Genomic DNA, 57,671 nt, shown 5'->3' with positions numbered 1-57,671 from the left:
CGGATCACGCGGTCGATCTCGGCGATCTCCGGCGGGCGGCCAGGTGCGGTCGCGGCGGGCGGTGCCGGATGGCGCACACCGATACCGTCCATCAATACTGCGACGGGCGTGCCGATCGCGGCCCAGTCCGGCGTCTCGACGTCGCGCGCCGCGGTGAGCGCCGCGCGCAGGCCGGAGAGGCGGTCGGGATCGTTGAGCGCGGGCAGGCCGGTGCGGCGGAGCAGCGCGCGCAGCGGCGGATTGCCGAGCGCGGTCCGGTAGAATTTTCCGAGATGGGCATCGCCGCCGCGATAGGCCTGCAGCACGGGGTCGCAGACATCGTACAGCGACGGGCCGTCCTTCTTGACAGTCAGCGACCGGCACACCGCGCCTGCGATCTCGTGAAGGCCCAAGAAGCTCAAACAATCCCCTTTCCCGAGGAACCGGTTAACGCCGCCGCCCGACGGAGTTTCCTGTCGCTCTGCCCCAAACTCGCAAGCCTTTGGAAAGCTACATGAATCCCTGAAGAATACAAATGTGACAGAGATCACGTAACGGGATCTTAACGGCGTCAATGGCCTCTGCCGGGCGGCGGCATGCGGCAATTCGGGTTGCCCCGAGCGGCCGTCCGGGTTAAAGGAGCGTTTGTTGCGGCGCCGCAAATTGAGTTCAATTCAACGGCACACACACCTCAACCCCATTAAACCTGAACGTCTTTGACGCGACTAACTGGCGCGATCTTCGCTTGAGCGCCATCGGGATAAGAATTGGGACTTAGGAACGCTATGGACCTTAGGCAGCTTCGCATTTCCCGCCGCACCATCGCCGTCTGCGTGGCGGTGGCCGGCACGGTGTCGCTGGCGATTGGCGCCCATGCCGCGCTCAACAAGCGCACCCTCGATGTCGCTAAGGGTGGCGACAAGATCGCCCCCACCGAGCTGACCGGCAGCATTCCGGCAGGCACGTCCCGCCTCGCGCTGATCATCGGCAACGGCCATTATCCGGACGCCGCGGCGCCGCTGGCCCAGCCGATCAACGATGCCCGCACCCTGTCGTCGGCGCTGCGCCGCGAGGGCTTTGACGTCGACGTGGTCGAGGATGCGACCAAGGACGACATGTTCCGCGCGGTCGAGCGCATGAAGGCCAAGATCCGCCCCGACACCGTCGTGATGCTGTTCTTCGGCGGCTACGGCGTGCAGGTCGGCCGCGAGAGCTACATGATCCCGGTCGATGCCACGATCTGGAAGGAAGTCGACGTCAAGCGCACCGGCGTCAGCGTCGAGTCCGTGCTCGATGCGATGAAGGAGCGCGGCGCCAAGGCCAAGCTCGTCGTGCTCGACGCCTCGCGCCGCAATCCCTATGAGCGCCGCTTCCGCGCGTTCTCGCACGGCCTCGCCCCGATCAGCCCGCCGGAGAACACCATCGTGCTGAGCTCGGCAACGCCGGGCAAGGTCGCCGACGATAGCAAGGCGCCGAACAGCGTGCTGGTCTCCGAGCTGCTCAACAACCTCAACGCCCAGGCCGGCGCCGAAAGCGCCTTCAACAAGACCCGCGTCGCGATCTCGCGCGCCAGCGAAGGCGAGCAGGTGCCGAGCGTGTCGTCCTCGCTGCTGGAAGACATCAAGCTCGGCGGCTGAGCCCGACTCTTTCCCCACGTCGTCCCGGCGAAAGCCGGGACCCATAACCATAGCGCCGCATTGTTGAAGTGCACTGTGGCTACAGCTCTTCAGACAATTCACATTGGTGGTTATGGGTCCCGGGTCGCGCGGAGCCTGTCATCGGGCGGCGCTTTGCGCCGACCCGTTGGCTTGCCCGGGACGACACTGTCAGTGTGGCGTCGCCTACACCCCTATTTCGCATCCGCACTCGCACCCACCGGCCGCACCGGATCGCCCTCGCGCAGCAGTGCGCCGGCGCGGGCGACGACGATGTCGCCTTCCTGGATGCCGTCGCGGATCTCGACCTGGCCCGCCGACATCAATCCGGTCTCCACCCGCCGCGTCTCGACGCGGCCGCCGCGCACCACCTGCACCACGGTGCCGGCGGTGGAATAGAGGATCGCGGTCAGCGGCACCGCGACGCCGCAGCTCTGCCCGGTCTTGATCTGGGCGCGGCCGGACGAATTCACCAGCAGCCGCTTGTTCGCGCCGATGCCGATGAACACCTGGCCGAGCTGGCTGTTCGGCTCGACCGTCGGCGCGATCCGCCGCACCTTGCCATCGAGATCGCCGGCGCCGAGGACCTTGAGCTGCGCCGTCTGCTCGGTCTTCAGCTTGGCGATGTCGCGGGTCGGCACCATGCCGACCAGATCGTACTCGCTCTTGGCGATGATCGAGAACAGCGCGTCCTTGCCCGAGGCCGGGCTGCCTACAATCGCCGACGACGCGGAGATCGTGCCCGCCACCGGCGCCGTGACGTTGACCGAGTTGGCCCCATCGGTCAGCTTCGCAAGCACTTGGCCGGCGGTGACGGTGTCGCCGGGATCGACCATCACCTCCGCCACCTTCAAGCCGAAGCGCTCGGGCCGGATCTGCTGCTCATCGCGCGGCAGCACGATGCCCGAGACCTCGACGATATTGCCGAAGCAGAATTTCGAGGCCTTCAGCACAGTCACCGCCGCGCCCTTCGGCACGGCGTCGGCCTCGCCCGCGGCAAGCGTGGGAGAGGCCGCGAGCACGAGCAGCGCGGAGGCGGCAAGGGCTGGGGCGCGCGTGCGAGGCAAAATCATTGGCAAACTATTCCCAAAATGAGGGCCTCCTGAATACCAGATGCCGCCGGGCCGAACCAGCCGCCTGCGCTGCCTCGGCCGGCCCCGCATCCGCCGCCAGCTCCAGCTTCGCCAACTCCTGGGCGCGCCAGATATGCCGCAGGATCTCCGGGTTGACCCGATCGGCATGCGTCACCGGCAGCATGTGGCCGGCACCCGGCAGATGCCGCAGCTCGGCGCCATCGATCAGCGCGGCGAGTTTGGCGACAATACGCTGCGTCACACAGGGCGACAGCCCGCCCGAGATCAGCAGCGTCGGCACCTTCAAGGCACGCGCGGCTTCCGCCACGGCGTCGAGGTCGAGCGCGGCGCTGAAATCGCAAGGCAGCTTGTCGGCCTGCTCGATCATCCGCAGCCGCCCGCTCGGCGAGAACTGCTCGCGCGGCCCGGAGCCGGCCCAGAACGCGGTGAACGCCTCGACCGCCTCCATCACGGCGCCATCGACAATATCCCTTGAGACGATCTGCGCGATCCGCGCGAAGCGGTCGTACAGCCGCGCATCGGCAGGCGTGTCTCTGAGCAACGTAGGCAGGACGGGCTCGATCAGCGTAAGGCTGCGGATGTACTGCGCATAAGGCGTTGCCGTCGCCAGCCGAAACGCGATCGCCCCGCCATAGGAATGCCCGATCAGATGGAACGGCCCGTCGGCCCTGGTGAGCCAGGGCTCGAGCCGCGCAATCTCGCCATCCAGCGTCCGCGGCCAGTCGCGCCCGACGGCGGCAACGCCATAGCCGGAAATATCCGGCGCCATGAACCGGTCGCCGCCGAGCGCGGCCGCAAGCTTGGTCCATTGCCGTCCCGACCCCAGCGAGCAATGCAGCGCCACCACCGACGCCGTGTGCGTCCCATCCAAACCCGTCATCAAACCCATCCTGCTTGTTCTTGTTATCGCCGGACGCGCGTTCGCACGCGCCCGTCATGACGCGAGCGATGCGGGGGAGGGGTTATTCCTGGGACGGGTGGGAGGTGGTGGTGATCGTGATTGCGGAGGCAGTCAGATTCACCGGATGTTGATTTGAGGCTCGTGGCAATCGGCGCCCGGCCTTCCCTGCGCCCTCTCCTGTGTGAGGCTGGATTGATCGCATGACTCGGGCGCGATCGCGTCGCGAGGATGCGGGCGTGTGCTTCTCCCCTCGGGTCTATCCCTTGGCTGTTTGATAGTTGAATCAGAAACGGGGCCGCATATTCAGTGTCGTCCCGGCTTTCGCCGGGACGACGTGGGAGGGAGCCGTGTCTTGCCTATTCCGCCGCCGCTTCCGCTGATGGCTCGCCCTTCCAGCTCAGGATCTCCGCCGCCAGGATGGGATGATTGAATCCCTTCAGCACGAGGTCATCGATGGCGCGACCTTCGACGAAGGGCTCGACCATGCCGTAGACGCGGCGGCTTACCACGATCTGGCCGGCCTTGGCCTCGCCGCACAGGCGGGAGGCGAGGTTGGTGACGCTGCCGATCGCGGCATATTCCAGCCGCTGCTCGAAGCCGACCTGGCCGAGCGTGGCATAGCCGAGCGCAATGCCGATGCCGAAGCCGAGACTGTGCCCGCGGTTGCGCCACTTCTCGGTCAGCGGGCCGACCGTGTCGCGCATCTCCACCGCCATCTTCACGGCGCGCGCAGTGTGGTCCGCGAGCTGGATCGGCGCGTTGAACAGGATCATCACGCCGTCGCCGGCATATTTGTCGAGGGTGCCTTCATACTTGAAGATCAGCTTGCCGAGCGCGGCGTGATATTCGCGCAGCACGTTCATCGCCTCTTCCGGCTCGGTTGCCTCGGTGAAGGCGGTGAAGCCGCGCAGATCGCAGAACACCACGGTGACCTCGCGGCGGTGGCTGTCGAGCAGGCCCTCGGGATTGTCCGACGAGGCGATCAGCTGCGCCACCTGCGGCGCCAGGAAGCGCTCGAGCCGGCGGACGCGCTCGAGCTCGCCGAGCTGGGTCTCGACCCGCTGCTCCAGCGACTTGTTCCAGTCCTTGAGCGCTTCGGTCTGCTCGCGCAACTTGTCGGCCTGCTCGCGCACGGTGGCGTTGGCCTCTTCCAGCGCGTGGCTCTTCTGGTCCACCTCGGTGAACAGCCGCGCATTGCGCATCGCCAGCACCGCCTGGTGCGCAAAGGTCTTCATCAGGCCGATCAGGCTCGCCGGGAAGTCGCCGGCCGCCTTGCGCAGCACCACCAGCGCGCCGAGCACGCCCTGCTGATCGACCAGCGGCACCACGAGCACCGAGTGGAAGCCGGCGCCGACCACGACATCGCGCAGCGGATGATTTGGCTGGTCGGTGAGATCCGGGAACGCCAGCGGCTCGCCCTTCGCGGCGGCTTCGCCGAGCGGGCTGCTGTTCGCCGCATCGATCGCGCGATGATGGCCTTCGGTCGCAGCGTCGATGCCGATCGATTGCGTCAGGTTAAAGCTGCGTTGCGCGGCGTCATAGCCATAGATCAGCACGGCGTCGGCATGGGTGATCTCGAGCGCGCGGGCGCCGACCGTCGGCAGCACCGCATTGAGGTCGAGCGAGGACGCCACCGCGCGGCCGACCTCCTCCAGCACCTTCAGCTCGTTGATCGATTGCGCGAGGTCGCGGGTGCGCTCCTTCACCTTGGCCTCGAGGTCGGAATAGGTCTCGGCAAGCTGGGTGGCCATGCTGTTGAACTGGCCGGCGAGCTCCTCCAGCTCATCGGATGTCTTCACCTCGATGCGATGGCCGAAATCGCCGGCGCCGAGGCGCCGCGCGCCGGTGCGCAGCGCGGTGATCGGCTCCAGCATGCGGCGCGCCAGGATCGTGCCGGCGATGATCGCGACCACGAGGCCGAGCGCGATCAGAAGCGCGATGCGCACCAGCTGGTCGCGGATCGGCGACAGCGCCTGCGCGGTCGGCTGCTCATAGAACACGTGCCAGCCGAGGTTCGGCGCGGCCGTTGCTGTCGTCAGCACCGCGTTGCCGTCGACATCCTCGCCGGAGACGATCGGCCTGCCGCTAGGCGACAGCACCGCGGCGACCTGCGGCAGCGCGGCGAGGTCCTTGCCGACCTCCGGACCCTTCGACGAGCTCGCCAGCACGCGGCCCTTGCCGTCGACGACATAGGCATGAGCGAGGCGGCCGACCTGGGAGTCGCCGAAATAGTCATTGAGGAAGCGCAGGTCGATCTCGGCCATGGTGACGCCGGCATTGAAGCCGGAATGCTGCTCGCCGATCGACATGAACGGCCGCCCGTCGCGAAAATACGCCGGCGCGTAGGCGGTGCCGCGGGCGATGGTCTCGGTGAATCTGACATCGCGGGAGAAGTCGGCGTTGGAGTTCACGGTGGTGGTCTGGCGCGACAGCCGCAGCAGCTCGCGGCCCTGGCCGCTGATCAGGCTGAGCTGACTCACCGCCGGCACCTGGCCGAGCAACTGCGCGTAGTCGGCGCGGCGCAGCTCGATCGTGTTGGAGGAGGCGCGGGTGACCCAGGAGATTTGCCGCTCGAGGTCGGAGATCGCCTGCTCGATGCGCTTGGCGGTGGCGTCCGCCTTCTCGCTCATCGCGTCCGTCAGCGTGCCCTTGATGCCGCGGTAGCTGATCCAGGTCTCGAGCGCGCCGTTGACCGCCAGCACGAACACGACGAGGCCAACCAGCGCGAGGACATATTTGGCGAACAGGCCGCCGCGCAGGAACCAGTTCTTGCCCTTGTCCGTAGCCGCGTTCATCCAGCCTCGTCCGGCCCCCAATCGGGTGCGCCGCATGATCCGCCGCTATTTAGCACGGATCGGCGGGGCGGGGCCGCCGCTCGGGCCGCATGGTTATCCCTTCATATCGGCGGGGGATATCCGGGAATATCAGCGATTGAACAGCTGACGCAGCACGTCCTTCATCGCCGGACTGTCGTGCTGCTCGGCGGTCTCGCCGGGCGGAGGGGGCGGTGGCGGCGGGGCCTGGTCGGGGGCCGGCGGCGCGGGCTGGCTCAGGTCGCGGCTCGGGCGCGATGCGTTGCTCTGGTTGAGGGTGGAAAGGCCCTGCTGCAGCAAATTGCCGATGGTGTCGCCAAGCCGCCCGCCGAGCGGGTTGCTCTGGCCGGCGCCGCCGCCCTGGCCGCTGCTGCCGGGCTGCGCGCCGCCGCCCTGCACGCCGTTGAGCAGATTGGTCAGCCCGTTGATGCCCTGACTCAGCCCTTGGCCGTTCGCCCCGAACAGGCCCTTGCCCATCTCCTTGAGCTTGGCATAGGCCGCCTGCGGATTGTCGAGCATGCCCTGCATCTCCGGATAGATCCGCGGCGATACCCAGGGTCCCTCAAGCATCACGGGGATGCCGAGGCCGACCGGATTGCCGGCGCGGCCCTGGCCTTCGGTGGTCATCACGAGCTGCGGCTCGACGCGGAACCCGATCTGGCGGGTGTTGAGGTCGATGGTGCCGACCCCGGTCATCTTCACCAGCGGGCCGATCAGGTTGAGATCAGTGGTGACGGCTTGGCCCTTGTCGACCTTGAACGAGGCCGAGAGCTGGCTGAGATCGGTCGACAGCTCTTGGCTCTCCTGCCAGCCCGACAACGTGCTGGTGGTGAGGTTGCGGATCATCTGCGCCACGTTGAGGCCGAGGATCTTGCCGTCCTGGAACACGACGAAGGCGGTGCCGGCGAGATTGCCGACGATGGCGCGCTCGCTGCTGCCTTGCGAGGTCAGCGCGATCTTGGCCTGCATCTTGCCGTCGAGCTTGTCGAACTCGGCGAGGCTCTTCAGCACCGGCAGCGCGCGCGCGCCGGCGAGGTCGAGCCGCAGCGCGTAGGTTGGATTCGGAGCTCGCGCGTCGATGGTGACGTCGCCATCGGCGGTGCCCTCATAGGCGCCGAGACTGGCGAACCGGCCCTTCAGCACGCCGCTGTCGATGGACGCATCGATTGCCGCCTGCGTGAAGCGGCCGTCGCCGATCACGAGCTCCGCCGCCGAGATGCGCGCCTGTGCGTCGACATAGTTGAGCCCGGCAAGATCGACCGACGCGTTGCTCCACGTATTCGTACCCAGCGGCTGCGTGGAGCCGGCCTGCCCCGGCGGCATCGCGATCGCAATGTGCTGGAAGTCGAGATCGAGCTTCACCAGCGGCTTGTTGCTGGCGAAATCGACCGAGGCCCAGCCGGTGAAGCCGCCGTCGCCGAGCGTGCCGGAGACGCCGTTGAACATCACCACCGTGCCGTTCAGCCGCGCTTCCGCATTCGCCTTGATCGCCGCGGGCAACAGGCCGGGCGCATCGATGCTGAATTCGGCCGGCACGCTCTGACGCTCCAGCGGTGCTTGCGGCGCGGTGGCGCGGATCTCGAATTTCAGCGGCTTGTCGTCGGCGCGTGCGTCACCCGTGACGACGATCTTGCGGTCGTCGCCGATGGTCGCGTCCGCATCGAGCGTCTCGATCCGGCTCTCGATCCGGTCGCGCACATTGGCGAAGACGATGGTACCGCCGCTGACGCTGACATGCCGGATCGTGATGCCGCCGCCGTCGGACGCGGAGGATTTCGCCGGCGGATTGTGGTCGCGGGTGCGCTCGCGCTGCAGCGGCAGGTTGATCACCGGCTTGACGATCGAAAGGTCGGTGATGTCGGGTCGGCCCGACCACAGGCTCGACAGCGTCATCTCGGCCTCGACGCTGCTTGCCGCGAACCGGTTGTTGACGTCGCGTCCGCGCGGGTCCTGCAGCACGACGTCGCTCAGCGTCAGATTGATCTTCGGCCAAAGGCCGATCTTGGCGCCGCCCTTGATGGTGAGCTTGTAGCCGGTCTCGCGCTCGACCCGATCGGTGATGGTCGATGTGAGGAACGAGGACGGGATCCCGACCACGGCCACCAATGCGATGATCACGATCACGGCAGCGATGGCGGCCCCGGCGAATTTCAGTGCTCTCATGTCGCTGTTCCAGGCCGGGCAAGCGGGGTTCCGTTGCAGAAAGTCGCGGCCGATCAAACGAGTTTATCCCGCAAGCAGGATCTGGCTCCAATGACCGGAAAAATAATCCGTTACCGCATGAACTTATGTGACCTCTCCCACACTCTTATGAGGGTGATTTTTGCTAACCGGGCGTCAGGGGACTGCTCGGAAGGATTTGGAAGGCAGTACAATGAGCAAACAGGCCGAATTTGCGGTCATTCTGAAGATGAATCCGATGTTCGCCGATCTCGGTGCGGACGAGTTGCAGCGGCTTTCCGGCCTCTGCCACACCCAGCAACTCGCGACCGGTGAGGTGCTGTTCCAGAAAGGCGATCCCGGCGATGCCCTGTTTGGGGTCCGCCGCGGCCAGATTCGGATCGAGACCGGTGCTTCCGACGGCAGCCGGCTCACACTGAACTTCATGGGATCCGGCGACCTGTTCGGCGAAGTCGCCGTGCTCGACGGTCAGGACCGCACCGCGGATGCGACCGCGGGCGAGCCCAGCGAACTATTCGTGTTGCGGCGGCAGGATTTCCTCGGCTTCCTCGAGCGCGAGCCGAAGGTTGCGGTCAGGCTGATCGAATTGCTGTGCCAGCGAATTCGTTGGCAGAGCGAGCGGATGGAAGAATCCGTGCTGCAGCCTTTGCCGGTCCGCCTCGCACGGCGGCTGTGCGCGCTGGCCGAGGATTTCGGTTCCGAGGTGCACATCTCGCAGGAACAGCTCGGCATCTTCGTCGGCGCCGCGCGCGAAAGCGTCAACCGGCAGCTGCAGACCTGGCGCAAGGACGGCATCGTCGACCTGCAACGCGGCCGGATCATGCTGCACAACATGACCAAGCTGACCGCGGTCGCCCGCAACGACTAGAGCGGACTGCATGCAACGCGCGCGGGAAGATTCAATTCTCTCGCGTGCTTTGCTTGCGGATGTTGACGCACTCCTGCCTAAAAGACGTGCTTGCATGATGAGGCCGGTACCGCTTTCATCCGGCCGCCGGTCCTTGGGGTGACACCCAGCCTTGCTGGCCTCACGCCATCCACCTGCAAACCCCTGCGGTCTCTCCCGTTGACCGCAGGGGTTTTGCATTTCGATAGATGCGTGACGCGAGCGCCTACCGCATCACCACTTCGGGATCGGCCCAGCGCAGATACTGGCGCGGCGCGGCGCCGAGCTCGCGCTTGAACATCGCGGCGAAAGCGCTCGGACTTTCATAGCCGACGTCGAGCGCAACGCAGGTGACGGCCTCGCCGGCGCCGAGCCGCGCCAGCGCTTCGAGCAGCCGCACCCGCTGGCGCCAGGCCGCAAAGCTCTGGCCGGTCTCACGCCGGAACAGACGCGTCAGCGTCCGCCGGCTGAGCTGGCAGCGATCGGCCCATTCGTCGAGCGTGAGATCGGAACTCGGATCGACCAGCACGGCTTCGCAGATCGCGGCGAGCCGCGGATCGGGCGGCACCTGCACATGCAGCGACACTTCCGGCATCCTGCCGATCTCGTCGAGCAGGAAATCGACCAGCCTGCCGTCGCGCCCTTCCGGATCGTAACGGGTCGGCATGTGCACCGCTTCTTCCATCAACGCCTCGACCAGCGCGGAGACTTTGATCAGGCGGCATGTCGCCGGAGCATTCCTGATGCGGTCAGGCGTGACATAGATGGTCTGGATCTCGACCTCGCCCCATGCCCGCGACTGGTGCGCGACGCCGGCCGGAATCCACAGGCCGTGGCCGGGCGGCACGACGAAATGGCCGCGCTCGGTCATCATCGAGGTCACGCCCGCGGTCTGCAGGATGAATTGATCGCGTCGGTGCGCGTGCCGCGCGCTGGTGCTTTCGTTCGGATAGGAGGCCGCCATCGCCGCGAGCGGCCGTTCGACCTGTTGCAGCTGTCCGGCATAGTGCGCGGCGGCTGCGGGACCCGATTGCTTGCGGCAAACGCGCAAGCCGGTGGTGTCATTTCGTCGCGCTGCGACTTTCAAGTGTCGTGAGCTCCTGATCGATCGTCGTTTTCGCAGGGTGCTCATGCATCTTCCGGGCCACTTGGCCCGATCGCGATGGTTGTTGTCCCCCTTCAGGTAGCGCGGGATATGGCGTTTGGCAACAATGCCTCACCCCGCGGCATTCGCCGAAATCGAATGTGCGAGCGCGGAGACGGAGAGGTCCGATGAACAGACGCGAATTCACCAAGGCAATGCTGGCCTGCGGTGCAGCCATCCCGTTCGGCATCACGCGGGCGGCGGGCCAGACCCGCGGTGGGACGCTCAACACCATCATCCAGCCCGAGCCGCCGGTCCTGGTGACCGCGCTGAACCAGCAGCAGCCGACCTTGACGCTCGGCGGCAAGATTTACGAAGGCCTGCTGAAATACGGCGCCGATCTCAAGCCGATGCCGGCCATGGCGCAGTCCTGGGAGATCTCGCCCGACGGCCTGACCTATACGTTCAAGCTGTTTCCGGGCATCACCTTCCACGACGGCAAGCCGATGACCTCGGAGGACGTGGTCTTCAGCTGCATGAAGCTGCTGGTGGAGACGCATCCGCGCGCACGGCAAAATTTCGCCCGCGTGGCGTCGGCGGAGGCGCCCGATCCGCTCACCGTCGTGTTCAAATTGAAGCAGCCGTTCGCGCCCTTCATCGGCTGCTTCGATTGCACGTCTGCACCGATCGTACCCAAGCACATCTATGACGGCACCGACTACCGCAAGAACCCGGAGAACGACAAGGCGATCGGCACCGGCCCCTTCAAGCTGAAGGAATGGGTGCGCGGCTCGCATGTTCATCTCGTCCGCCACGACGGCTACTATCAGAAGGACCAGCCCTATCTCGACGAGATCGTCTACCGCGTGATTCCGGATGCGGCCTCGCGCGCGCTGGCGCTCGAGAACGGCACGGTGCAGCTCGTGCAATGGTCCGACGTCGAATTCTATGACGTGCAGCGCTTCAAGGCGCAGAAGAACCTCGAATTCACCACCAGGGGCTACGAGTATTTCGCGCCGCATCAGTGGCTCGAAATGAACAACCGCATCGCGCCGATGAACGACAAGCGGTTCCGGCAGGCGGTGATGCACCTGATCGATCGCGAGGCGTTCAGCAAGCGGGTCTATTTCGGCAATGCCAAGGTGGCGACCGGGCCGATCTCCTCGAAGACGCGGTTCTACGATCCGAACGTGAAGCGCTACGAGTTCTCGGTCGACAAGGCCAAGGCCCTGCTCGACGACATGGGATTGAAGCCTGGCGCCAACGGCAAGCGGGCCGAGATCAAGTACATCGTGCCGCCCTATGGCGAAGTCTATCAGCGCTCCGGTGAGTTCTTCCGCCAGAGCTTCGCGCGGGTCGGCATCGATCTCGTGCTTGTCGGCACCGACATGGCGGGCTGGGCCGAAAAGGTCGGCAACTGGGACTATGAGATGACCCAGAATCTGCTCTACCAGCTCGGCGATCCCGCGCTCGGCGTTGCCCGCACCTACGTCTCGTCGAACATCAAGAAGGGCATCCTGTTCTCCAACACGCAGGGCTATTCGAATCCCGAAGTCGACAAATTGTTCGAGGAGGCCGCGGTGACGCTCGACGAGGCCAAGCGCCAGGAGCTCTACAGCAAGGTCCAGCAGATCCTGGTCGAGGATGTGCCGGTGGCCTGGACGCTCGAGATCGAATATCCCATCATCTACGACAAGGCGTTCAAGAACATCGTGACGACGGGCATCGGCTCGCACGAAACCTTCGGGTCGGTCTACAAATCGTGACCCGGCTCGGCAGCGCCGCGGCGATCGGACTTCAGGCGGTCAGCCGCATCGCCCAGCTCGTCGCCGTGATCCTCGTCATCGCGACGTTCAACTTCGTGCTGGTGCGCGCCGCGCCCGGCGATCCGGCCCAGGTCATGGCCGGGCAATCCGGCGCGTCCGATCCAAAACTGCTCGACGACCTGCGCAAGGAATATGGCCTCGACAAGCCATATTTCGTGCAGCTCGTGAGCCACCTCGGCCGCGTCATCAGGCTCGACCTCGGCTATTCCTATCGCCAGCGTCGTCCGGTCGTTGATCTGATCCTCGAACGGCTGCCGGCGACGCTGCTGCTGACCGTCACGGCGTTTTGCCTCGCGCTCCTGATCGGCACCGCGCTCGGCGCGCTGGCCGGGCTCGCGGCCGGCAGCGTGCTCGACACGGTGTTCACCGTGCTCTCGCTCGTGCTCTACGCGACGCCGGTGTTCTGGCTCGGCCTGATGCTGGTGCTGGTGTTCTCGGTGACGCTCGGCTGGTTGCCGCCGTTCGGTTACGAGACCATCAACGTCCAGCTCTCGCCGGTCGAGCATGCGCTCGACATCATGAAACACATGATCATGCCGGTCACGTCGCTGGCGGCGATCTATCTGGCGATCTATGCGCGGCTGATGCGATCCTCGATCATCGAGGTCGCGCAGCAGGATTTCATCAAGACCGCGCGCGCCAAGGGCTTGTCCGGAACGCGCATCGTGGTCGGCCACATGCTGCGCAATGCGCTGGTGCCGGTCGTCACCGTCGCCGGCATGCAGGCCGGCGCGCTGGTCGGCGGCGCTGTGGTGATCGAGACGGTGTTTGCCTGGCCGGGCCTTGGCCGCTTGACCTTCGAGGCACTGTTGCAGCGCGACTATCCGGTCCTGCTCGGCATCTTCCTGATCCTCTCGATCGTCGTGATCGCGCTCAACCTGCTCACCGACCTGGTCTACCGGTTGATTGATCCCCGCATGACCACGGGAGCGGCGTGATGGACACGGTGCGCGCCTTCCTGCGTCATCCGAGCGGAATGATCGGCCTCGTCCTGCTGCTCGTCGTTGTTGTCGTCGCGATCGTTGCGCCGATCGCGTTTCCGGTCTCGCCCTGGGAGATGGTCGGCGCGCCGTTCACGCCGCCCGGCGAGGACGGATTATGGCTCGGCGGCGATACGCTCGGCCGCGACGTCGCCGCCGGCGTCGCCTATGGCGCACGCGTGTCGCTCCTGATCGGCATCGCCTCAGCGCTCGCGGCGATGGCGATCGGCGTCGTGATCGGCGCGATCTCAGGCTATTTCGGCGGCAAGGTCGATCTGGTGCTGATGCGGATGACGGAATTGTTCCAGACCATTCCAGCCTTCGTGCTGGCCATCCTGCTGGTCGCGACCTTCAATCCGTCGCTGCTCACGATCATCCTGACCATCGGCGCGGTGAGCTGGCCGCCGCTGGCGCGGCTCACGCGCGCCGAATTCCTCCGTCTGCGGCACCGCGAATTCGTCGAGGCCGCGCTGTGCCAGGGCGAACGCACCTGGCGCATCGTGCTCGGCCATATCCTGCCGAACGCGATCTCGCCGATCCTGGTGGTGACGTCGCTGACGGTTGCCACTGCGATCCTGCTGGAAAGCGCGCTGTCCTTCATGGGGCTCGGCGATCCCAATCTGATGTCGTGGGGCTTCATGATCGGCGCGGGCCGCACCGTGATCCGGAACGCGTGGTGGATGAGCGTGTTTCCCGGCCTCGCCATCCTCGTCACCGTGCTGGCGATCAACCTGTTCGGCGAGGGACTGTCTGATGTCCTCAACCCGCGCGTCTCGAGGCGCCGCTCATGAGCGAAGCCATGCAGTCCGGTGCGCCTGTTCTTGCCGTCGATGGTCTCTCGATCGCGCTCCCCGAGGGCGGTGATCGGCCCTTCGCGGTCGAGAACGTCTCCTTTGAGATCAAGCCAAACGAAGTGGTTTGCCTGGTCGGTGAGTCCGGCTCCGGCAAGTCGATGATCGCGCATGCGGTGCTGTCGCTGTTGCCGCGGGGCGTCGACATCGCGTCCGGCGCCGTGGCGGTCGCAGGGCAGGATCCGTCGAAGCTCGACGGCCGCGCTCTCCGCAAGCTGCGCGGCGGCAACGCCGCGATGATCTTTCAGGAGCCGTTGTCTTCGCTCAATCCGCTGAAGCGCGTCGGCAGGCAGATCGAGGAGATGATCCTGGCGCACCAGCGGCCTGCGCCCTCGGCGACCGAACTCCGCGAGCGGGTGCTGACGCTGCTGACCCAGGTCGGACTGCCGAATCCGCAGCTGCTGGAAAAGAGCTACCCGTTTGAGCTTTCCGGTGGCCAGCGCCAGCGCGTGATGATCGCGATGGCGATGGCCAACCGCCCCGAGCTCCTGATCGCAGACGAGCCGACGACCGCGCTCGATGTCACGACCCAGCGCCAGATCCTGCGCCTGATTGACGATCTCCGGCGCGAGCGCGGCATGGGCGTGCTGCTGATCACCCATGATTTCGGCGTTGTCGCCGACGTTGCCGATCGCGTCGTGGTGCTGCGCCATGGCAAGGTGGTCGAGCAGGGCACGGCCAGCGAGGTGCTTCGCAATCCGCAGGCCGCCTACACGCGCGAACTGATCGACGCGGTTCCGAAGGCGCGCCTCGCCGACATCCACGAGGCCATCCTGCGTCCCGAGCCGCTGCTCGAGGTCATCGGCCTGCAAAAGACCTTTCGGGTCAAGCGCGGCTGGCTGCAGCCGCCACGCGAGGTGACCGCCGCTGATGGCATCTCACTGACGCTGCACGAGGGCGAGACGCTTGCGGTGGTCGGTGAATCCGGTTCCGGCAAGTCGACGCTCGGGCGCATGATCATGCGGCTCACCGAACCTGACGCCGGCGCCATCCGCTTTGGCGGCGCGGATCTCCGGCAGCTGCGCGGCGAGGCGTTGCGCCAGGCGCGGCGCCAGCTCCAGATCGTGTTCCAGGATCCGTTTGCCAGTCTCGATCCGCGCCAGAAGGTCGGCGATGCCATCGCGCGCGGACCGATGGCCTATGAGACGTCGCGGGCCGAGGCGATGGCCCAGGCGAACAAGCTCCTGGTGCGGGTCGGCCTGTCGGCGACCGCCGCCGATCGCTACCCGCACGAGTTCTCGGGCGGCCAGCGCCAGCGCATCTGCATCGCGCGGGCGCTGGCGCTGAAGCCGCGGGTTCTGATCGCCGACGAGGCGGTGTCGGCGCTGGACGTCTCGGTGCAGGCCCAGGTGCTGGCGCTGCTCGCCGAGCTGCGCCAGGAGATGCGGCTTGCGATGATCTTCATTACACACGATTTGCGGATCGCCGCCGAGATCGCCGACCGCGTCATCGTCCTGCAAAAGGGGCGTATCGTCGAGGAAGGCACCACCGCCGAAGTGTTCACCGCGCCGCGCCAGGCCTACACTCGCGATCTGCTCGACGCGGTTCCCGGGCGCGATTTCTTCGACCAGCCGGGCTTTGCGGCCGTGGCCGTTACACGCCCCACAGCAAGGATCAATTCATGACCGACAGCCGTTCAGTTCCCCTTCCGGCCGGCGCGCGCGAGCGCATCGAGGCGGCTGTCGACGCCGCCTTCGAGCAGCAGCTCGCGACCACGATCGCCTTCTCGTCGATTCCCAGCACGCGCGGCCAGGAAGGTCCGTGCCAGGACATGTTCGCGAAGCTGCTGCGCGAGCGCGGCTATGAGGTCGACGACTGGGTCATCAATCAGGACGAGCTGAAGACCTTGCCCGGCTACGGACCGGTCGAGACCGATTTTTCCCGCGCGCGGACCGTCGTCGGCACCTATCGGCCGGCGCGCGAGGAGGGGCGTTCGCTGATCCTTCAGGGGCATTGCGACGTGGTGCCGGTCGGGCCGCTCGACATGTGGGAGCGGCCGCCGTTCCAGCCGGTGGTCGAGGACGGCTGGCTCTATGGCCGCGGCACCGGCGACATGAAGTCGGGCACCATTGCCGCGCTCTACGCGCTCGATGCGGTGAAGGCCGCGGGCTTTGCGCCGAAGGGCCGCATCCATCTGCAATCCGTGATCGAGGAGGAGAGCACCGGTCTCGGCGCGCTCTCGACGTTGCAGCGAGGTTACCGTGCCGATGCCTGCCTGCTGCCGGAGCCGACCGAGGAACGGCTGATGCGAGCCCAGGTCGGCGTGATCTGGTTTCGCCTGAAGGTTCGCGGAATCCCGGTCCATGTTGCGCGCGCCGGCACCGGCTCCAACGCTATCCGCGCCGCCTATCATCTGATCGGCCATCTCGACACGCTCGAGGCGGAGTGGAACGAACGTGCCAAGTCGCATCGCCATTTCGGCGCGGTGCATCACCCGCTCAACTTCAATCCCGGCATCATCAAGGGCGGCGATTGGGCCTCCAGCGTGCCGGCGTGGTGCGACGTCGATTGCCGGATCGGAATCCTGCCGGGATGGAAAATCGCCGACTGCCAGGCCGAGATCGTCGAGTGCGTGACCAAGGCTGCCAGGGCCCATCCGTTCCTCGCCAACAATCCGCCAGAGATCGTCTGGTCCGGCTTCCTGTCGCCGGGCTATGAAGCGACCGAGGTGCAGGAGAGCGAGGCGGTCCTCGGCTCGGTCTACGAGCATGTGTTCGGGCGCAAGCTGACGGATTTTCCCTCGACCGCGCTGACGGATGCGCGCTTCTATGGCCTGGATTATGGTGTTCCCGCATTCTGCTTCGGCGCCAGGATGGAGAACGCGCACGGCTTCAATGAACGGGTCCAGCTCGATTCGCTGAAGAAGGTGACCAAGGCCTACGCCCTCTTCGTCGCGAGCTGGTGCGGGATCGACGCGGTATAGAGCATGATCCGGAAAAGTGCGAAGCGGTGTTCCCTCGCGACAAACGCGGAGCGTTTGCGCGGAGATCATGCTCAACGAATTGAGACAAACCAAACGGGAGGTTCGCTATGGGTGACCAGAGTGCGGGCGGCAAGCCGCCGGTCAAATCGCACGAGGATCTTCGTGCGCATTTCGGGCAATTGAGCCCGCTCGCCGAGAAAAAGGTGCTCTATCATCTCGACAAGTTCTGCCGCGACTTCATCGCGCTGTCGCCGTTCCTCGTCATCGCTTCCAGCGACGGCAAGGGTCATGCCGACGCCAGCCCGCGCGGCGATGCGCCGGGCTTCGTCTCCGTGCTCGACGACAAGACGCTGCTGATCCCGGATCGGCGCGGCAACAACCGGGTCGATACGTTCGGCAATATCATCGCGTCGCCCGGGATCGGGCTGATCTTCATGGTGCCCGGCATCAACGAAACGCTGCGCGTCAACGGGCGGGCCGAAATCTCGCAGGAGGCGGATCTGTTGACGCCGCTGACGGTGCAGAACGTCACGCCGATCATCGGGCTCAAGGTGCATGTCGATGAGACCTACTTCCACTGCGGCAAGGCACTAATGCGCTCGAAGCTCTGGAATCCCGCCGCGCAAGTCGAGCGCCACAGCTTTCCGACGCTCGGCCGGATCATCGCCGAGCAGACCGCCGCGATCGAGGTCGAAGTCGCCGAGAAGGCGATGGAAGAGGCCTATCGGACGCGGCTGTATTAGAACTTGAGATCACCCGCATGCGCAGGCGATGACACCGCCTGGTGTAACGCCCTGAATCGATATCCTTCCTTACCGTCGTCCCTGCGAAAGCAGGGACCCATAACCACAGCTGCCAATCGTTGGGCGATGCTGGAACGACGAGTCGCTGCAACAAGGTCCGCCGCGGCGTATGGGTCCCTGCTCCCGTGCGCAATTGCGCACCAGGCAGGGACGACGTGTTGGAGGAGTCGTAGACTCACACCACGATTTCGGAATAATGGAAAAATATCGCTGATTTGCCCGACGTGTCAAGTCGCCGTGTCGGATTCGCCGTGTCGGATTCCGGCCGCCGTCGGCTCCTTTGCATGGGGTTGTTTTCGATATTTTGGAGTACGTCATCTCGTACGGGTCGCACCGCTGGCGAGGCGCGGCCTCAGCTCATTCCGCGGCGGGCGAGATCATGTTCGGCGGGCCGGGCGGGCGCTTGGTGTCGTCGGACTGGTGCTCGTTCGGGGTCAGCTCGTGGTCGGCATGCGAGACCACGAGCCGCTTGCCGAAGCGCCAGATCAGGCCGCCGACATCATCCATCACCATGAACATCGCCGGCACGAACACCAGCGACAGCGCGGTCGAGAAGATCAGGCCGCCGATCACTGCGAGCGCCATCGGCGAGCGGAATTCGCCGCCGGCGCCGAACGCAAGCGCTGACGGCATCATGCCGGCGGCCATCGCGATCGTGGTCATCACGATCGGGCGGGCGCGCTTCATGCCGGCGTCGATCATGGCTTCCTCGCGCGCCTTGCCGTCGCGGATCGCCTCCACCGCGAACTCCACCAGCATGATGGCGTTCTTGGTGACGATGCCCATCAGCATCAGGATGCCGATCCACACCGGCGTGGTGAGCTGCTTGCCGGTCAACAGCAGTGCGCCGATCGCGCCGCCGATCGAGAGCGGCAGCGAGAACAGGATGGTGATCGGCTGCAGGAAGGTGCCGAACAGCAGCACCAGCACGGCATAGACCATCATCAGGCCGGCGGTGATCGCGGTGGCGAAACCGTCGGACAGCTCGGCGAGGCTCTCGGCGTCGCCGGACGGGCTGACCCGCACGCCCTTCGGCAGGGTCTTCATGACCGGCAGGTCGTAGATCAGCTTGGTGGCGTCGCCGAGCGCGGCATTGCCGACAAGGTCGGCGGCGACGGTGGCCTGCCGCTCGCGGTCGTAGCGGTTGATGCTGGTCGGGCCCTGGTCGAGCTGGATGTCGGCGACGACGGAGAGCGGCACGCCGCCGCGCTCGCCCCGCTGGCCGAGCGGCACCCGCAGCTGCTCCAGCATCTGCAGGTCGCTGCGCGCATTGTCCTCGAGCTGGACGCGGATCGGCACCTGGCGGTCGCCGGCGTCGAACTTCGCCAGCGCCGGGCCGACGTCGCCGATGGTGGCGACGCGAATGGTCTGCGACAGGCTTTCGGTCGAGACGCCGAGCCGGGCCGCGAGCTCGGCGCGCGGGCGGATGCGCAGCTCGGGCCGGTCGAGCGCGGTCTCCGAGATCACGTTGGCGATGATCGGAATCCGCTTCATCTGCGTCGCGAGTTCGCTGGCCACGTTGTTGACGATGTTGCTGTCGGTACCGGTGACGACCAGCGAGATCGCGCGCAGGCCGTTCTCGTCGAGGAACCAGAACCTGATATCCGGGACGTTATCGAGCTCCTTGCCGATCGACAGTTCGAGCTCACGCTGGGTGATCTTGCGGTCGGCCTTCGGCGTGTAGTTGATGATCAGCGCGGCGCGGCGCACCTCCTGCAGGCCCGGCGGCACCCGGCCGCCATCGACGAACACGCTTCGTACCTCGGGCCGCTTGCGCAGCCGCGCCACGATCTCCTCGGTGACCTTCTCGGTGTAGGCAAGCTGCGAGCCGGGCGGCAGCTCCATCGCGAGCAGCGAGCGCGCGGTGTCCTGCGCCGGCAGGAAGCCCTGCGGCAGCAGCGTGATGCTCCAGATCGACGCGGCGAAGATCGCAAAGCCGATCAGCACGGTGACGAAGTAATGCTTCACCGACCAGGTGACGAGGCTGTGATAGCCGCGCAGGATCGGGCCGGGCGGCGGATCGTCGTGGTCATGATGCTTGAGGAAATAGGCGGCCAGCATCGGCGTAACGAAGCGCGCGGCGAGCAGCGAGAAGAACACCTGCACCGACACGGTGATGCCGAACTGCTTGAAGAACTGCCCGGCAATGCCTGACATGAAGCTCGCCGGCGCGAAGATCGCGATGATGGTGAGCGAGATCGCGATCACCGCAAGGCCGATCTCGTCGGCCGCTTCGAGGGCGGCACGATAGGGCGTCTTGCCCATCCGCATGTGGCGGACGATGTTCTCGATCTCGACGATGGCATCGTCGACCAGGATGCCGGTCGACAGCGTGATGGCGAGGAAGGAGACGAGGTTGAGCGAGAAGCCGAGCAGATCCATCGCCCAGAATGCCGGGAAGATCGACAGCGGCAGCGAGACCGCCGCGATGATCGTGGCGCGCATGTCGCGCAGGAACAGCAGCACGATGATCACGGCGAGGATCGCGCCCTCGAACAGGGTCGAGATCGCGGCCTCGTAATTGCCCTTGGTGAACTCGACCGAGGTGTCGATCAGCTTCAGGTCGACATCGGGATAGGCCACCTTCAGCGCGTCGATCCGCTTCTGCACCGCGGCCGCGACGACGACGTCGCTGGCGCCCTTGGAGCGCTTGATGCCGAGCGCGACAACCGGCTCGCCGTTGAAGCGGGCGAAGGTGCGCCGGTCGGCGATGGTGTCGGTGACGGTGCCGAGATCGTCGAGCCGGATCTCGCCGCCGCCGAACAGCGGGATCATGGTGCCGGCGAGCTCGTTCAGCGTCTTGGCGCCGGCCAGCGTGCGGATCGCCTGGTCGTTCTTGCCGATCTCGGCGCGGCCGCCGGCGACGTCGACATTGGTGCCGCGCAGGATCTGGCTGACATTGACCGCGGTGAGCCCCACCGCCTGGAGCTTGTCGGGATCGAGCGAGACCAGGATCTCGCGCTCGACACCGCCGATGCGCTCGACCTGGGCGACGCCGCGCACGCCCTGCAGGGCGCGCTTGACCACGTCGTCGACGAAATAGGACAGCTGCTCCGGCGTCTTGCCGGGCGAGATCGCAGCATAGGTCACGATCGGCAGGCCGATCACGTCGACGCGCTGGATCAACGGCTCGGTGACATTCTGCGGCAGATTGGCGCGCACGCGCGTCACCGCATCCTTGACGTCGTTGAGCGCGCGGTCGGTGTTGGTCTCCAGCGCGAACTGGATCGTGGTCACCGACAGGCCGTCGGTGATCGAGGAGGAGATGTGGCGCACGCCCTCGACGCCGGAGACGCCGTCCTCGATGGTCTTGGTGACCTGCGATTCAAGTTCCGACGGCGCGGCGCCGAATTGCGAGACCGCGACCGAGATCACCGGAATGTCGGCGCTCGGCAGCCGCGTCACCGCAAGCTTGGTGAAGGAGACCCAGCCCAGCACGAGCAGGATGATCGAGAAGACGATCGAGGGAAGCGGGTTCCGGATCGACCATGCCGAGATGTTCAAAGCCATTAGCGTGCCCGAATTACCGTGATCGTGTGCGATCGAGTTCGTCGGCGAACATGGTCTTGATCTGGTCGCCGTCATGCAGCGAGGTGCCAGCGTCGGCCACGACGATTTCGCCGACGTCGAGGCCTTCAAGGATTTCGGTCGAGGTGTCGGAGGTCAGCCCGACGCGCACCCTGCGGGTCTCGACGGTGTTGCCCTTCACGACCTGCAGGGTCAGGCGGTCGATCGCGGTACGCGGCACCGCGACGCCGCAGGAGCGCTTGGCGTCGATATTGGCACGCGCGAACATGCCGACCTTCAGCGTCGGATTGTTGTTGATGGTGATGCGGACGTGCCCGAGCTGGGTGGTGCGGTCGATCTGCGGCGAGATTTGGCGGACCTTGCCGACCATGTCGGGCGCATCGTCGCGGCTGATCCGCACATTGGCGCCGGGATTGAGCTTCAGGAGCTGGAAGCCCGGCACCTCGGCGTCGAGTTCGATCTCGTTGTTGATCGAGATCTTGAACATCGGAGGCGCCTGCGGCGAGGCCGGCGCGCCGGGCGCGGTGCGCACTTCGGTGACGAGGCCGGCCGCCGGCGCCCGCAGCACAAGCGGCTTGGCATTGGCCTGTGCGGCCTGCTGCGGCGGCGGGGTCAGCCGCGCCAGTTCCTGGTTCTCGGTGACGGTGTCGCCCTCGCGGACCAGCACGTCGGTGACCTTGGAGCCGTCCTGGTCGACATTCACCTGCGCCTCGCGGCGCGGCACGATGAAGCCGGTGACGCGGACCATGTCGGAGAAGCAGGCATTGGTCGACTTCGTCACCACGACCAGCGCCTGGCCCGGCGTCTCCTTCTCCTCCGGATGGGAGCGGTGCTCGAACGCGTAATAGGCGATCGCGAGGGCGAGGAAGAACACCGTGCCGAGCGCAGGCTTGAGGTATTGGGAAAAATTCATCGCCTGATCAATCCAGAGCTTGGCGCGTCATCGGTGTTGGTCGAAGTCTCATCACGCTCGCTATCGTATTGCCTGGGCATTCGGAAGGCCGGTGCCATTGTTCCGGATCATGCCCTAACGTCATGTGAGGCGGGTCACCTGTTATGCCACATTGGGGCTCGGCCCAAACAGCATTGGCCCTAAAGCAAATGCGCCCCGCCGGGGTGCGGGACGCATTGTAGCCTCAAAAAGGGGCCACGCCACCGCCCATCACTTGGCGGCGGTGGCCTTGTTTTCCATGTTCACGACCTGCACGCGCCGGTTCACCTCCGCCATCGGGTGGCTCGGGTCCTTCAGCTTGCTCTTGCCATAGCCGACGGTGACGAGATCGGTGCCGTTGATGCCGTATTTGTCGACGAGATAGCGCTTGATGGCGTCGGCACGGCGTTCCGAGAGGCCCTGATTGTAGTCCTCACCGCCGGCGGCGTCGGTGTGGCCGGCGACCACGAAGGTTAAGCCCTTCAGGTCCTGATTGGTCAAGGCGCGGCCGAGCGCCTGCACCGACGGCAGCGACTTGGCGCTGATATCGGCGGAGTTGTAGTCGAAGTTGATCTCGAGATCGATCTTGGGCTTGTCCTGGACGATGGTCGCGATTTCCTCGCGTTCCGCCGAGGACAGCGAGCGGGTGGCGCGGCCACGGACGCTCTGCACGAATTTGGCCTGGTCGGCATTCAGCTCCGGCGAGGTGGTCTGCGGGCCGGCCGAAAGGCCGCGGGTCAGCGGCTTCTTGTCGGGCGTCAGCGCCTTGATGATCTGGTCTTCGGTGACGTCGCCGGCATGGGCGACGGCCATGCCGAACGACAGCGCGGCGCCAACGGTCATGATTGAAACGATCGCGGCCTTTGCCGACGGCTTGAACATTTCGGTCCCTCCTGCGCAAGCTGGCGCGGTTCCAACGACTATTCAGATTGATTGCCGGCATCGCTGCCCGGCTCGCACCCTCTGATTAGTCGCTCAATTCCGTCAGCGGTTCGCGCCGCGGGCAGACCTTCGTCCATTGTCACTGCACGCCGTAGTCGGCGAATTCCTTGACGATGTTCGGGTCCATCGCCTTGGCGTTGGCGATGTCGAGATCGCCCTCCGCGACCGCGCCGTTGCGCTGCTTGGCGAGCCCGCGCCCGTATAGCGACGAGGTCAGCCGCGGGTTGATCTTCAGCGCGGCGTCGAAATCGGCGATCGCGTTCTTGTTCTGCCCGCCCTTCAGGTTCATCAGCCCGCGGCTGTCGAGCGCATCGACGAAGTTCGGGCGCAGCCGCAGCGCCTCGTTGCAGTCCTTCAGCGCCGCCTGCAGGTCGCCGATCACGGTGCGGACCCAGCAGCGGTTGTTATAGGCCTCGACATCCTTCGGGTTCAGTCGCAGCGAATTGGTGAAGTCCTTCACCGCGAGGTCGTAGGCCCCCTTGCTGGCATAGACCTGGCCGCGGCGATACAGCGCCGCTGCGTCGTCGGGATTCTTGTCCAGCTTTTCGCTCAGGCCCTTGATCGTCGGATCATCGGCGAGCACAGGCGAATTGCTCGGCGCCGGCGTGGGCTGGATCACCACCGGCGGCGGAGCCGCGGGCGGCGGCAGGGCGATCTCGGGCGCCTTGGGCTGGGGTGGCGGTGCAGTCGGCGCTGCCGCAATCGGAGGCGTCGGCGGCGCCGGTGATGGTGTCGGCGCTGTTGCCGCTGGTGGCGTCGGGGTCGCCGCGGGCGGTGTCGGCGTTGCTGCGGGCGGAGCCGGCGGAGGCGCGACTGGCGGTGCCGCTGCCACTTCCGGTGACGGCGACGCGGCGGTTGCCGGCGCGGCGTTCGACGGCCCGGCCGTGCCGGCCGAAATGAACGAGAAATCCTCGGCCAGTGACGACGAGATCCACGGCACCTGTTCCTGCCGCGAGGCGCGGGTGACGCCGACGCGGGTGCGGTTCAGCGTTTCCTCGGCCATCAGGTCGGGGGTGCGGATCTCCTTCAGGAGTTCCCGCACGAACAGGCTGTGGTCGCTGCCATTGTCGGAGACGACAGACGACAGCGCGGCCGAATACATCACCAATGTACCGTTCGGGGCGATCACCGGGGCGAGCCCTGCCGAAAAGCTGCGGAAGCGCCGCTCGAACGGGTTGCGCCGCGAGGCGTCGATCAAGGCGATCTTCACACCGGCGCCACGGCTGTTGATTTCCCCGAGCACGGTCTCGAGGCTGAAGCCGTCGCGCCGAACGTCGGCCTCGGCCCAGATCTGCGCATCGATCGGGATCATGTAGCTCTGCCGGTTCGACTGGATACCGTAACCGGAGAAGAAGATCAGGGCGACCGAGCCCGGCTTGATCTTGCCGTAGAGCCGGTCGAAGGCGCGACGCATGCCGTCGCCGGTCAGGTTCTCGCCGACCTCGACGGTGAAGCCGTCGCGCTTGAGCTCGTCGGCGACGTCACGGGCGTCGTTGACCGGCTCCTTCAGCGGTGCGTCGGCGTCGGGATATTTGGCGTTGCCGATGACCAGCGCGAAACGGTCGCCGGCGGCAAAGGACAAAGTGGGCGCCGCGATTGAAAAAATCAGCGTGGCGAGCAAGGCAAGGCGGATTTTCATAATCGCAGCAAATCCAGATCGCGGCATTCCAGTGAAACGGCGCCGCTTCCAGCCTGCGCCTCGGGAACCTTACTCTAGCGAAAATCCATTATCAAACCACGGCCAAACCCCGTCAACGGCTTGCGGCAGCATCGTTTATCGCGGTGATGCCAGCCAGACCGCAGTGCAGCAGCATGCGGTCATGGCGGCCATCCTCATCCGGCACGGTGCTGGTTCCTGCGGGCCGATAACGTGCCTGCACTCACGAAGGCTGTCGCCACCCTGTCATGCGCTCGTCGCACGCCGCGCGGTTTGACCTTTGCGCGAGGCGATGGCTTTGTGTTCGGGACGGCAGGCTATTCAAAGACAAGCCGTTCAAAACAGGCCTTGCAAACAAGAGCGAAACCGATGGGAAACGCCTACGAGATCTACGCCCTGCGCTATGCGACGATGTCGCCGCGCACGCCCCACCTCAACTTCCTGGTGCCCGATCCGCACGATACCACCGCGCAGGACCTGGATTATTTCGTCTGGCTGATCCGTGGCCATGGCCGCGACATCCTGGTCGACACCGGCTTCAACGCCGAGGAGGCTAAGGCGCGCGCCCGCAAGCTGACGCTCAACCCGGTCGACGCGCTGGCCGGCTTCGGCGTCAGTGCCGATAGCATCAAGGATGTCGTCGTCACTCACCTGCATTACGACCACGCCGGCAATCTCGATCGCTTCCCGAACGCCAAATTCCATCTGCAGGAACGCGAGATGAGCTACGCGACCGGCCGCTGCATGTGCAACGGCATGCTGCGCCATCCGTTCTCCATCGAGCACGTCACGCAGATGGTGCGCCACGTCTATGGCGAGCGCGTCACCTTCCACTCCGGCGACGGCGAGATCGCACCCGGCGTCACCGTGCATCGCGTCGGCGGCCATTCCGACGGCCTGCAAGTGGTGCGCATCGAGACCGCGCGCGGCCCGGTCGTGCTGGCGTCGGACGCCGCGCATTATTATGCGAACCTGCACAAGCGCAGCCCGTTCCCGATCGTCTACAATGTCGGCGACATGGCGCAGGGCTGGGAGACCGTCGAGCGGCTCGCCGGTCATCCGGACCGCTTCATTCCCGGTCACGATCCGATCGTCAGCGAGATCTATCCGCGCGCCAGCGACAAGGTCGATGCGTTCGCGCTGCATCTGGCGCCGTCGCGATCGTTCGCGAAATAGCCTCGCCGATTGGGCGAGGCTCGTCTGCAACACGTCAAGAAACGTCAAAAGAAGCGATATGACTGACACCAAGACGACTGACACCAAGACTCTCGGGTTCATCGGCCTCGGCGTGATGGGTGAGCCGATTTGCCGCAACCTGGTCAAGAAGAGCGGCAAGCGCGTTGTCGTGTTCGACCTCTCGGCCGAACCGCTGCAGCGGTTGCGCGCCGACGGTGCCGAGGTTGCCGCGTCGGTCGCCGACGTCATCAAGCAGAGCGATGTGCTGTTCCTCTGCTTGCCGAGCGCCAGGCACGTGCGCGCGGTGTTCGAAGGCGACGGCATCTTGAAGAACACGAGAAGCGGCCAGATCGTGGTCGATCTCGGCACGTCTTCAGTCAGCCAGACCCGCGATTTCGCCGCGCAGTTGCAGGCCAAGGGCGCGGCGTGGGTCGACGCACCGATCGCGCGCACGCGGCAGGCGGCGCAGGACGGCACGCTCAGCGTGATGGTCGGCGCGGTGCCCGCGCTTTATGCCGCGATCGAGCCCTTGATCCGCTGCTTCGCCACCGATGTCACCAATTGCGGTGACGTCGGCGCCGGGCAGGTGACCAAGATCCTCAACAACATGGTGCTGTTCGAGACCGTGAACGCGCTGGCCGAGGCTGTCGCGGTGGCGAAGCATAACGGCGTCGATCCGAAGCTGCTGCTGGAAACCTTGTCGAAGGGCTCGGCCGACAGCTTTGCGCTGCGCAACCATGGCATGAAGGCGATCGTGCCCGGCGTGTTTCCCGAGCGCGCATTCTCGACCGAATATGCGCTGAAGGATCTGTCCTACGCGCTGGAGCTCGCCGCCGATGCGGGCATCAAGATCCGCGGCGCGGAGCTGATCGGCACGGTGCTTCAGGAAGCGATCGACAAGGGATCGAAGGACAATTATTTTCCGGTGATCGCGACACATATCGACAGGGCGTAACGGCACCGTCATTGCGAGGAGCGTAGCGACGAAGCAATCCATCGTCCCGCATGCTCGGATGCATGGATTGCTTCGCTTCGCTCGCAATGACGGTGGAAGGAGCCGCACAAGATTCCATCACCGTCACCCCCGCGCAAAGGCTTCGCCTTTGTCGCTGGAGGAGCGCGCTCTTGCGCGCGTCTCGAAGGGTCGACGGCCACCAGCCGGGCCGTGCATCCTTCGAGACGCGCTGCGCGCTCCTCAGGATGACGGGTTGAGTGAGCCTAATACACGTCCTTGGCGTCGGCCTCTTCGCTGGTCTGCACCAGTTCGAGGCTGTTCTCGACCTTGCCGAGCAAGCGGCCGAGGTCGCGGCGTTCCTGTGCGGAGAGGCAGGACAAGATCTCCTGTTCCTTGCGCAGCAGGCGCGGGATCAGTTCCTCGTAGAGCGCCTGGCCCGTTTTGGTCAGTCGCAGGCGGAATTCCCGGCGGTCGTCGGCGTTCTCGACGCGCTCGACGATCTCGCGCTCCATCAGCGCCGACACCGCGCGGCTGATGGTGGATTTATGGGTGCGCGTGCAGTGCGCGATGTACTGCGCGCTGCAGGGATCGCTGCGGAAGCCGAGCGTTGCGAGCACGCGCCACTCCGGAATGTCGAGGCCGTAGCGCGCCTGATATTCGCTCGACAGCGCCGAGGACACCTCGGCCGCCAGCCGGTTCAGGCGGAACGGCATGAAATGGAAGAGATCGAGGCGCTTCTTGGTCGGCGCGATAGTGTCGCGCAGCTCCGCTTCCACGGCACTGCGCGGCCGGGCTGGAGGCTGGCTTGCAGAGGTCCGTGCCAAAAATCCCTCCAATTTGAGTTGACGGCAGCCCCGACTGGGGGTTTAAGATAGTTGCAAGTGAGACTAATTTAGCAAGGTCGCGGCCGGCTCGCAAGGTCCCGGTCGCACGCCGGTCACACAGAACCGCAGCCAGAGGCCGCGGCGCAAGGGAAACATCCAGGGTCACGCAATGGCATACGCCAACACGGCACAGGCCAAAACCCAGTTCGGCTATCGCCGTCATCCCGACCAGGAGCGCTCGGGCGCCAATGTCGCGGAGCATCCCGTCGTCGTGGTCGGCGCCGGGCCGGTGGGATTGTCGCTCGCGATCGATCTCGCGCAGCGCGGCCAGCGCGTGGTGCTGCTCGACGATGCCGACCGGATCGGCGAAGGCTCGCGCGCGATCTGCTTCTCGAAGCGCTCGCTTGAGTTCTGGGATCGCCTCGGCGTCGGCGACCGCATGGTCGAGAAAGGCGTGGTGTGGAGCGTCGGCAAGATCTTCCACGGCGCCTCGCAGCTCTACCAGTTCAATTTGCTTCCCGAGGAAGGCCACAAGCGGCCCGCCTTCATCAACCTGCAGCAGTTCTACGCCGAGGCCTATCTGGTCGACCGGGTCGGGCAACTGCCTGAAATCGACCTACGCTGGCGCAACAAGGTGATCGCGCTGGAGAGCCGCAACGATGGCGTTGCGCTGACCATCGCAACCCCTGACGGCTCCTACCAGGTGCACGCGACCTTCGTGGTCGCCTGCGATGGTGCTCGTTCCTCGCTGCGGCAGATGGTCGGCGCGGAGTTCGCGGGCCAGGTGTTCGAGGACCAGTTCCTGATCGCCGACGTCAAGATGACGGCGGCGTTCCCGACCGAGCGCTGGTTCTGGTTCGATCCGCCGTTCCATGCCGGACGCTCGGCGCTGCTGCACAAGCAGCCGGACGACATCTGGCGGATCGATCTGCAGCTCAACCCGGATGCCGATCCGGTGGCCGAGAAGCAGCCCGAGAATGTCCGGCCGCGGATCGAGCGCATGCTCGGCCATGACAAGTTCGAGTTCGAATGGATCTCGCTCTACAAGTTCCAGTGTCGCCGGATGGCCAAGTTCATCCACGGCCGGGTGATCTTTGCCGGGGATTCCGCCCATCAGGTCTCGCCGTTCGGCGCGCGCGGCGCCAATTCCGGGCTCGAGGACGCCGAGAATTTGGCGTGGAAGCTCGACCGCGTGCTGCGCCGGCTGTCGCCGGAGGGCTTGCTGGAGAGCTATCACATCGAGCGCAGCGCGGCTGCGGACGAGAACATCCGCGAGTCGACCCGCTCGACCGACTTCATGGCGCCGGTGACACGGCAGGAGGCGCGGCTGCGCCAGGCGGTGCTGTCGCTCGCCAAGGATACCGAGTTCGGCAAGCGCATGGTCAATGGCGGGCGGCTGTCGGTGCCGTCGGTCTACGATACGCCGCTGTCGAGCGGCGATCGCGATGATTGGCGCGGCGGCCCGCGGCCCGGCGCCTCGATGCCGGATGCTCCGGTGACGGAGCAGGGCGGAGGTTCCACCTATCTGACCGATGTTTTCATCAGACAGGGAACGCGCTTCACGCTGCTGGAGTTTGGCAATGGCGCGGCTGCCGATGTGCCCGATGGCGTCGGCAGCATCCGAGTCGGCGGCGAGGATGGGCTGGTCGACGCGCAGGGCCTTGCCGGCAAGCGCTACGATGCCGAGCCCGGCACCGCCTATCTGCTGCGGCCGGACGGCTATGTCGCGGCACGCTTCCGCAACGCGGCGCGGCCGGTACTTGATGCGGCGCTGGCGCGCGCAGCCGGCCTGAACTGAGGAGCAGTCATGGCGCTGTCGACCGGTTCGAATTTCGCAAAGCCCGACGACGCCTTCCGCGCCATCGTCGAGGCCCATCGCGGCCTCACCGAGGCGCAGAGCGCCGATCTCGATGCTGCGCTGGTTCTGGTGCTCGCCAACCATATCGGTGATCTCGACGTGCTGCGCGAGGCGATCGCGCTGGCGAAGCGGCGGATGCTGGACGCCAGCCAGCAGCAACAACAGCAACAGCAATAGTTACGAGCTGAATCAGGATGGATCTTTATCAAGTCGCGCAGCAGCCTCCGCCTCACCTCGCCCCGCTTGCGGGGAGAGGTCGGAACGCATCGTCAGATGCGTTCCGGGTGAGGGGGAGCTTCCGCAGACACATCTGTCGCCGTGTATGCGGAGACAGCCCCTCACCCCAACCCTCTCCCCGTAAGAACGGGGAGAGGGGGCGAATGCTCTTGAACGGACAGGATTGAACTGATGGCCAAAGGTTTCGCATCGACCACGGATCTCTCGGAGAAGAAGGTCACCTTCTCCGAGATCGGCACCGATCTCTATGCCTTCACTGCCGAGGGCGATCCCAACACCGCCGTGATCGTCGGCGACGACGGCTGCCTGGTGTTCGACGCGCAGGCGACGCCGGCGATGGCCAACAAGGTGATCGAGCGGGTCAAGACCGTCACCGACAAGCCGATCAAATATGTCGTGCTGTCGCACTATCATGCGGTGCGCGTGCTCGGCGCCTCCGCCTATCACGCGCAAGGCATCGTCGCCTCGCAGGAGACCTATCGCCTGATCGAGGAGCGCGGCCAGCAGGATTGGGATTCCGAATATGGCCGCTTCCCGCGCCTGTTCCAGGATGCGGCAAGCATTCCCGGCCTGACCTGGCCGACGCTGACCTTCGAAGGCGAGATGTCGATCTATCTCGGCAAGCGCGAGGTGCGGCTGATGCAGCTCGGCGCCGGCCATACCTCGGGCGACATCGTCGCCTGGGTGCCGGATGCCGAGGTGATGTTCTCCGGCGATCTGATCGAATATCACTCGGCGTGCTATTGCGGCGATGCGCATTTGCGCGAATGGCCGACGACCTTGAACGAGATCCGCGCCTTCAATCCGAAGGCGATCGCGCCGGGCCGTGGCGATGCGCTGAAGGGCCTCGCCACCGGGCGCGATGCGATCGCGATGACCCGCGATTTCGTCACCACGCTCTACGGCGCGGCCGAATCATCCGTCGCCAAGGGCCGCAGCCTGAAGGAATCGATGGCGGCAACGCGCGAGGTGATGGATCCGAAGTTCTCGAGCTTTGCGATCTACGAGCACTGCCTGCCGTTCAACGTTTCGCGCGCCTATGACGAGGCGTCGGGGATCGACGATCCCGTGATCTGGACCGACAAGCGCGACCAGGAAATGTGGGCCGCCCTGCAAGGAGGATAGCGATGAACATCAATACCTCGCCTGATCAGATCGTCCGCAGCTCAGGGCAAGTCACCCCGGGCTACATGTCCGGCTTCGGCAACAGCTTTGAGACCGAGGCCTTGCCCGGCGCGCTGCCGATGGGGCGCAATTCGCCGCAGCGCTGCGCCTATGGGCTTTATGCCGAGCAATTGTCCGGCTCGCCGTTCACGGCGCCACGCGGCACCAACGAGCGCTCGTGGCTCTATCGCATCCGCCCGTCGGTGCGGCACTCCGGCCGCTTCGCCAAGGCAGATAGCGGGCTGTGGCGCACCGCGCCGTGCCACGAATACGACATGCCGATCGCACAGTTGCGCTGGGACCCCGCGCCGATCCCGAAGGAGGACATGACCTTCCTGCAGGGCGTGCAGACCATGACCACGGCGGGTGATGCCAACACCCAGGCCGGCATGGCCGCACACATCTATCTCATCACCAAATCGATGGTCGATCAGCATTTCTACAATGCCGATGGCGAGATGATGTTCGTGCTGCAGCAGGGCAATCTGCGTTTCGTCACCGAGTTCGGCCGGATCGACGCCGAGCCGGGCGAGATCGTGGTGATCCCGCGCGGCGTCAAATTCCGCGTCGAAATTCCCGGCGGCCCGGCGCGCGGCTATCTCTGCGAGAATTACGGCGGCGCGTTCACGCTGCCGGAGCGCGGCCCGATCGGCGCCAACTGCCTCGCCAATTCACGCGACTTCCTGACGCCGGTCGCGAGCTACGAGGACAAGGACACCCCGACCGAGCTCTACGTCAAATGGGGCGGCTCGCTGTTCAAGACCACGCTGCCGCATTCGCCGATCGACGTGGTCGCCTGGCACGGCAATTACGCGCCCTACAAATACGATCTGCGTACCTTCTCGCCGGTCGGCGCGATCGCCTTCGATCATCCCGATCCCTCGATCTTCACGGTGCTGACCTCGCCGTCGGAGACCGCGGGCACCGCGAATATCGACTTCGTGATCTTCCCGGAGCGCTGGATGGTGGCCGACAACACCTTCCGTCCGCCGTGGTACCACATGAACATCATGTCGGAGTTCATGGGGCTGATCTACGGCGTCTACGACGCCAAGCCGCAGGGCTTTGTGCCGGGCGGCATCAGTTTGCACAATTGCATGTTGCCGCACGGTCCCGACCGCGAAGCCTTCGAGCACGCCAGCAACAGCGAGCTGAAGCCGGTCAAGCTGACCGGCACGATGGCCTTCATGTTCGAGACCCGGTTCCCGCAGCGCGTGACCGAACATGCGGCGAAATCGTCGACGCTGCAGGACGATTACTCGGATTGCTGGAAGGGCTTGGAGAAGAAGTTCGACCCGAACAAGCCGTGAGTTTGTGTCCCTCGTCATCGCCGGGCTTGACCCGGCGATCCATCGCGCTTTCCGAAGATGGATGCCCGGGTCAAGCCCGGGCATGACGACTTTCTGAGCATGACGACTTTCTGATTGGAGGAATCAGTGACCCACCCCAACGACCCAAAGCTCCGCTCCTTCATCGACGTCGCCCCGACCTCCGACTTCCCGATCCAGAACCTGCCCTATGGTGTGTTCTCGTCGAAGGATGGCCTTGCGCCGCGCGTCGGTGTTGCGATCGGCGATTATGTGCTCGACCTGTGGGAGCTCGAGCAGGACTCGCGGCTCGATGTCGGGCTGCTCGGCGTGTTCTCGCAGCCGTCGCTCAACGCCTTCATGGCGCTCGGGCCGAAAGTGTGGTCGGCGACGCGGGCGCGGATCAGCGAGCTGCTCCGCTCGGATCATCCGGAGCTGCGCGACAACAGGGAATTGCGGGCGCGGGCGCTGGTGCCGATGGCCGACGTCAGGCTGCACATGCCGTTTGCGGTTTCGGGCTATACCGATTTCTATTCGTCGAAGGAGCACGCCACCAATGTCGGCGTCATGTTCCGCGGCAAGGACAATGCGCTGCAGCCGAACTGGCTGCATATGCCGATCGGCTACAACGGCCGCGCCTCGACGGTGGTCGTGTCGGGCAGCAAAGTGCGCCGCCCCCGCGGCCAGCTGAAGCCGCCGACCGCTGAGGTGCCGAGCTTCGGCGCCTGCAAGCGGCTCGACTTCGAGCTCGAGATGGGCGTGGTGGTCGGCCGGGCCTCGCCGATGGGCGAGATGCTGACGGAGAAGCAGGCCGAGGAGATGATCTTCGGCTTCGTCATCCTCAACGACTGGAGCGCGCGCGACATCCAGCAGTGGGAGTATGTGCCGCTCGGCCCGTTCCAGGCCAAGGCGTTCGCGACCTCGATCAGCCCGTGGGTGGTGACGCGCGAGGCGCTCGAGCCGTTCCGCATGCAGGGCCCGGCGCAGCAGCCGGAGCCGCTGGCGTATCTCAAGCAGACCCAGCCGAACAATTACGACATGCAGCTCGACGTCGCGCTGCGCGCCGGTGCAATGAACGAGGCGAAGACAATCTGCAGCACCAACTTCAAATACATGTACTGGTCGTCGGTGCAGCAGCTCGTGCACCATGCCTCGAGCGGCTGCGCGATGAATGTCGGCGATCTCCTCGGCAGCGGCACGATCTCCGGCCCCGAGAAGCACCAGCGCGGCAGTCTCCTGGAAATCAGCTGGAACGGCACCGAGCCGGTCGAACTTGCCAGCGGCGTGACGCGGTCGTTCCTGGAGGACGGCGATTCGCTCGTGATGCGCGGCTGGTGCCAGGGCGACGGCTATCGCGTCGGCTTCGGCGAGGTCGAAGGCACGATCGTCGCGACGGAGTAGGTCGCGCTGTCATTCCGGGGCGATGCGTAGCATCGAGCCCGGAATCTCGAGATTCCGGGTATGGTCCTTCGGACCATCCCGGAATGACGGGTGGGCCAGCTACCGTTCCTCGGGCCTGACATCCCTCAAGCGCGCCGTATTCGCGGCGACGTCCTCGAGGCTGTACTTCAAATGCACCCGCTTGTCCGACGGCGGCTGGTTGACCGTGCAGACACCCGGCCGCCACGGCTTGGCCGGGCGGATCGGCCGCGGCGCAAAGCCGCCGCCGCAGTTCGGGCAGACATTGCCGAGCCTGGTCTCGGCGCAATCCGCACAGAACGTGCATTCATAGGAGCAAATCCGCGCGTCGATGGCGCTGGGTGGCAGGTCCTTGTCGCAATATTCGCAGTTCGGTCGCAGCTGCAGCGCCATGGTTCGTCTCTCTTGCCGTTGTCGGAATGATCGCAAGCCAAGCCGCAAAAGCGAATGGCGGATTTCCCTCGATTCGAGCCATCACGCCTGTAGCGACTTCAGCGGCAGCCTGGTGCTCTCCTTTAGCCGGTCGAGCACGATCGAGGAGCGCACATGGGCCACGCTCTGGTGCGGCATCAGCACGTTGTTGACGATGTCGGACAGGCTCTTGAGGTCGCGCAACATCACCTTGAGCACGTAGTCGGCATCCCCGGTCAGCGCATAGGCCTCCTGGATATCATCGACCCGGTTGACCAGCTCGCGAAACCGCTTGGCGTTGTCGGGCGAGTGGGTCGCCAGCGTGATGTGGATGAAGGCGATCAGGCCGAAGCCGAGCGCCTCGCCGGCGAGGTCGGCGTGGTAGCCGGCGATGACCTTCTCCTCCTCCAGCCGCATCCGCCGCCGCGAACATTGCGATGCCGACAGCCCGACGAGGTCGGCCAGCTGCTGGTTGGTCAGCCGGCCGTCGTCCTGCAGGGCGGCGAGCATTTTCAGGTCGAAGGCGTCCACTTCAGGCATGCGTCAAATGTCCATTTCGTGCACGGATCGTGCGCAAATCTAGCAAAATGGGACCGATTTTGCACGCACGTTGTGCAGCAAATGACGGAAACTGATTCCCAGACAAATCAGGGAGTTGCCGCCATGGGTCCGTTTCCGCACGATGCGCCGCCGGCCGAAATCAGCACTGAGAACCCGATGGGCACCGACGGCTTCGAGTTCGTCGAATATGCCCATCCGAATCCGGCGGAGCTGCACGCGCTTTTCAAGCTGATGGGCTTCGTCGCGGTCGCCCGCCACCGGACCAAGCAGATCACGGTCTATCGCCAGGGCGACATCAACTATCTCGTCAATGAGGAGCCGGGCAGCCACGGCTTCAACTTCGTCGCCGCGCACGGTCCCTGCGCCCCGTCGATGGCATTCCGTGTGGTCGACGCCAAGCATGCCTATGAGCGCGCGCTCGCGCTCGGCGCGGAGCCGGCGGATGTCTCGCCCGCAGCGAAGACGCTCGATGTGCCCGCGATCAGGGGGATCGGCGGCAGCCTGCTTTATTTCGTCGACCGCTACGGCGCCAAGGGCTCGGCCTATGATGCCGAGTTCGAATGGCTCGGGGCCGTCAACCCGCGCCCGGCCGGGTCGGGGCTTTATTACATCGATCACCTCACCCATAACGTCCATCGCGGCCGGATGGATGTCTGGACCGGCTTCTATGCAAAACTGTTCAACTTTCGTCAGATCCGTTTCTTCGACATCGAGGGCCGCGCATCCGGCCTGTTCTCCCGTGCGCTGACCAGTCCGGACGGCAAGATCCGGATTCCGATCAACGAGGACGCCGGCGATTCCGGTCAGATCGAGGAATATCTCAACGTCTACCGCGGCGAGGGCATCCAGCACATCGCCTGCGGCGCGCGCGACATCCACGCGACCGTCGAGAGGTTGCGCGCCGACGGCCTGCCGTTCATGCCGTCGCCGCCCGATACCTATTTCGAGCGGATCGACGCCCGCCTGCCCAAGCATGGCGAGGACGTCGCCCGGCTCAGGACCAACGGCATCCTGATCGACGGCGAGGGCGTGGTCGACGGCGGCCAGACCAAGGTGTTGCTGCAGATCTTCTCGGCCAACGCGATCGGACCGATCTTCTTCGAGTTCATCCAGCGCAAGGGCGACGATGGCTTCGGCGAAGGCAACTTCAAGGCGCTGTTCGAATCGATCGAGGAAGACCAGATCCGCCGCGGCGTGCTGAAGGTCGATCACGCGGCGTGAGCCATGGCGCGCCGCGCCAGCGCACAGCAAAGGGTGTCGTCCCGGCCTCGTGCGCAATTGCGCACGGGAGCCGGGACTCATACCGCGGAATCTATCGCGTGTGCCGGGTAGTAGTCCCGCGGAAAAAGCCGCGCGCCACAACCGCGTGTCGTGGTTATCCGGCTCGCGCTTCGCTTGGCCGGGACGACAACGAGATTTACTTCGCTGCTTTCCAAGCCGCCGTCACATCCCCGATATTCGCCAGCTCCGGCTCGCGGATCGCGGACGGCGTGCGCGAGAAGCGCGGCGCGGGGGCAGGCTGGGTGACGCCGTGGCGTTCGACGAACACCTGGCGCGCGGCCATGTGCGGATGCTTGGGCGCTTCCTCCATGGTCAGAATCGGCGCGAAGCAGATGTCGGTGCCTTCCATGATCTGGCACCAGTCCGCGCGCGACCTGCTCTTGAACACCTGGGTCAGCTTCTCCTTCAGCGCCGGCCAGGCCTTGCGGTCCATCTGCGCGTCGAAGTCGGCGTCGGTCAGGTCGGCATGCTTGCGCAGCAGCGCGTAGAATTGCGGCTCGATCGAGCCGATCGAGATGAAGTTGCCGCAGGAGCATTCGTAGACGCCGTAGAAATGCGCGCCGCCGTCCAGGAAATTCTGGTCGCGGCCGCCGCTCCAGCGGCCCTGCGCGGCCATGTCGTAGAACATCGACATCAGCGAGGCCGCGCCGTCGCACATCGCGGTATCGACCACCTGGCCCTTGCCGGACTTCTGCGCTTCCAGCAGCGCGGCGAGCACGCCGACCACGAGGTAGAGCGCGCCGCCGCCGAAATCGCCGACCAGGTTGAGCGGCGGCACCGGCTTCTCCTTGGTGCCGATCGCAGCCAGCGCGCCCGTGATCGAGATGTAGTTGATGTCGTGGCCGGCGGCATTCGCCAGCGGGCCTTCCTGGCCCCAGCCGGTCATGCGGCCATAGACCAGTCTTGGATTGCGCGCGAGCACGACATCCGGGCCGAGGCCGAGGCGCTCCATCACGCCGGGACGAAAGCCCTCGATCAGCGCGTCGGCGTGGCCGAGCAGGTCGAGCACTTCAGCAATCGCCGCCTTGTTCTTGAGGTCGAGCTCGATGACCTTGCGGCCGCGGGTTGCGACCGCCTTCAGATTCTTGCCGGCGCCGACCCGATCGAGCGTGATGACCTCGGCGCCCATGTCGGCGAGCAGCATGCAGGCGAACGGGCCGGGACCGATGCCGGCGAATTCGACGATGCGGAAGCCGGCGAGCGGGCCCGAGGTGCGGGCGGCGGTCTGGGAGGCAGGTTTATCGAGCACGTTGTTCTTCCGTTGGTTGCGGGGCGCTAGGCGGCTGAGATGTCGCGGCTGGCTTGGTGCCGAACTTCATGCGTTCTCCCAGCCGTCCGTGGGACGGTATTTTTAATTAGCTGATTAGCTAAATTGTCTCGCCTAAAGCCGGATGTGGCAAGCACCTTTTGTCCTGTGCCGCCGGTAAAAACGCGAACGGCGCGCATCGCTGCGCGCCGTTCTGGACTTGTGTTTAGGCGCTATCAGCCCGCGGCCGCGACCGCCCGCTGTCCCATCACCTTGATCAAGTTGGCGCGGTAGTCGGCCGAGCCGTGGATGTCAGCGAGCAGGCCGCTCGCCGGGATATTGACGCTGTCGAGCGCCGAGGCCGCCCAGTTCGCCTTCAGCGCCTGCTCGATCGGCGCGACCCGCATGACGCCGCTCTGCGACGCGCCGGTGGCGGTGGCGCGGACGTCGCCCGACTTGGTCTTGGCGACGAACACGCCGGTCAGTGCGAAGCGCGAGGCCGGGTTCGGGAATTTCGCGTAGCCCGCCTTGGCCGGGATCGGGAACGACACGGCGGTGATGATCTCGCCATCCTCGAGCGCCGTCGTGAACAGGCCCTTGAAGAAATCATCCGCCGCGATCGACCGCTTGTTGGTCTTGACCGTCGCGCCGAGCGCCAGCACCGCCGCCGGATAATCCGCCGCCGGGTCGTTGTTGGCGAGCGAGCCGCCGATCGTGCCGCGATAGCGCACGGCGGGATCGCCGATCATCGACGCCAGATTGGCGAGCGCCGGGATCGCCTTCTGCACCGCATCGTTTTGCGCCACATCGTAATGCGGAGTCGCGGCCCTGATGGTGACGGTGTCGCCCGACACCTCGATGCCGATCATCTCCTGCACCTTGGACAGGTCGATCACGTCGGAAGGCGCGGCAAGACGCTGCTTCATCACCGGAAGCAGGGTTTGTCCGCCGGCGAGGAATTTTGATTCCGCGCCTTTGGCGAAGGTTGCGGCGGCGTCAGCGACCGAGGAAGCGCGGTGATAATTTGTCTCGTACATGGCTCTTCCTCCCTCAACCGTGAATGGCATGCCAGACGCGATCGGGCGTCGCCGGCATTTCCAGCTTGTTGTTGCCGATGGCGTCCGTGATCGCGTTGATCACGGCAGCCGAGGCGCCGATCGCGCCGGCTTCGCCGCAGCCCTTGACGCCGAGCGGGTTGCCCGGACACAGCGTCGTGGTGTGGGAGAGCTGGAACGAGGGCAGGTCGTCGGCCCGCGGCATGGTGTAGTCCATGAAGGACGCGGTCATGAGCTGACCGGTGCCGTCATAGACCACACCTTCGAACAGTGCCTGGCCGATGCCCTGCGCAAGGCCGCCATGGACCTGGCCCTCGACGATCATCGGGTTGATCAGCCGGCCGAAATCGTCGGCTGCGACGAAGTTGACGAAGGAGGTCTTGCCGGTGCCGGGATCGACCTCGAGTTCGCAGATATAGGCGCCGGCCGGGAAGGTGAAGTTGGTCGGGTCGTAGAACGCCGTCTCCTTCAGGCCGGGCTCCATGCCATCGGGCAAATTATGCGCGGTGTAGGCGGCGAGCGCGACCATCGGCAGCGCGATCGACTTGTCGGTGCCGGTGACCTTGAACTCGCCGTTCTCGATCACGATGTCGCTCTCGGATGCCTCGAGCGCATGCGCGGCGATCTTCTTGGCCTTGGCCTCGACCTTCTCCATCGCCTTCACGATCGCCGTACCGCCGACCGCGAGCGAGCGCGAGCCGTAGGTGCCCATGCCGAACTGCACCTTGTCGGTGTCGCCATGGACGATCGAGACCTGGCTGATCGGCACGCCGAGCCGCTCCGCGATGATCTGGCAGAACGTCGTTTCGTGACCCTGGCCGTGGCTGTGCGAACCGGTGAGCACCTCGATGGTGCCGACCGGGTTGACGCGGATCTCCGCCGACTCCCACAGGCCGACGCCGGCGCCGAGACTGCCGACCGCCTTCGACGGCGCGATGCCGCAGGCCTCGATGTAGCAGGAGATGCCGATGCCGCGCAGCTTGCCGTCGGCTTTCGCCTTGGCCTTGCGGGCCGGGAAGCCGGCATAGTCGATCGCCTTCATCGCAGCATCGATCGAGGCGTGGAAGTCGCCGATATCATACGCCATGATTACAGGCGTCTGATACGGGAACTGGGTGATGAAGTTCTTCTTGCGCAGCTCGGTCGGATCGACCTTCAACTGCCGCGCCGCCGTCTCCATCATGCGCTCGATCAGAAAACTGGCCTCGGGGCGGCCGGCGCCGCGGTAGGCGTCGACCGGCGTGGTGTTGGTGTAGACGCCGATCACCTCGGCATAGATCGCCGGAATCACGTACTGGCCCGACAGCAGCGTCGCGTAGAGATAGGTCGGCACCGCCGAGGAGAACAGCGACATATAGGCGCCGAAATTGGCGTGGGTCTTCACCCGCAGGCCAAGGATCTTGTTGTCCTTGTCGAACGCCAACTCCGCCTTCGAGACATGGTCGCGGCCATGCGCGTCGGTGAGGAAGGCTTCCGAACGGTCGCCGGTCCACTTCACCGGGCGGCCCACCTTCTTCGAGGCCCACAGAGCCACCATCTCTTCGGGATAGATGTAGATCTTGGAGCCGAAGCCGCCGCCGACGTCGGGCGCGATCACGCGCAGCTTGTGCTCGGGCGCGATGTTGTAGAACGCCGACAGCACGAGGCGGGCGACGTGCGGGTTCTGCGACGTCGTGTAGAGCGTGTAGTGCTCTTCGGCCTGGTCGTAATGCGCGATCGCGGCGCGCGGCTCCATCGCGTTCGGCACCAGGCGGTTATTGGTGAGGTCGAGCGTCACCACATTGGCCGCCTTGCTGAAGGCATCCTTGACCGCGGCTTCGTCGCCGAGATGCCAGTCATATACGATGTTGCCGGGAGCTTCGGGATGAAGCTGCGCGGCGCCCGGCTTGATCGCGGCCTTGATGTCAGGCACCGCGGGAAGTTCTTCGTAATCGACGACGACCGCTTCGGCGGCGTCCCTGGCCTGGTTCTTGGTCTCGGCGATCACGACCGCGACGGCCTGCCCGACAAAGCGCACGGTCTCCGGCGCCATCGCCGGCCACGCGCCCATTTTCATCGGTGAGCCGTCCTTCGAGGTGATGGCCCAGCCGCAGATCAAATTGCCGACCTTGTCGTCGACGATCTGCTGTCCGGTCAGCACCGCGATCACGCCGGGCATCTTCATGGCCTCGGCGGAATCGATGCCCTTGACCTTGGCATGGGCATGCGGGCTGCGGATGAAGTGAGCGTAGCTCATGCCGACCATTTTGACGTCGTCGACGTAACGTCCTTGTCCGGTGATGAACCGGCGATCTTCCTTGCGCACGACACGTGCGCCAATTCCTTCAACACCCATTGTCTAGTCCTCCCGACCGGAGATTCGATTTGCCGCCGTTTCCATCGAGACCGGCGGTGGTGAGCTTGATCGTGTGCGGTGCGTGGCGCGCTATTCGGCGGCCTGCGCAACCTTCATGCGGCCGGCTGCGTCGAGCACCGCCTTGACGATGTTGTGGTAGCCGGTGCAGCGGCAGATGTTGCCTTCGAGTTCGTGGCGAACCGTTTCCTCGTCGAGCTTGCCGCCATGGCGGTGCACGATGTCGACAGCGGACATGATCATGCCGGGGGTGCAATAGCCGCACTGCAGGCCGTGATTGTCGCGGAACGCCGCCTGCATCGGGTGCAGCTCGTCGCCTTTGGCGAGGCCTTCGATCGTGGTGACGTTGCAGCCCGCGGCCTGGCCGGCCAGCATGGTGCAGGATTTGACCGCCCGTCCATCGACATGGACGACGCAGGCGCCGCATTGGCTGGTATCGCAGCCGACATGGGTGCCGGTGAGGTTCAGGTTTTCGCGCAAGAGGTGCACGAGGAGGGTTCGGTCCTCAACGTCGACCGAGACCGCCTTGCCGTTTACCGTCAGTTTGACTGTAGACACGCGTTTCTCCCAATAGCTTCGTTATGGGCCCAGTAGACCACGCTTCATGTGGGTCGTAACCGCGATCAAAGTCGTAGTCGCGGCCCTGTCATGAAGGCGCCGGGCAGTGCCTGCGATCCTAGCAGGCGGCCGTTCAATGGGCAATTTGCAAGCAGCCGGCGGCGTGCTCCGGCGCGACGAAATTGCCCGGCAGCGCAAGCGGTTTTCGGCAAACTGACGGTGCTCGCCGCACGCCAAAATCGTCGCCGCGATCGCTACTACCTTCCGCCTATAACGACGCAAAAGCGTTGCTGTCATTTTCATCGCCGACGCAGCGACGGAAGATCGCTGGTTCACGAAATTGGGTCGAGAGACGCGCTCGCGATGCACCCATCGCGGCAACGAAACCATATTGGAGGAAGCCAATGAAGCTGAGGAGCAGGATTTTCTTTGCCGGCGTGTCGCTGGTCGCCATGGTGCTGGCAGGCATTGGTGCGTCGAAAGCCAATGATTCCGTCGTGAAGGCGGCATCCGATCCCAACGGATGGGCAATTGCCGGCCACGATTACGGCAATACGCGTTTCAGCCCGTTGAAGCAGATCAACTCCGAGAATGCCGGCAAGCTGCAGCTGGTCTACTCGCTGTCGCTGGCTTCGCTCCGCTCCAACGAGTCGTCGCCGGTTGTGATCGGCAAGAACCTGTATGTGTCGACCTCGTGGGGTCCGAAATACGTCTATGCGATCGATGCCGCGACCGGCGCGCGCAAATGGACCTGGCAGCCCGATATTCCGGATGACGTGCTTCAATACGCCTGCTGCGACGTCAACAATCGCGGCGTGTCCTATGCTGACGGCAAGATCTTCGTCGGCCGGCTCGACGGCAAGCTGACCGCGCTCGACGCCGAGACCGGCAAGGAGCTCTGGACCTCGACGGTCGTCGACTACAAGCAGGGCTCGGTCATCACCTCGCCGCCGCTCGTCGTCCGCGACAAGGTCATCACCGGCTTCGGCGGCGGCGAATATGGCGTCCGCGGCGCCTTGCAGGCGTTCTCGCTCAAGGACGGCAAGCTGCTCTGGCAGACCTACACGGTGCCGGCGCCGGGCGAACCCGGCAGCGACACCTGGAAGGGCGACACCGGGCTGCACGGCGGCGGCGCCGCCTGGCTGGTCGGCTCCTACGATGCCAAGTCCGACACGGTCTACTGGGGTACCAGCAATCCGGGGCCGTGGAATACCGCGGTGCGCTCCACCGGCGACGGCAATTTCGGCAAGCTGACCAACCTTTACACGGCCTCGACGCTGGCGATCGATCCCAACACCGGCAAGATCAAGTGGCACATCCAGGGCACGCCGGCTGACGCCTGGGACTATGATGGCGTCAACGAGCTGCTGCTCGCCGACCTCAAGATCAAGGGTACCGAGACGCCCGTGCTGATGAAGGCGGACCGCAACGGCTTCTTCTTCGTGGCCAACCGCGAGACCGGCAAGATGATCTCCGCGGAGAAATACGTCTTCGCCAACTGGGCCAAGAAGTGGGACATCAACACGATGCGGGCGGAAGAGGATCCGGACAAGCGTCCGGGCCCGGGCCATCCCGCCAAGGACATCTGCCCGAACCTGATCGGCGGCAAGAACTGGCAGCCGATGTCGTTCAACCCGCAGACCGGCCTCGTCTACATCCCGAGCAACAATGTGTGCATGGACTGGTCGGTCTCTGACGTGAACTACAAGCGCGGCGTGTTCTATCTTGGCGCCGAATTCCCGACCAAGCCGGGCCCCGGCGGCTTCCTCGGCGAGCTCGTAGCCTGGGATCCGATCGCCAACAAGAAGGTGTGGAGCATCAAGGAAGACCTGCCCTTCAACGGCGGCACGCTGACGACCGGCGGCAATTTGGTGTTCTCCGGCAACCTGCATGGCGACTTCCGCGCCATCGATGCCAAGAACGGCAAGGTGCTGTGGAGCAAGAACCTCGGCAGCGGCATCGGTGCAGGTCCAGTGACCTATTCGGTCGACGGCAAGCAGTATGTCGCGATCGTGGTCGGACGCACCGCGGCGCTGCCGGCCTTCCTCGGTGACATCGGCAAGAAGATGGTCGCCGCGGCGCCCGAAGGCGGCTCGCTGTTCGTGTTCGCCCTGCAGTAAACGATCGTCTAGGAGGCAGCATTGTCCGTGTCCTGCATCGCCCGAAACGAACTGCGCACCCCCTCGCGCAACACGCGGTTGGAACATGCAATCCGGACCGTGCTGCTCTCCGCCCTGCTCATGGTGCCGGCCCTGGCGGCCGGCGCCGACGAGACAAAGCCGCCGCTGCGGCTCTGCGCCGACCCGACCAACCTGCCTTTCTCGAGCGACGACCCGGGCAAGCCCGGCCTCTATCTCGAGATCGGCCAGGCGGTGGCGCAGAAGCTCGGCCGCACGGTGAGCACCAACTGGTACAAGTCCTATTTCGGCAAGCGCACGGTGCGGGAGACGCTGCTCAGCAAGCAGTGCGACGCCATGGTCGGCCTGCCTTTGATCGACGATTTCATGGGCCCGGCGGTGATCTTCTCGAAGCCGATCGCCCATGAGGGCTATGCGCTGGTCGGCAGCAAGGACCGCAAGCTTGCCGGCGTCGACGACCTCAGGGGATTGCGGGTTGCGGTGCAGTATCAATCGACGCCGCAGAACCTGCTCGCGCTGCGCGACGACGTCCAGAAGGTGACCGTGCTCAGCCCGGAGGAGGGCATGGCGGCGCTCGAACAGGGCAAGGCCGACATCGCCTTCATCTGGGCGCCGGTGGCGGGCTGGCTCAACAAGACCAGCTTCGGCGACAAATATCAGATCGTGTCCACCGAGGGCGACGGCCTGCTCTGGGCGACCGCGATCGGTTTCGCCAAGGCGTCCGGCGCGCTGCGCGATGAAGTCGACGGCGTGCTGCCGGCGCTGCAGCCGGAGATTGCCGCCCTGTTTGCCAAATATGGCGTGCCGAACGGCGCACCGGTGAAGTTCGGCGAGGCCGACCGCGCGACGACGTCGTCCGTCGGCGCCAGCGAGCCCGTCACGGTCGGGCAGGCCGCGGCCGCGGCGGCCGAGAGACCGGTTCAGACCGCCGCGACCGCCGGCGACGCCAAGGGGGATGCCACCGCCGGGCGGGAGGTCTTTAACGGAACCTGCGCGCATTGCCACGGCCCGGACGCGGTGCAGGCCGAGCGAAAGATCGATCTCAGGCTGCTCAAGAAGCGCTATGCTGACGACATGGAATCGACATTCTGGAAGACGGTCCATGACGGGCGGCCGGCCAAGGGCATGCCGGCCTGGAAGGACGTCTTCAACGACGACGAGCTCAGAAACGTATATGTCTATCTGCAGAGCGTGCAGGATACCGGCGGATCGAACTAGAAGCTGCGGTTCGCAAGAGGAGCGTTTTCGAGCGAAGTGGATACCGGTTCGCGTGAAGAAAACGCGTCAGAACATGAATCGAGAGCCCCGTTCCGATCCAATCGGAACGGAGGCTTGGGCAGTGCGAGGGTCCTCATGATGGGGTTCCTGATCATCGACGATCACCCCCTGTTCGGGGAGGCGCTTGGCAACGCCATCCGCATCTCGCATCCCGATGCCCGGATCTATGAGGCCACCTCGATCAAGGGGGCCCTTGGCATCCTCGCCAGCGAGCCGAATATCGACCTGGCGCTGCTCGATCTGCTGCTGCCCGACGTGGTCGGCTTCTCCGGCTTCCAGAAGATCAGGGATCGCTATCCGCGGCTGCCGATCGCCATCGTCTCGAGCGAGGAGGACAAGCACACCATCCGCGAGGCGCTCGAGATGGGCGCGGTCGGCTATCTGCCGAAGTCGACCTCGCTCGGCGAGCTCTCGCAGGCGATCGCGCGCGTGCTGAGCGGCTCGGTCTCGGCGCCGCGGGATTTCGTCGCGGTCGGTGCGCTGGAACAGTCCGAGACGGCGCGGACGCTGCGCGAACGCATTCAGAAGCTGACGCCGCAGCAGATCCGGGTGCTCCATCTGATCATCCGCGGCCTGCAGAACCGCGAGATCGCCGCCGAGCTCAAGCTCGCGGAATCCACCGTGAAGGCGCATGTCACCGAGATCCTGCGCAAGCTGAAGCTGTTCAGCCGCAACAAGGCGATCATCGAGCTCGGCAAGATTCCGCTTCCGGTCCCGGAGGCCTGTTCGGGCGCAAAGGCGGAGAAGGCGCCCTAGTGTGCTGAATGCGAAGTTCGTGCGATTTCGCGGCAGCCACTTTCACGAACTTCGCATTGATAAAGCACACTAGAATCATAAGTTTGCTAGTGTCCTTATCGAATCCGAAGTTCGCTCCGAAGGTGCGGCAAATGATGCGAACTTCGGATTCGGGACACTAGCCGTGCTGCACTGCGAGGCGGGCGCATTGGAAATCCTGCCTATAGGCTGCCATCCGGCTTTGAGATAACGTCGTGCGCACAATGGCTGTTATGAGCATCCGAGGGAGGACGGCGCAGCATTGACCACGACCGCGCCCCTGGCGGACGAGCCGCCGCTCGGCAAGGCGGGTACGCCTCGACTGCTGATTGTCGAGGATCACCCGCTGTTCCGTGCCGCCCTGATCGGCGTGATCGGGGCCGAGTTTCCCGATGCCGAGGTGCTGCAGGCGACGTCGATCGACGGTGCGCTGGATGTGATCGCGGCGCGCGACGGGCTCGATCTGATCCTGCTCGATCTGTCGATGCCCGGCACCACGGGCCTGCTCGGCGCCTACCGGGTGCGTGCCGCCGCGCCGCGCAGCGCGCTTGTGATCGTGTCGGCGCATGACGATCCCCGGATCGTCGGCGGCGCGATCTCGCTCGGGATTTCCGGCTACATCCCGAAGTCGACGCCGAAGCTCGAGCTGGCGCGGCTGTTGCGCGGCATTCTCGAAGGCGCGGTGTGCCTGCCGCCGCGCTTTCGCGATACCGCCGCCGCCCGGAAGGCCCAGGCCGAGGCGCGCGAGCTGGTGCAGCAGCTCGGCCAGTTCACCGCGCAGCAGCTTCGCGTGCTCGACATGATCTGCCGCGGCCTGCAGAACAAGCACATCGCCTATGAGCTCGATATCTCGGTCACCACCGTGAAGGTGCATGTCTCGGAGATCCTGCGCAAGCTCGGCGTGCGCAGCCGCACCGAGGCCATCATCGCGCTGTCGAAGCTGGACTTCGGCAAGCACGACCACGCGCCGGTGACGGCCTCGCGGTCGTCGCATGGCGCCTAGAGCCTTTCCCGTTTCGATGGAATCGCAACGGGAAAGGCTCCAGGTTCTTGTCTGACGCGTTTTCTTCACGCGAACCGGTATCCACTTCGCTCGAAAACGCTCTGCTCATAACCGCGCGCCCGACTGCTCCGCCGCCAGCAGGAACGACAGCAGCGAGCGCATCTCGGCGGGCTTGATCGGCTTCTTCAACAGCTCATGGCCGAAGGCCGATACGTCGGAGGCGGCCTTGGCCGAGTAGTCGGCGGTCACGATGATCGCCGGTACCTTGGCGTTGATCGCGCCGCGGATGACATCGACGGCCTGAATGCCGGTCTCGCCATTGTCGAGATGCAGATCGGCGATGATGGCGTCGGGAATGCCGTCGAGCGCGTGGATGCGCTCGAGCGCCTCGGTCTTGGAGATCGTCACCGCGACGTCGCAGCCCCATTTCTCCAGCAAATGGGCGAGCCCCTCGGCGCTCGAGAGGTCGTTCTCGATCAGCAGGATCTTGGCGCCCTCCATGCCGCCATAGCGATAGTCGACGCTGGCCTGTTCGCGCACCGGGATCGCAACCGGATCCAGCGTGCGGGGCACGGTGACCGAGAACACCGAGCCTTTGCCGGCGCGCGAGCTCAGCCTGATGTCATGGCCGAGCAGGTCGGCAAACCGGCGCACGATCGAGAGACCAAGCCCGATGCCGGCCTTGTCGCCGGCGCTGGTTTCGCCGCGCTGAAACTCGACGAAGATGGCTTCGCGCTGCGCTTCAGGAATGCCCGGCCCGGTGTCGTGCACCTCGATGCAGATGTCATCGCCCCTGGCACGGCATCCCATCAGCACGCTGCCGCGCTGGGTGTAGCGCAGCGCATTGGCGACGAGGTTTTGCAGGATCCGTCGCAGCATCAGCGGATCGGAGCGAACGACCGCGGACGACGGCATGATCCGGAAACCGAGATTGCGCTTGGCGGCGGTCGCGACAAATTCCTGCTCCAGCGGCTCGAACAGCGAGGCGATCGCGATCGGCCCGAATTCGGGCCTGAGCACGCCCGCATCGAGCTTGGAGATGTCGAGCAGCGTCCGCAGCATGTCCTCGAGCGTCGCCAGCGAACGATCGATCTGATCGGTAAGCGCGACGCTCTTGGACTCGGTTGCCATCTCGGTCAGCGCGGACAGCGTCAGCCGCGCCGCATTCAGCGGCTGCAACAGATCGTGCGTGACCGAGACGAGCACGGATGATTTCAAGGAGCTCGCCGCTTCGGCCTGCTGCTTGGCCTGCAGCAGGCGACCATTGGTTTTCTCCAGCGATTGCAGCGCCTGCTTGAGCTGTTGGGTGCGGTCGCGCACCTGCTGATCCAGCGCGATCGCGGTCTCGAACAGCGAGAAGGCGTTGAGCTGCTGATCGGTCGAGCGTTCGACGCGCGACATCAGCGCCGCGTTGATCTTGCGCAGCTTCTCGGCCTCGCGTTCGAGCGCCGCAATTCGCGTGGTCTTGGTATCCGTCATTGCGGCGCGAGTGCCCGCTTGCCGATGGCGATGCCGGTCAGCGTCTGGTTGACATGCATGGAGCGATACTGCTCGCCATAGGTCTGAAAGCCAATCACTTTGTTGCGGCGATAGAGCTCCGACATCTCCCGCGACAGCTGGCGCTGCTCGACGTCGAGCCGGCGCAGCACGCATTCGAAGCCGATGAACATCGAGACCTCGCCGAGATCCTCGGTCAGCTCCTTGAGCAGGCGGCTCGTCACGTCGATCGGGTCGCGCTCGCGCGCCACCGTCAGCACCATGCCCTCGTCGATGGCGCAGAAGAATTGCAGCGATCCGTCCGGGTTGGTGCGCTGGATCGACCGCGCGTAATAGGCGCCGCCGACGCGAACCAGCACGGGATGCGCGGCGAACGAGAACAATTCGAGCTTGCTATCGCTGAGGCCGACGGCGCGGGAATATTCCCGCGCGGCCGGCTCGGCATTCAATTCCTTGACGATCCGGTGCTCGATGTCGGCCTCGGTCACCACCATCTTGGTCGAGGTCGGTTCGAAGTGGTCGCACTTGAACAGGCGGAACGGCAGCCGGGTCCGGATCAGGATCAGGACCGCGGCATCGGTAAAGGCTTCGCCGCCATGGAAGACCCACGATTTCTCGAAGCGCAGGCCGTCGCCGGCGGAGCCGCCGACCACCGGGATGTCGCCGAGCGACGCATAGATCGCCGACATGATGGTCTCCTCACGCTGGCACATGCCGTCGATGAAGAGCAGCCCGAAGGAATCATGGGTGTGATCGCAATGCTCGGTGCGTTGCGCGAATTCGTGCTGCAATTCGGTGCAGATCGAGCGGCCGTGATCGACCCGAAATGTCGAAAGGTCGAACAGCGGCCGGGCCGCGATGACGAAATCGGCCGCGTTGAAGCCCATCGCGACGACGCTGTCCTCGTCCCAACCGCCGGGCGACAATTCGCCGGCCGTGGTGCAGCCGAAGATCGGTACGTCGGGCATCCGGCTGGACAGTTCGGCAATGAATGTCTGCGGCTCGTAGACCGGTGACACGAACACCACGAGCATCGCGAGATCAGCCGCCGCCAATTGGCGCGCGATCTCGTCGGCTGCTTCCCGCGGCCCGTTGGTCTTTGCCTGCACCACGACGATACTGTCGGCGGTGCCACCGTTCTGCTTCGCCAAAGGCGCTCTCCCTGACCAGAATTTTTTGCTTTTCTTGGCGCGGCCGATTGAACCCGCGCGGGTCGTGAGGGCATCCGGACCATGCCGCGATGGCTGGCGTTCCGGCTTGCCCGCGGCTTTCAGGTCGTGAGGGGAAATGCCATTGGCCGGGCTATTGCGCCGGCAGCTACGCTCGCCGCAAGCGCCAATGGCGCCGGTCGACGCGATGACATGGGACACCTCCCGATGTGTGTTCTCCTGGCCCGGGCAGGGACAGGATTTGATCGGTTCTAAACTATCGGGCCGGACCTGCGCGTCAATCACCTTACCCACCCGCCTAGCCCGACCAAGGTAGTATCGCGCCGGGCCCGGCGGCCGCTGCCCATTTACCGGGCCTTATCGATTCTGCCTTAGTTTTGCGCTCCGGGGTCTGGGGCGGGTTGCTGCCGGACCTCGCGTGGTTTTCAGAATGAAGACGGGGGTTGGAATGCCGGGGCTGAAGCGATCGTTGTCGATCAGGATCCCAACCCTCAGATTTCGCGCCAAGATCATGCTCGGCTTTGCCGTCACGCTGGCGCTTTCGGCAGCCACCATGGGCTTTGCCTATATGGGCTTCGAGCGGGTCTCCGCCGGCGTCGGCTCCTATCGCCAGAGCGTCGCGGAAGCCGATCTGGCCCGCAACATCGATCGCGAATTGATCTCCTACCGTTCGCTGGCGCGCTACTTCGTTGCGACCGGCAAGGAGGACGACGCCAAGGCCGCGCTCGCCGCCGAGGGCAGCCTGAAGGATGCCATCATGGCGTCGATGAAGGGCACCACCAACCCGGCCCGGCTCGAGCAGATCACCAAGCTGGAGCGCGAATTCCGCGCCTTCACCAAGATCTTCGCCGAGATCGTCCGCATCAAGAACGACAGCGCACAGACCGCGCAGAACAAGCTGACCCGCAGCGCGACCTCGATGCGCTACAAGCTCGACGATCTCCCGAGCAACGCCGATGATTCCGAGCTGCAGTCGATCCAGTTCGGCGCCAAGAAGGTGGCCGACCAACTCCAGTCGATCACCGGGGCCGTCAATACCTTCGTCGTCAACGGCGACAAGACGGTCGCTTCGAGCGCGCTCGCCCGGCTGAAATTCGCCGACAATCTCGTGAAGGCGATCACCTCGAATAACGAGCGGATCACCCAGAGCGTGAAGGACATCACCGCGCTGCTCGAAGAGTACCGCGAGGCGCTCGCCAAGCTGATCGCGAACGCGAAGTCGATCGACGAACTAACCGTCGAGATGACGGAGTCCGCGGCCGCCATCAGCCAGGGCGCGGCGGCGATGAAGTCCGATCTGCTCGCCGACCAGAAGCGGCTTGAAAACGAATCGCACACCATGATCGGCGAGACCGAGCAGCTGATCCTGATGCTCGCCGCCGGCAGCTTCGTGCTCGGGCTGGTCTGGGCGTTCCTGCTGGGCAAGGGTATTTCGCGACCGATCGCGGCGATGTGTGCGGCGATGCGCGAGCTCGCGGCGGGCAATTTCGACGTTGTGCTGCCGGGCCTCGGCCGCCGCGACGAACTCGGCGAGATGGCCGGCGCCGTGGAGGAATTCAAGGTCCAGGCGATCGCCAAGGCCGAACGCGATGCCGCGACCCAGGAAGCACAGAACAAGGCAAGTGCGACCGCGCGGCGCAATGAGCTGATTCGTTTTGCCGACGAATTCGAATCCGCGGTCGGCTCGATCGTCTCCAACGTGTCGGCCTCAGCCGTGCAGCTCGAATCCGCGGCCGGTACGCTGACCCGGACGGCGGAGACCACGCAGAACCTGTCGAGCCAGGTCGCCGGCGCCTCGGAGGAAGCCTCCAGCAACATGCAATCGGTCGCCTCCGCAACCGAGGAGCTGTCGGCGTCCGTCGACGAGATCGGCCGTCGCGCCAAGGAGTCGAGCCAGATCGCGGATTCCGCCGTGCGTCAGGCCGAGCAGACCGACGCGCGGATCGGCAAGCTCTCGCGCGCTGCGCAGGAGATCGGCGACGTCGTCAAGCTGATCACGGCGATCGCCGAGCAGACCAATCTGCTGGCGCTGAACGCCACCATCGAGGCCGCGCGCGCCGGCGATGCCGGCCGCGGCTTCGCGGTGGTTGCGGCCGAGGTGAAGTCGCTGGCGAGCCAGACCGCCAGGGCCACCGACGAGATCTCCACCCATATCTCGGGCATGCAGGCGGCGACGCAGGAATCGGTCGCCGCTATCAAGGAGATCGGCGGCACTATCGGGCAGATCTCCGGCATCGCGACCAACATCGCAAGCTCGGTCGAGCAGCAGAGCGCGGCAACGCAGGAGATCGCGCGCAGCGTGCAGAACGTCGCGCAGGGCACACAGGAAGCGGCGTCCAGCGTCACCCAGGTGAATCGCGGCGCCACCGAGACCGGAGCTGCTTCCGAAGAGGTGCTGAATTCAGCCCGCTCGCTGTCGGTCGAGAGCTCGCGGCTGCGCGAGGAGCTCGACCGCTTTATGGCCAATATCCGCGCGGCATAAGGCGCGCGCGGATCTATCCATCGTCGTCCTGGCGAAAGCCAGGACCCATAATCACCACTCACTATGTTTTAAGTGCAACTCGCCGCGTGCCCTTTTGTTGGGCCGCGGCGTATGGGTCCTGGCTTTCGCCGGGACGACGCTGTTTGGTTGGCGAGATGATGCGATTAATCTCGTCCGAACTGGTGCTTCAACTCGACCTTGGCGCGCTCCAGCCGCGACCGCTCGGTCTTCGGCAGCGTCTTGCCGGCGCGGTTGATATAGAAGGTCAGCATCGAGAGCGCGGAACGATAGGCGCCGCTCTTGCGGCGCGCGCTGTGCTCGGCGGACCGCTTCAGCGATGATGCGATCTTCTTCGCGCTGGTCTGCTTGAACACGCCGCGCTCGAGGTCGAGCGCATCGCTCTCCTTGGTCACCCGCTGCGACCAGCGCTTCGCCGTCCTCTTGCTTGCGCCACGCCTGCGACGCGTCGCGCTCGTGGACCGTGCCGGTGATGTCCTTGCCGTCTTGCGCGTTGCTTTCTTGTGTGCGGCCATCGATGCCTCCGTGTCTTTTGAGCCGAGAACAGATCGCCGCGACCGCGGTTCCTATGCCGCATTGCGGGAACCCTTGCCGGCCTGCCGCGTTGACACCGCGTGGCGGGCACTCCGTTTGCCGCAATTCCGGGTGAGTGAACCTTGGAGCAGATCGTTCCGGGGTTTTTCTCATTGGTCGATTCTGATGACAGTGCAGCCGACACAATTGAGTTCCGCGACGACGCAACAGGCCGTGGCTCCGGTCACGCCGGACGATGACCGCATCATCGAGACCTCGATTCCGGTCCGGCTCGACAATCTCAGCTGGAGCCGCTTTCACACCCGCGTCGTGCTGGCGCTCGGCATCACCTGGATCCTCGACGGGCTGGAAGTGACGCTCGCGGGTGCATTGTCGGGCGCGCTGAAGGACAGCCCGACGATGAGCTTCTCCAACGCCGATGTCGGTCTTGCCAGCAGCGCGTATCTCGCCGGCGCCGTGCTCGGTGCGCTGGGCTTCGGCTGGCTCACCGACCGGATCGGGCGCAAGAAGCTGTTCTTCATCACGCTCGCGCTTTATCTGTCGGCGACCGCCGCGACCGCGCTGTCGTGGAATGTCGCGAGCTACGCGCTGTTTCGCTTTCTCACCGGTGCCGGCATCGGCGGCGAATACACCGCGATCAACTCGACCATCCAGGAACTGGTGCCGGCGCGCTATCGCGGCTGGACCGATCTCGTCATCAACGGCAGCTTCTGGATCGGGGCGGCGATCGGTGCGCTGAGCGCCATCATCCTGCTCGACCCCGCGTTCCTTGCGCCGGACCACGGCTGGCGGATCGCCTATTTCACCGGCGCGGTGCTCGGCCTCGTCGTGCTGCTGATGCGGATGTGGATCCCGGAGAGCCCGCGCTGGCTGATGATTCACGGGCGTCCCGAGGAGGCCCACAAGATCGTGGCCGACATCGAGACCTCCGTGCTCGGCCACGAGCAGTCGAGCGCAGACTTCGAGAAGATCAGGCTGCGGATGCGCGATCACACGCCGCTCCGCGAGGTCGCGGTGACGCTGTTCTCCACCTACCGGCAGCGCTCGCTGGTCGGGCTCACGCTGATGGCCGCGCAGGCGTTCTTCTACAATGCGATCTTCTTCACCTTCGCATTGATCCTGACCGACTTCTTCGGTGTCGCCGCCAGCAATGTCGGCTGGTACATCCTCCCCTTCGCCGCCGGCAACTTCCTCGGGCCGCTGCTGCTCGGCCGCCTGTTCGATACGCTCGGCCGCCGCACCATGATCGCGCTGACCTATGGCATCTCGGGCGTGCTGCTGGCGCTGTCCGGCTATCTGTTCTCGATCGGCGTGCTCAGCGCGCAGACCCAGACCATCGCCTGGATGGTGATCTTCTTCTTTGCCTCGCCGGCCGCGAGCGCCGCCTATCTTACCGTCAGCGAGACGTTTCCGCTGGAGGTCCGCGCGCTCGCGATCGCCGCCTTCTATGCGATCGGCACCGGCATTGGCGGCGTGATTGGACCGGCGCTGTTCGGCGTGCTGATCGACACCGGATCGCGCAACAGCGTCTTCGCCGGCTACCTGCTGGGGTCGGCGCTCATGATGGTCGCCGCAGCGGTCGCATGGCGCTATGCCGTCGCGGCCGAGCGGAAATCGCTCGAATCTGTCGCGCGACCACTGGCATGTGTGGAGTAGACTATGACGAAACATGACGTGGCCGAGATGCCCATGGATGATGACATCGCCCCTGACGCCAAGACGGACAGCGTGCCGACGCCGGCGTCGCTGATTCCGCCGCTCCGCCAGGCCGCGGTGCTGCTTGACATCGACGGCACCCTGCTCGATTTCGCGCCGACGCCGCGCGAGGTCTGGGTGCCGCCGGAACTGTCGACCACGCTGAAGCAGCTGCATGAGCGCACCCATGGCGCGCTGGCGCTGGTCAGCGGCCGCTCCCTCAATGACATCGACCTGATCTTCGCGCCGGAAGTGTTTCCTGCGATCGGCGGCCACGGCGCCGAGATGCGGCTGCAGCCGGACAGCGAGGCGGTCGCCGCACACGCGCCGCCGCTCGACAAGGAGTTGAAGCGCCGTCTTGCCGCGATCGCAAAGCTCAGCCCCGGCATTCTGCTCGAGGACAAGGGCTATTCGCTGGCGCTGCACTACCGGCTGGCGCCGCAGGCGGAGAAGGCGATCTATGAAGCGGTGTCGCTGATCCGCGCCGAGTTGCCGAATGCGCCGATCGAGGTGCTGCCGGGCAAGAGCGTCTGCGAGATCAAGCATTCCGGCTTCACCAAGGCGACCGGCGTGCTCGAGCTGATGACGCATGAGCCGTTCAAGGGGCGGCGTCCGTTCTTCATCGGCGACGACGTCACCGACGAGACCGTGTTCGCGATCATGCCCGATTTCGACGGTCTAGCGTTCTCCGTCGGCCGTCGCGCAACCGGCGTCGCCGGACATTTCGACGGACCGAGCGATGTGCGCGAATTCCTCGCGCATCTGCTCGACGTTGATAGGGACGTCAGCCTGTCCTAACCGAAACGCATTCATCGCAGCCGAATCGAATACGGTGCTTTTGCGTCGTGGCGTCAACCTCGCGCGTAATTTTCTTTTCGCGAGTTCCCGCGAGTTCCGTGCGTGTTCGCCAGAATTTGGTTTCAATTGGGAGATTCCTTGATCAGGAACCATCTTGATGAATGGTTGTTAATACGCGAGTTGACCAACAGGAGGGGACCTGGTGAACCTCGTCGTCGTATCGAACCGCGTCTCGCGCGGAAAACCCAATGAACCCATGACGGGGGGGCTGGCTGCGGCATTGTTGCCGGTGGTGGAAAAGACAGGGGCAATATGGGTTGGTTCCAGCGGACGCGTCCGCGACGGGAACCTGAAGGAACCTTTCGCAGAGGTCGAAGCGCTCGGGGCGGGCGCGCTGGCGATGCTCGATCTGCCGGCCGCGCACTATGGCGGCTATTACGAAGGCTTTGCCAATTCGGCGCTGTGGCCCGCGATGCATTCGCGCGCCGATCTGATTCGTGCGTCTCGCGAGGACTACGCGAGCTATCGCGAAGTGAACGCGTTCATGGCGCGCGCGTTGCTGCGCTTCCGCAAGCCGGATTCCGTGTTCTGGGTCCAGGACTATCATTTCCTCGCGCTCGGCGCCGAGCTGCGCGATCTCGGCGTCACGCAGCCGATCGGCTTCTTCCTGCACACGCCATGGCCGGCGCGCGCGGTAATCGCGGGCGTGCCCAATCATCGCGAACTGATCGAGGCGATGCTGTCCTATGACCTGATCGGCTTCCAGACCGATGAGGACTGCGAGAACTTCCTGAGCTATGTGCAGCACGATCTCGACTTCGAGGTGCGCGACGGCGTGATCAATTCGTCGTTCGGCCGCACCCGCGCCGCGGTGTTTCCGATCGGCATCGATCCGGGCAAGTTCGCGCAGCAGGCGACCAAGGCGATGACGCATCCCGACGTGACGCGGCTGCGGCGCAGCCTCAATGGCGAGAAGCTCGCGATCGGCGTCGACCGGCTCGACTACTCCAAGGGCCTCGTCAACCGCATCAAGGCGTTCGACAAGATGTGGACGCTGCATCCGAACCTGAAACGTTCGGTGTCGCTGCTGCAGATCGCAACGCCCTCGCGAGGCGCGATCGAAGCCTACGGCAATCTGCAGAGCGAGGTGGCGAAGCTCGTTACCGACGTCAACGGCGTGCATGGCGAGGTCGACTGGACGCCGATCCGCTACCTCAACAAGGGCTTTGGCCAGGGCGTGCTCGCAGGCCTTTACCGCACCGCGCAGGTCGGCGTCGTGACGCCGCTGCAGGACGGCATGAACCTCGTCGCCAAGGAATATGTCGCCGCGCAAAACCCGGCGGACCCCGGCGTGCTGGTGCTGTCGAAATTCGCCGGTGCGGCGAACGAGCTCGACGCCGCGCTGCTGGTCAATCCGCACGATATCGACGGCATGGCGCGCACCTTGGCGACGGCCCTCGCGATGCCGCTGACCGAGCGGCGGATGCGCTGGGAAGCCATGATGGAGAAGCTCAACAGCGGCACCATCCAGCAATGGTTCGCCGACTTCATCGAGGCGCTGCAGGATACGCACAATGCGGGAAACGCGGCGCTGCCGGAGCCACCAACCCTGTGGCCGCGCCGCACGGCGGATTTTGCCGCGCGCTATCACTGAGCGAGCATGACGATGCAGGGTGGGTGCGTTGGTTCGCCCATCCGCGGTGCTGTCGTCCCTGCCTAGTGCGCAATTGGGCACGGGAGCAGGGACCCATACGCCGCGGTGGATGTTGTGAACGGGGCTCGTCGTAGCAGCATCGCGCAATAATCGGCACTTGTGGTTATGGGTCCCTCTTTCGCTGGGACGGCACTGAGTGTGTTGCGCGGTCAGTGGTCATAACCTCGCATGCTCGCGACGGGGCTCCCGAAGGCGAGAACCCGGCATCCATTCTTCCACGAGTGAGGCGGCCCAATAGATTCCCGGCTCTCGCCTGCGGCGAACCCCCGGAATGACGAAACGGCGGGTTGATCGCATGCACTCATTGATTTGCGCCGGTCCCTGACCGACCGCCGGCCAAAATCGCGCGCGGCCGCGCGCAAGGCCGCGGCGCGCGGCCGCCATCGTTATCAATTTACCCAATGTTTTCAATCTGTTGTGGAAATTTCGCGCTCCCGGCCTGCGCTCCCTTGCAAAATCCGCCTCAGCCCTTCAAGAGAGGGCCTCCCGGAGAGATGGCCGAGTGGCTTAAGGCGCACGCTTGGAAAGCGTGTGTGCGGGAAACCGTACCGTGGGTTCGAATCCCACTCTCTCCGCCATTTCCACGATTTAGTGCGCCAAGCCGCGATCTTCTACGATTTTGTGCGACCGGCGGCGCGTATGCAGCGCTTACACAACATGCGCGGCCCCGCCAAGAGAAGTTGAGCCCTCTTGGAGCTCCCCCGTTTCTGGCAATCGAAGCCGCAACCGCTCTTATGAGGCAGACAGCGAGAGCGCAAGCAGCGAAAGTACCAATGCCGGCGGCATGACCACAATGCCGAGTTGCAGAAAGCGAAGCGCGCCAACATGCTCACCCTCGCGCCGCAGCGCGATCAGCCACAGGATCGTGGCGAGTGAACCGGTGACTGAAAGGTTGGGTCCGAGGTCGACGCCGATCAGGATTGCGCCGGTGACGTGATGCGACGCCTGCGCGGCTTGCGTGGTCGTCGCCGCGATCAGACCCATCGGCAGATTGTTGATGAGGTTCGAGGCGATCGCCGTGATGACGCCGGCGCCCCATGAGGTTGCGTGCGGCGATCGCGCGGCGGTTCGCTCGAGCTCTTCCGCGAGTGCCGGCAGCACGCCGGTGCGATTGAGGCCCTCGACCAGGATG

General features: G+C 65.2%; 45 protein-coding genes and 1 tRNA gene (2 of these 46 cut by a window edge). 25 read left to right on the top strand and 21 right to left on the bottom strand.

Annotated features, from left to right (window positions below; genetic code table 11):
* Positions 1 to 392, bottom strand: the 5' portion of a protein-coding gene (locus ACZBJS_RS21865) for a hypothetical protein (RefSeq protein ID WP_316395492.1). 1,336 nt of this gene lie to the left of the window's left edge; 392 of the gene's 1,728 nt are visible here — the first part of the coding sequence; it begins with the start codon at positions 390 to 392; the stop codon falls past the left edge of the window.
* A gap of 372 nt (positions 393 to 764) precedes the next feature.
* Here ACZBJS_RS21865 and ACZBJS_RS21860 point away from each other — a divergent pair, with 372 nt between their 5' ends.
* The gene (locus ACZBJS_RS21860; protein ID WP_316395449.1) at positions 765 to 1,616 is read left to right on the top strand and encodes a caspase family protein; all 852 of its coding nucleotides are present in this window, start codon (positions 765 to 767) and stop codon (positions 1,614 to 1,616) included.
* 212 nt (positions 1,617 to 1,828) lie between these two features.
* Here ACZBJS_RS21860 and ACZBJS_RS21855 read toward each other — a convergent pair whose 3' ends face one another.
* From ACZBJS_RS21855 to ACZBJS_RS21840, 4 genes are all read right to left on the bottom strand, one after another.
* A complete protein-coding gene (locus ACZBJS_RS21855) occupies positions 1,829 to 2,707 on the bottom strand; it encodes an efflux RND transporter periplasmic adaptor subunit (RefSeq protein WP_316395450.1) in 879 nt (292 codons plus the stop codon).
* Positions 2,708 to 2,714: 7 nt separating this feature from the next.
* Positions 2,715 to 3,608, bottom strand: a complete 894-nt coding sequence (locus tag ACZBJS_RS21850) for an alpha/beta fold hydrolase (RefSeq protein WP_316395451.1) — start codon at positions 3,606 to 3,608, stop codon at positions 2,715 to 2,717.
* A gap of 377 nt (positions 3,609 to 3,985) precedes the next feature.
* Entirely contained in the window at positions 3,986 to 6,424 is a 2,439-nt protein-coding gene (locus ACZBJS_RS21845; RefSeq protein WP_463439123.1) for an adenylate/guanylate cyclase domain-containing protein, read from the bottom strand.
* Between the two features lie 129 nt (positions 6,425 to 6,553).
* Complete coding sequence (locus ACZBJS_RS21840) at positions 6,554 to 8,605, bottom strand: AsmA family protein (RefSeq protein WP_316395453.1); 2,052 nt, start codon at positions 8,603 to 8,605, stop codon at positions 6,554 to 6,556.
* Positions 8,606 to 8,816: 211 nt separating this feature from the next.
* Between ACZBJS_RS21840 and ACZBJS_RS21835 the strand changes: the two genes are divergently transcribed.
* Positions 8,817 to 9,491, top strand: a complete 675-nt coding sequence (locus ACZBJS_RS21835) for a Crp/Fnr family transcriptional regulator (RefSeq protein ID WP_057021095.1) — start codon at positions 8,817 to 8,819, stop codon at positions 9,489 to 9,491.
* A 244-nt stretch (positions 9,492 to 9,735) separates the two neighbouring features.
* Here ACZBJS_RS21835 and ACZBJS_RS21830 read toward each other — a convergent pair whose 3' ends face one another.
* Complete coding sequence (locus ACZBJS_RS21830) at positions 9,736 to 10,596, bottom strand: AraC family transcriptional regulator (RefSeq protein WP_028335183.1); 861 nt, start codon at positions 10,594 to 10,596, stop codon at positions 9,736 to 9,738.
* A 185-nt stretch (positions 10,597 to 10,781) separates the two neighbouring features.
* On the opposite strand from ACZBJS_RS21830, the gene ACZBJS_RS21825 reads away from it, so the two are divergent.
* From ACZBJS_RS21825 to ACZBJS_RS21800, 6 genes are all read left to right on the top strand, one after another.
* Positions 10,782 to 12,359 (top strand): ABC transporter substrate-binding protein, encoded by a 1,578-nt coding sequence (locus tag ACZBJS_RS21825; RefSeq protein ID WP_463439122.1) that lies wholly within the window; start codon positions 10,782 to 10,784, stop codon positions 12,357 to 12,359.
* Positions 12,356 to 13,357, top strand: coding sequence for an ABC transporter permease (locus ACZBJS_RS21820; RefSeq protein WP_168859147.1), 1,002 nt, complete (start codon positions 12,356 to 12,358; stop codon positions 13,355 to 13,357). Before ACZBJS_RS21825 ends, ACZBJS_RS21820 begins: the two co-directional genes overlap by 4 nt.
* A complete protein-coding gene (locus ACZBJS_RS21815; RefSeq protein ID WP_057021099.1) occupies positions 13,357 to 14,190 on the top strand; it encodes an ABC transporter permease in 834 nt (277 codons plus the stop codon). The genes ACZBJS_RS21820 and ACZBJS_RS21815 overlap by 1 nt, the downstream gene beginning before the upstream one ends.
* Complete coding sequence (locus ACZBJS_RS21810; protein WP_316395454.1) at positions 14,187 to 15,875, top strand: dipeptide ABC transporter ATP-binding protein; 1,689 nt, start codon at positions 14,187 to 14,189, stop codon at positions 15,873 to 15,875. Before ACZBJS_RS21815 ends, ACZBJS_RS21810 begins: the two co-directional genes overlap by 4 nt.
* On the top strand, positions 15,872 to 17,173 hold the full coding sequence (locus ACZBJS_RS21805) for an ArgE/DapE family deacylase (protein WP_316395455.1): 1,302 nt from the start codon (positions 15,872 to 15,874) through the stop codon (positions 17,171 to 17,173). The genes ACZBJS_RS21810 and ACZBJS_RS21805 overlap by 4 nt, the downstream gene beginning before the upstream one ends.
* A gap of 107 nt (positions 17,174 to 17,280) precedes the next feature.
* A complete protein-coding gene (locus ACZBJS_RS21800) occupies positions 17,281 to 17,916 on the top strand; it encodes a pyridoxamine 5'-phosphate oxidase family protein (RefSeq protein ID WP_076834761.1) in 636 nt (211 codons plus the stop codon).
* 417 nt (positions 17,917 to 18,333) lie between these two features.
* Here the strand turns inward: ACZBJS_RS21800 and ACZBJS_RS21795 are convergent, their stop codons facing one another.
* From ACZBJS_RS21795 to ACZBJS_RS21780, 4 genes are all read right to left on the bottom strand, one after another.
* A complete protein-coding gene (locus ACZBJS_RS21795; protein WP_057021104.1) occupies positions 18,334 to 21,486 on the bottom strand; it encodes an efflux RND transporter permease subunit in 3,153 nt (1,050 codons plus the stop codon).
* A 13-nt stretch (positions 21,487 to 21,499) separates the two neighbouring features.
* Positions 21,500 to 22,417, bottom strand: a complete 918-nt coding sequence (locus tag ACZBJS_RS21790) for an efflux RND transporter periplasmic adaptor subunit (protein ID WP_028335192.1) — start codon at positions 22,415 to 22,417, stop codon at positions 21,500 to 21,502.
* A gap of 249 nt (positions 22,418 to 22,666) precedes the next feature.
* On the bottom strand, positions 22,667 to 23,317 hold the full coding sequence (locus ACZBJS_RS21785) for an OmpA family protein (RefSeq protein WP_316395456.1): 651 nt from the start codon (positions 23,315 to 23,317) through the stop codon (positions 22,667 to 22,669).
* Positions 23,318 to 23,456: 139 nt separating this feature from the next.
* Positions 23,457 to 25,016 carry a caspase family protein gene (locus ACZBJS_RS21780; protein WP_316395457.1) on the bottom strand — a complete coding sequence of 520 codons (1,560 nt, stop codon included), beginning with the start codon at positions 25,014 to 25,016 and terminating at the stop codon, positions 23,457 to 23,459.
* A gap of 387 nt (positions 25,017 to 25,403) precedes the next feature.
* Between ACZBJS_RS21780 and ACZBJS_RS21775 the strand changes: the two genes are divergently transcribed.
* Together ACZBJS_RS21775 and ACZBJS_RS21770 are read left to right on the top strand one after the other, a co-directional pair.
* Positions 25,404 to 26,210: an N-acyl homoserine lactonase family protein gene (locus tag ACZBJS_RS21775; protein ID WP_016843242.1), complete on the top strand. Its 807-nt coding sequence runs from the start codon at positions 25,404 to 25,406 to the stop codon at positions 26,208 to 26,210.
* On the top strand, positions 26,164 to 27,165 hold the full coding sequence (locus tag ACZBJS_RS21770) for an NAD(P)-dependent oxidoreductase (RefSeq protein ID WP_274612942.1): 1,002 nt from the start codon (positions 26,164 to 26,166) through the stop codon (positions 27,163 to 27,165). Before ACZBJS_RS21775 ends, ACZBJS_RS21770 begins: the two co-directional genes overlap by 47 nt.
* 263 nt (positions 27,166 to 27,428) lie before the next feature.
* Here ACZBJS_RS21770 and ACZBJS_RS21765 read toward each other — a convergent pair whose 3' ends face one another.
* Positions 27,429 to 27,989 carry a MarR family winged helix-turn-helix transcriptional regulator gene (locus ACZBJS_RS21765; protein WP_375167041.1) on the bottom strand — a complete coding sequence of 187 codons (561 nt, stop codon included), beginning with the start codon at positions 27,987 to 27,989 and terminating at the stop codon, positions 27,429 to 27,431.
* A 169-nt stretch (positions 27,990 to 28,158) separates the two neighbouring features.
* Between ACZBJS_RS21765 and ACZBJS_RS21760 the strand changes: the two genes are divergently transcribed.
* From ACZBJS_RS21760 to fahA, 5 genes are all read left to right on the top strand, one after another.
* Positions 28,159 to 29,787 (top strand): FAD-dependent oxidoreductase, encoded by a 1,629-nt coding sequence (locus ACZBJS_RS21760; RefSeq protein WP_316395458.1) that lies wholly within the window; start codon positions 28,159 to 28,161, stop codon positions 29,785 to 29,787.
* Positions 29,788 to 29,796: 9 nt separating this feature from the next.
* A complete protein-coding gene (locus tag ACZBJS_RS21755) occupies positions 29,797 to 30,024 on the top strand; it encodes a DUF2783 domain-containing protein (protein WP_225643236.1) in 228 nt (75 codons plus the stop codon).
* Between the two features lie 231 nt (positions 30,025 to 30,255).
* Positions 30,256 to 31,209: an MBL fold metallo-hydrolase gene (locus ACZBJS_RS21750; protein ID WP_168859354.1), complete on the top strand. Its 954-nt coding sequence runs from the start codon at positions 30,256 to 30,258 to the stop codon at positions 31,207 to 31,209.
* A gap of 2 nt (positions 31,210 to 31,211) precedes the next feature.
* Entirely contained in the window at positions 31,212 to 32,558 is a 1,347-nt protein-coding gene (gene hmgA / locus ACZBJS_RS21745) for a homogentisate 1,2-dioxygenase (protein WP_057021113.1), read from the top strand.
* A 126-nt stretch (positions 32,559 to 32,684) separates the two neighbouring features.
* On the top strand, positions 32,685 to 33,956 hold the full coding sequence (gene fahA, locus ACZBJS_RS21740; protein ID WP_316395459.1) for a fumarylacetoacetase: 1,272 nt from the start codon (positions 32,685 to 32,687) through the stop codon (positions 33,954 to 33,956).
* A gap of 99 nt (positions 33,957 to 34,055) precedes the next feature.
* Here the strand turns inward: fahA and ACZBJS_RS21735 are convergent, their stop codons facing one another.
* Together ACZBJS_RS21735 and ACZBJS_RS21730 are read right to left on the bottom strand one after the other, a co-directional pair.
* Positions 34,056 to 34,367: a DUF1272 domain-containing protein gene (locus tag ACZBJS_RS21735; protein WP_253605318.1), complete on the bottom strand. Its 312-nt coding sequence runs from the start codon at positions 34,365 to 34,367 to the stop codon at positions 34,056 to 34,058.
* Between the two features lie 81 nt (positions 34,368 to 34,448).
* Complete coding sequence (locus ACZBJS_RS21730) at positions 34,449 to 34,925, bottom strand: Lrp/AsnC family transcriptional regulator (protein WP_050384067.1); 477 nt, start codon at positions 34,923 to 34,925, stop codon at positions 34,449 to 34,451.
* A gap of 123 nt (positions 34,926 to 35,048) precedes the next feature.
* On the opposite strand from ACZBJS_RS21730, the gene hppD reads away from it, so the two are divergent.
* Positions 35,049 to 36,167, top strand: coding sequence for a 4-hydroxyphenylpyruvate dioxygenase (hppD, locus tag ACZBJS_RS21725; protein ID WP_316395460.1), 1,119 nt, complete (start codon positions 35,049 to 35,051; stop codon positions 36,165 to 36,167).
* Between the two features lie 196 nt (positions 36,168 to 36,363).
* Here hppD and ACZBJS_RS21720 read toward each other — a convergent pair whose 3' ends face one another.
* The 4 genes from ACZBJS_RS21720 to ACZBJS_RS21705 form a co-directional block, all read right to left on the bottom strand.
* Positions 36,364 to 37,476 (bottom strand): CaiB/BaiF CoA transferase family protein, encoded by a 1,113-nt coding sequence (locus ACZBJS_RS21720; protein WP_316395461.1) that lies wholly within the window; start codon positions 37,474 to 37,476, stop codon positions 36,364 to 36,366.
* A 233-nt stretch (positions 37,477 to 37,709) separates the two neighbouring features.
* Entirely contained in the window at positions 37,710 to 38,510 is an 801-nt protein-coding gene (locus ACZBJS_RS21715; RefSeq protein ID WP_316395462.1) for an FAD binding domain-containing protein, read from the bottom strand.
* 13 nt (positions 38,511 to 38,523) lie between these two features.
* Positions 38,524 to 40,863 carry a xanthine dehydrogenase family protein molybdopterin-binding subunit gene (locus ACZBJS_RS21710; protein WP_057021119.1) on the bottom strand — a complete coding sequence of 780 codons (2,340 nt, stop codon included), beginning with the start codon at positions 40,861 to 40,863 and terminating at the stop codon, positions 38,524 to 38,526.
* A gap of 90 nt (positions 40,864 to 40,953) precedes the next feature.
* Positions 40,954 to 41,439, bottom strand: coding sequence for a (2Fe-2S)-binding protein (locus ACZBJS_RS21705; RefSeq protein ID WP_028335209.1), 486 nt, complete (start codon positions 41,437 to 41,439; stop codon positions 40,954 to 40,956).
* A gap of 404 nt (positions 41,440 to 41,843) precedes the next feature.
* On the opposite strand from ACZBJS_RS21705, the gene ACZBJS_RS21700 reads away from it, so the two are divergent.
* The 4 genes from ACZBJS_RS21700 to ACZBJS_RS21685 all read left to right on the top strand — a co-directional run bounded on the left by ACZBJS_RS21700 (position 41,844) and on the right by ACZBJS_RS21685 (position 46,632).
* Positions 41,844 to 43,559 carry a PQQ-dependent methanol/ethanol family dehydrogenase gene (locus tag ACZBJS_RS21700; protein ID WP_057021120.1) on the top strand — a complete coding sequence of 572 codons (1,716 nt, stop codon included), beginning with the start codon at positions 41,844 to 41,846 and terminating at the stop codon, positions 43,557 to 43,559.
* 27 nt (positions 43,560 to 43,586) lie between these two features.
* A complete protein-coding gene (locus ACZBJS_RS21695; RefSeq protein WP_316395493.1) occupies positions 43,587 to 44,795 on the top strand; it encodes a c-type cytochrome in 1,209 nt (402 codons plus the stop codon).
* 135 nt (positions 44,796 to 44,930) lie between these two features.
* A complete protein-coding gene (locus tag ACZBJS_RS21690) occupies positions 44,931 to 45,611 on the top strand; it encodes a response regulator (protein WP_016843264.1) in 681 nt (226 codons plus the stop codon).
* Positions 45,612 to 45,891: 280 nt separating this feature from the next.
* On the top strand, positions 45,892 to 46,632 hold the full coding sequence (locus ACZBJS_RS21685) for a LuxR C-terminal-related transcriptional regulator (RefSeq protein WP_316395463.1): 741 nt from the start codon (positions 45,892 to 45,894) through the stop codon (positions 46,630 to 46,632).
* A 105-nt stretch (positions 46,633 to 46,737) separates the two neighbouring features.
* On the opposite strand, the gene ACZBJS_RS21680 is transcribed toward ACZBJS_RS21685, so the two are convergent.
* Together ACZBJS_RS21680 and ACZBJS_RS21675 are read right to left on the bottom strand one after the other, a co-directional pair.
* Positions 46,738 to 48,111 (bottom strand): ATP-binding response regulator, encoded by a 1,374-nt coding sequence (locus tag ACZBJS_RS21680; protein ID WP_057021124.1) that lies wholly within the window; start codon positions 48,109 to 48,111, stop codon positions 46,738 to 46,740.
* Complete coding sequence (locus ACZBJS_RS21675; RefSeq protein ID WP_316395464.1) at positions 48,108 to 49,280, bottom strand: FIST N-terminal domain-containing protein; 1,173 nt, start codon at positions 49,278 to 49,280, stop codon at positions 48,108 to 48,110. The genes ACZBJS_RS21680 and ACZBJS_RS21675 overlap by 4 nt, the downstream gene beginning before the upstream one ends.
* Positions 49,281 to 49,746: 466 nt before the next feature.
* Between ACZBJS_RS21675 and ACZBJS_RS21670 the strand changes: the two genes are divergently transcribed.
* Positions 49,747 to 51,780, top strand: coding sequence for a methyl-accepting chemotaxis protein (locus ACZBJS_RS21670; protein ID WP_057021126.1), 2,034 nt, complete (start codon positions 49,747 to 49,749; stop codon positions 51,778 to 51,780).
* Positions 51,781 to 51,944: 164 nt separating this feature from the next.
* Here the strand turns inward: ACZBJS_RS21670 and ACZBJS_RS21665 are convergent, their stop codons facing one another.
* Positions 51,945 to 52,313 (bottom strand): DUF3175 domain-containing protein, encoded by a 369-nt coding sequence (locus ACZBJS_RS21665; protein WP_168859275.1) that lies wholly within the window; start codon positions 52,311 to 52,313, stop codon positions 51,945 to 51,947.
* Positions 52,314 to 52,497: 184 nt separating this feature from the next.
* Here ACZBJS_RS21665 and ACZBJS_RS21660 point away from each other — a divergent pair, with 184 nt between their 5' ends.
* The 4 genes from ACZBJS_RS21660 to ACZBJS_RS21645 all read left to right on the top strand — a co-directional run bounded on the left by ACZBJS_RS21660 (position 52,498) and on the right by ACZBJS_RS21645 (position 57,117).
* Positions 52,498 to 53,988, top strand: a complete 1,491-nt coding sequence (locus ACZBJS_RS21660) for an MFS transporter (RefSeq protein ID WP_316395465.1) — start codon at positions 52,498 to 52,500, stop codon at positions 53,986 to 53,988.
* A 3-nt stretch (positions 53,989 to 53,991) separates the two neighbouring features.
* Complete coding sequence (otsB, locus tag ACZBJS_RS21655; RefSeq protein ID WP_410469707.1) at positions 53,992 to 54,825, top strand: trehalose-phosphatase; 834 nt, start codon at positions 53,992 to 53,994, stop codon at positions 54,823 to 54,825.
* Between the two features lie 202 nt (positions 54,826 to 55,027).
* Complete coding sequence (locus tag ACZBJS_RS21650; protein ID WP_057021128.1) at positions 55,028 to 56,479, top strand: trehalose-6-phosphate synthase; 1,452 nt, start codon at positions 55,028 to 55,030, stop codon at positions 56,477 to 56,479.
* 548 nt (positions 56,480 to 57,027) lie between these two features.
* Positions 57,028 to 57,117 (top strand) — tRNA-Ser (locus ACZBJS_RS21645).
* A gap of 154 nt (positions 57,118 to 57,271) precedes the next feature.
* Here the strand turns inward: ACZBJS_RS21645 and ACZBJS_RS21640 are convergent.
* Positions 57,272 to 57,671: the 3' portion of an arsenic transporter gene (locus tag ACZBJS_RS21640; protein ID WP_253588572.1), read on the bottom strand. Its footprint extends 860 nt past the window's final position; the window shows 400 of its 1,260 coding nt (coding positions 861-1,260); its start codon lies beyond the right edge, outside the window; its stop codon occupies positions 57,272 to 57,274.

The organism is Bradyrhizobium sp. KZN70725 (assembly GCF_055264925.1).
The sequence above is the reverse complement of the archived record's forward strand: the minus strand, read 5'-3'. Positions and strand labels throughout refer to the sequence as shown.

What these genes read in the sequence shown, in the direction of transcription:
- ACZBJS_RS21860 (WP_316395449.1), top strand. Translation starts at nt 765, where the DNA reads ATGGACCTTAGGCAGCTTCGCATTTCCCGCCGCACCATCGCCGTCTGC.
- ACZBJS_RS21855 (WP_316395450.1), bottom strand. Translation starts at nt 2,707, where the DNA reads ATGATTTTGCCTCGCACGCGCGCCCCAGCCCTTGCCGCCTCCGCGCTG.
- ACZBJS_RS21850 (WP_316395451.1), bottom strand. Translation starts at nt 3,608, where the DNA reads ATGACGGGTTTGGATGGGACGCACACGGCGTCGGTGGTGGCGCTGCAT.
- ACZBJS_RS21845 (WP_463439123.1), bottom strand. Translation starts at nt 6,424, where the DNA reads ATGAACGCGGCTACGGACAAGGGCAAGAACTGGTTCCTGCGCGGCGGC.
- ACZBJS_RS21840 (WP_316395453.1), bottom strand. Translation starts at nt 8,605, where the DNA reads ATGAGAGCACTGAAATTCGCCGGGGCCGCCATCGCTGCCGTGATCGTG.
- ACZBJS_RS21835 (WP_057021095.1), top strand. Translation starts at nt 8,817, where the DNA reads ATGAGCAAACAGGCCGAATTTGCGGTCATTCTGAAGATGAATCCGATG.
- ACZBJS_RS21825 (WP_463439122.1), top strand. Translation starts at nt 10,782, where the DNA reads ATGAACAGACGCGAATTCACCAAGGCAATGCTGGCCTGCGGTGCAGCC.
- ACZBJS_RS21815 (WP_057021099.1), top strand. Translation starts at nt 13,357, where the DNA reads ATGGACACGGTGCGCGCCTTCCTGCGTCATCCGAGCGGAATGATCGGC.
- ACZBJS_RS21810 (WP_316395454.1), top strand. Translation starts at nt 14,187, where the DNA reads ATGAGCGAAGCCATGCAGTCCGGTGCGCCTGTTCTTGCCGTCGATGGT.
- ACZBJS_RS21805 (WP_316395455.1), top strand. Translation starts at nt 15,872, where the DNA reads ATGACCGACAGCCGTTCAGTTCCCCTTCCGGCCGGCGCGCGCGAGCGC.
- ACZBJS_RS21800 (WP_076834761.1), top strand. Translation starts at nt 17,281, where the DNA reads ATGGGTGACCAGAGTGCGGGCGGCAAGCCGCCGGTCAAATCGCACGAG.
- ACZBJS_RS21795 (WP_057021104.1), bottom strand. Translation starts at nt 21,486, where the DNA reads ATGGCTTTGAACATCTCGGCATGGTCGATCCGGAACCCGCTTCCCTCG.
- ACZBJS_RS21790 (WP_028335192.1), bottom strand. Translation starts at nt 22,417, where the DNA reads ATGAATTTTTCCCAATACCTCAAGCCTGCGCTCGGCACGGTGTTCTTC.
- ACZBJS_RS21785 (WP_316395456.1), bottom strand. Translation starts at nt 23,317, where the DNA reads ATGTTCAAGCCGTCGGCAAAGGCCGCGATCGTTTCAATCATGACCGTT.
- ACZBJS_RS21780 (WP_316395457.1), bottom strand. Translation starts at nt 25,016, where the DNA reads ATGAAAATCCGCCTTGCCTTGCTCGCCACGCTGATTTTTTCAATCGCG.
- ACZBJS_RS21775 (WP_016843242.1), top strand. Translation starts at nt 25,404, where the DNA reads ATGGGAAACGCCTACGAGATCTACGCCCTGCGCTATGCGACGATGTCG.
- ACZBJS_RS21770 (WP_274612942.1), top strand. Translation starts at nt 26,164, where the DNA reads ATGCGTTCGCGCTGCATCTGGCGCCGTCGCGATCGTTCGCGAAATAGC.
- ACZBJS_RS21760 (WP_316395458.1), top strand. Translation starts at nt 28,159, where the DNA reads ATGGCATACGCCAACACGGCACAGGCCAAAACCCAGTTCGGCTATCGC.
- ACZBJS_RS21755 (WP_225643236.1), top strand. Translation starts at nt 29,797, where the DNA reads ATGGCGCTGTCGACCGGTTCGAATTTCGCAAAGCCCGACGACGCCTTC.
- ACZBJS_RS21750 (WP_168859354.1), top strand. Translation starts at nt 30,256, where the DNA reads ATGGCCAAAGGTTTCGCATCGACCACGGATCTCTCGGAGAAGAAGGTC.
- hmgA (WP_057021113.1), top strand. Translation starts at nt 31,212, where the DNA reads ATGAACATCAATACCTCGCCTGATCAGATCGTCCGCAGCTCAGGGCAA.
- ACZBJS_RS21735 (WP_253605318.1), bottom strand. Translation starts at nt 34,367, where the DNA reads ATGGCGCTGCAGCTGCGACCGAACTGCGAATATTGCGACAAGGACCTG.
- ACZBJS_RS21730 (WP_050384067.1), bottom strand. Translation starts at nt 34,925, where the DNA reads ATGCCTGAAGTGGACGCCTTCGACCTGAAAATGCTCGCCGCCCTGCAG.
- hppD (WP_316395460.1), top strand. Translation starts at nt 35,049, where the DNA reads ATGGGTCCGTTTCCGCACGATGCGCCGCCGGCCGAAATCAGCACTGAG.
- ACZBJS_RS21715 (WP_316395462.1), bottom strand. Translation starts at nt 38,510, where the DNA reads ATGTACGAGACAAATTATCACCGCGCTTCCTCGGTCGCTGACGCCGCC.
- ACZBJS_RS21710 (WP_057021119.1), bottom strand. Translation starts at nt 40,863, where the DNA reads ATGGGTGTTGAAGGAATTGGCGCACGTGTCGTGCGCAAGGAAGATCGC.
- ACZBJS_RS21700 (WP_057021120.1), top strand. Translation starts at nt 41,844, where the DNA reads ATGAAGCTGAGGAGCAGGATTTTCTTTGCCGGCGTGTCGCTGGTCGCC.
- ACZBJS_RS21690 (WP_016843264.1), top strand. Translation starts at nt 44,931, where the DNA reads ATGATGGGGTTCCTGATCATCGACGATCACCCCCTGTTCGGGGAGGCG.
- ACZBJS_RS21680 (WP_057021124.1), bottom strand. Translation starts at nt 48,111, where the DNA reads ATGACGGATACCAAGACCACGCGAATTGCGGCGCTCGAACGCGAGGCC.
- ACZBJS_RS21670 (WP_057021126.1), top strand. Translation starts at nt 49,747, where the DNA reads ATGCCGGGGCTGAAGCGATCGTTGTCGATCAGGATCCCAACCCTCAGA.
- ACZBJS_RS21665 (WP_168859275.1), bottom strand. Translation starts at nt 52,313, where the DNA reads ATGGCCGCACACAAGAAAGCAACGCGCAAGACGGCAAGGACATCACCG.
- ACZBJS_RS21660 (WP_316395465.1), top strand. Translation starts at nt 52,498, where the DNA reads ATGACAGTGCAGCCGACACAATTGAGTTCCGCGACGACGCAACAGGCC.
- otsB (WP_410469707.1), top strand. Translation starts at nt 53,992, where the DNA reads ATGACGAAACATGACGTGGCCGAGATGCCCATGGATGATGACATCGCC.